The sequence below is a fragment of the Streptomyces sp. NPDC048297 genome (assembly GCF_043201585.1).
In the GTDB taxonomy this organism is placed as follows: domain Bacteria; phylum Actinomycetota; class Actinomycetes; order Streptomycetales; family Streptomycetaceae; genus Streptomyces.
The window spans coordinates 1-50747 of record NZ_JBICZA010000045.1 but is presented as its reverse complement, the minus strand read 5'-3'; the positions used below and the strand labels follow the sequence as shown (position 1 = coordinate 50747).

General features: G+C 71.3%; 41 protein-coding genes, 1 tRNA gene, 1 rRNA gene, 1 pseudogene and 1 riboswitch. Of the genes and pseudogenes, 20 read left to right on the top strand and 24 right to left on the bottom strand.

The annotated features are described in order from the left end of the window. Positions 1 to 130 precede the first annotated feature (130 nt). A complete protein-coding gene (locus ACGFYV_RS33690; RefSeq protein ID WP_393882325.1) occupies positions 131 to 889 on the bottom strand; it encodes a CbtA family protein in 759 nt (252 codons plus the stop codon). A gap of 21 nt (positions 890 to 910) precedes the next feature. Next, on the bottom strand, positions 911 to 1132 hold the full coding sequence (locus ACGFYV_RS33685) for a CbtB-domain containing protein (RefSeq protein ID WP_393882324.1): 222 nt from the start codon (positions 1130 to 1132) through the stop codon (positions 911 to 913). Between the two features lie 36 nt (positions 1133 to 1168). Continuing rightward, positions 1169 to 1314, bottom strand: a riboswitch (cobalamin riboswitch). A gap of 166 nt (positions 1315 to 1480) precedes the next feature. Here ACGFYV_RS33685 and ACGFYV_RS33680 point away from each other — a divergent pair. Beyond that, positions 1481 to 1840, top strand: coding sequence for a DUF6204 family protein (locus ACGFYV_RS33680; RefSeq protein WP_393882323.1), 360 nt, complete (start codon positions 1481 to 1483; stop codon positions 1838 to 1840). A 43-nt stretch (positions 1841 to 1883) separates the two neighbouring features. Next, positions 1884 to 2342 (top strand): MarR family winged helix-turn-helix transcriptional regulator, encoded by a 459-nt coding sequence (locus ACGFYV_RS33675; RefSeq protein ID WP_393882322.1) that lies wholly within the window; start codon positions 1884 to 1886, stop codon positions 2340 to 2342. A 98-nt stretch (positions 2343 to 2440) separates the two neighbouring features. Here the strand turns inward: ACGFYV_RS33675 and ACGFYV_RS33670 are convergent, their stop codons facing one another. Further along, positions 2441 to 2845, bottom strand: a complete 405-nt coding sequence (locus tag ACGFYV_RS33670) for a MazG nucleotide pyrophosphohydrolase domain-containing protein (RefSeq protein WP_393882321.1) — start codon at positions 2843 to 2845, stop codon at positions 2441 to 2443. A 106-nt stretch (positions 2846 to 2951) separates the two neighbouring features. On the opposite strand from ACGFYV_RS33670, the gene ACGFYV_RS33665 reads away from it, so the two are divergent. After that, positions 2952 to 3950 carry a TAXI family TRAP transporter solute-binding subunit gene (locus ACGFYV_RS33665; protein ID WP_393882320.1) on the top strand — a complete coding sequence of 333 codons (999 nt, stop codon included), beginning with the start codon at positions 2952 to 2954 and terminating at the stop codon, positions 3948 to 3950. Here the strand turns inward: ACGFYV_RS33665 and ACGFYV_RS33660 are convergent. Further along, the gene (locus tag ACGFYV_RS33660; protein ID WP_393882319.1) at positions 3947 to 5350 is read right to left on the bottom strand and encodes an ATP-binding protein; all 1404 of its coding nucleotides are present in this window, start codon (positions 5348 to 5350) and stop codon (positions 3947 to 3949) included. The genes ACGFYV_RS33665 and ACGFYV_RS33660 overlap by 4 nt on opposite strands. Before the next feature lie 9 nt (positions 5351 to 5359). Next, positions 5360 to 6046 carry a response regulator transcription factor gene (locus tag ACGFYV_RS33655; RefSeq protein ID WP_393882318.1) on the bottom strand — a complete coding sequence of 229 codons (687 nt, stop codon included), beginning with the start codon at positions 6044 to 6046 and terminating at the stop codon, positions 5360 to 5362. A gap of 288 nt (positions 6047 to 6334) precedes the next feature. On the opposite strand from ACGFYV_RS33655, the gene ACGFYV_RS33650 reads away from it, so the two are divergent. The 8 genes and pseudogenes from ACGFYV_RS33650 to ACGFYV_RS33615 form a co-directional block, all read left to right on the top strand. Continuing rightward, positions 6335 to 7111, top strand: coding sequence for an amino acid ABC transporter ATP-binding protein (locus ACGFYV_RS33650; protein WP_393882317.1), 777 nt, complete (start codon positions 6335 to 6337; stop codon positions 7109 to 7111). Between the two features lie 77 nt (positions 7112 to 7188). Then, the gene (locus ACGFYV_RS33645) at positions 7189 to 8022 is read left to right on the top strand and encodes a glutamate ABC transporter substrate-binding protein (RefSeq protein WP_393882316.1); all 834 of its coding nucleotides are present in this window, start codon (positions 7189 to 7191) and stop codon (positions 8020 to 8022) included. 75 nt (positions 8023 to 8097) lie between these two features. Then, entirely contained in the window at positions 8098 to 8763 is a 666-nt protein-coding gene (locus tag ACGFYV_RS33640) for an amino acid ABC transporter permease (protein WP_393882315.1), read from the top strand. Further along, positions 8760 to 9653, top strand: coding sequence for an amino acid ABC transporter permease (locus tag ACGFYV_RS33635; RefSeq protein WP_393882314.1), 894 nt, complete (start codon positions 8760 to 8762; stop codon positions 9651 to 9653). The genes ACGFYV_RS33640 and ACGFYV_RS33635 overlap by 4 nt, the downstream gene beginning before the upstream one ends. Before the next feature lie 177 nt (positions 9654 to 9830). Then, complete coding sequence (locus tag ACGFYV_RS33630; RefSeq protein WP_393882313.1) at positions 9831 to 11495, top strand: FAD-dependent monooxygenase; 1665 nt, start codon at positions 9831 to 9833, stop codon at positions 11493 to 11495. Then, a complete protein-coding gene (locus tag ACGFYV_RS33625) occupies positions 11492 to 11659 on the top strand; it encodes a putative leader peptide (RefSeq protein WP_393882312.1) in 168 nt (55 codons plus the stop codon). The genes ACGFYV_RS33630 and ACGFYV_RS33625 overlap by 4 nt, the downstream gene beginning before the upstream one ends. A gap of 121 nt (positions 11660 to 11780) precedes the next feature. Beyond that, entirely contained in the window at positions 11781 to 12335 is a 555-nt protein-coding gene (locus tag ACGFYV_RS33620) for a cysteine dioxygenase (RefSeq protein WP_393882311.1), read from the top strand. A 49-nt stretch (positions 12336 to 12384) separates the two neighbouring features. Continuing rightward, positions 12385 to 12798 (top strand): annotated as a pseudogene (locus tag ACGFYV_RS33615) (rhodanese-like domain-containing protein); the annotation flags it as partial. Positions 12799 to 13122: 324 nt separating this feature from the next. On the opposite strand, the gene recX reads toward ACGFYV_RS33615, so the two are convergent. The 3 genes from recX to ACGFYV_RS33600 form a co-directional block, all read right to left on the bottom strand. Beyond that, entirely contained in the window at positions 13123 to 13962 is an 840-nt protein-coding gene (gene recX, locus ACGFYV_RS33610) for a recombination regulator RecX (RefSeq protein ID WP_393882310.1), read from the bottom strand. 2 nt (positions 13963 to 13964) lie between these two features. After that, positions 13965 to 15098, bottom strand: coding sequence for a recombinase RecA (gene recA / locus ACGFYV_RS33605; RefSeq protein ID WP_393882309.1), 1134 nt, complete (start codon positions 15096 to 15098; stop codon positions 13965 to 13967). 201 nt (positions 15099 to 15299) lie between these two features. Beyond that, complete coding sequence (locus ACGFYV_RS33600) at positions 15300 to 15674, bottom strand: inner-membrane translocator (RefSeq protein WP_393882308.1); 375 nt, start codon at positions 15672 to 15674, stop codon at positions 15300 to 15302. Positions 15675 to 15863: 189 nt separating this feature from the next. On the opposite strand from ACGFYV_RS33600, the gene ACGFYV_RS33595 reads away from it, so the two are divergent. The 4 genes from ACGFYV_RS33595 (at position 15864) to ACGFYV_RS33580 (ending at position 19486) form a co-directional block, all read left to right on the top strand. Next, a complete protein-coding gene (locus ACGFYV_RS33595; RefSeq protein WP_393882307.1) occupies positions 15864 to 16142 on the top strand; it encodes a polyprenyl synthetase in 279 nt (92 codons plus the stop codon). Continuing rightward, complete coding sequence (locus ACGFYV_RS33590; RefSeq protein ID WP_393882306.1) at positions 16132 to 17187, top strand: polyprenyl synthetase family protein; 1056 nt, start codon at positions 16132 to 16134, stop codon at positions 17185 to 17187. The genes ACGFYV_RS33595 and ACGFYV_RS33590 overlap by 11 nt, the downstream gene beginning before the upstream one ends. Positions 17188 to 17383: 196 nt before the next feature. Then, positions 17384 to 18559: an oxygenase MpaB family protein gene (locus tag ACGFYV_RS33585; RefSeq protein ID WP_393882328.1), complete on the top strand. Its 1176-nt coding sequence runs from the start codon at positions 17384 to 17386 to the stop codon at positions 18557 to 18559. Positions 18560 to 18733: 174 nt separating this feature from the next. After that, on the top strand, positions 18734 to 19486 hold the full coding sequence (locus ACGFYV_RS33580; protein WP_393882305.1) for a hypothetical protein: 753 nt from the start codon (positions 18734 to 18736) through the stop codon (positions 19484 to 19486). A 26-nt stretch (positions 19487 to 19512) separates the two neighbouring features. Here ACGFYV_RS33580 and ACGFYV_RS33575 read toward each other — a convergent pair whose 3' ends face one another. Continuing rightward, positions 19513 to 20820: an AI-2E family transporter gene (locus tag ACGFYV_RS33575; protein WP_393882304.1), complete on the bottom strand. Its 1308-nt coding sequence runs from the start codon at positions 20818 to 20820 to the stop codon at positions 19513 to 19515. Between the two features lie 130 nt (positions 20821 to 20950). Further along, positions 20951 to 21145 (bottom strand): DUF3046 domain-containing protein, encoded by a 195-nt coding sequence (locus ACGFYV_RS33570; protein WP_393882303.1) that lies wholly within the window; start codon positions 21143 to 21145, stop codon positions 20951 to 20953. 80 nt (positions 21146 to 21225) lie between these two features. Here ACGFYV_RS33570 and ACGFYV_RS33565 point away from each other — a divergent pair, with 80 nt between their 5' ends. Next, on the top strand, positions 21226 to 22170 hold the full coding sequence (locus tag ACGFYV_RS33565) for a hypothetical protein (RefSeq protein ID WP_393882302.1): 945 nt from the start codon (positions 21226 to 21228) through the stop codon (positions 22168 to 22170). Between the two features lie 123 nt (positions 22171 to 22293). Here the strand turns inward: ACGFYV_RS33565 and ACGFYV_RS33560 are convergent, their stop codons facing one another. From ACGFYV_RS33560 to ACGFYV_RS33550, 3 genes are all read right to left on the bottom strand, one after another. Beyond that, the gene (locus ACGFYV_RS33560; protein ID WP_393882301.1) at positions 22294 to 22602 is read right to left on the bottom strand and encodes an AzlD domain-containing protein; all 309 of its coding nucleotides are present in this window, start codon (positions 22600 to 22602) and stop codon (positions 22294 to 22296) included. Beyond that, complete coding sequence (locus ACGFYV_RS33555; protein ID WP_393882327.1) at positions 22599 to 23378, bottom strand: AzlC family ABC transporter permease; 780 nt, start codon at positions 23376 to 23378, stop codon at positions 22599 to 22601. Before ACGFYV_RS33555 ends, ACGFYV_RS33560 begins: the two co-directional genes overlap by 4 nt. Positions 23379 to 23455: 77 nt before the next feature. Beyond that, on the bottom strand, positions 23456 to 24295 hold the full coding sequence (locus ACGFYV_RS33550; RefSeq protein WP_393882300.1) for an AraC family transcriptional regulator: 840 nt from the start codon (positions 24293 to 24295) through the stop codon (positions 23456 to 23458). Positions 24296 to 25003: 708 nt separating this feature from the next. On the opposite strand from ACGFYV_RS33550, the gene ACGFYV_RS33545 reads away from it, so the two are divergent. The 3 genes from ACGFYV_RS33545 (at position 25004) to ACGFYV_RS33535 (ending at position 32054) form a co-directional block, all read left to right on the top strand. Continuing rightward, positions 25004 to 30151, top strand: a complete 5148-nt coding sequence (locus ACGFYV_RS33545; RefSeq protein ID WP_393882299.1) for an ATP-dependent helicase — start codon at positions 25004 to 25006, stop codon at positions 30149 to 30151. Positions 30152 to 30309: 158 nt separating this feature from the next. After that, positions 30310 to 31185, top strand: a complete 876-nt coding sequence (locus tag ACGFYV_RS33540; protein ID WP_393882298.1) for an Fpg/Nei family DNA glycosylase — start codon at positions 30310 to 30312, stop codon at positions 31183 to 31185. 89 nt (positions 31186 to 31274) lie between these two features. Beyond that, positions 31275 to 32054, top strand: a complete 780-nt coding sequence (locus ACGFYV_RS33535; RefSeq protein WP_393882297.1) for an SDR family NAD(P)-dependent oxidoreductase — start codon at positions 31275 to 31277, stop codon at positions 32052 to 32054. A gap of 552 nt (positions 32055 to 32606) precedes the next feature. On the opposite strand, the gene ACGFYV_RS33530 is transcribed toward ACGFYV_RS33535, so the two are convergent. The 8 genes from ACGFYV_RS33530 to ACGFYV_RS33495 form a co-directional block, all read right to left on the bottom strand. Then, positions 32607 to 32981 (bottom strand): helix-turn-helix transcriptional regulator, encoded by a 375-nt coding sequence (locus ACGFYV_RS33530; protein WP_100828589.1) that lies wholly within the window; start codon positions 32979 to 32981, stop codon positions 32607 to 32609. 109 nt (positions 32982 to 33090) lie between these two features. Continuing rightward, positions 33091 to 33636, bottom strand: a complete 546-nt coding sequence (locus ACGFYV_RS33525) for a CinA family protein (RefSeq protein WP_393882296.1) — start codon at positions 33634 to 33636, stop codon at positions 33091 to 33093. Continuing rightward, a complete protein-coding gene (gene pgsA, locus ACGFYV_RS33520; RefSeq protein ID WP_393882295.1) occupies positions 33633 to 34490 on the bottom strand; it encodes a CDP-diacylglycerol--glycerol-3-phosphate 3-phosphatidyltransferase in 858 nt (285 codons plus the stop codon). The genes ACGFYV_RS33525 and pgsA overlap by 4 nt, the downstream gene beginning before the upstream one ends. Further along, a complete protein-coding gene (gene rimO / locus ACGFYV_RS33515) occupies positions 34487 to 35959 on the bottom strand; it encodes a 30S ribosomal protein S12 methylthiotransferase RimO (RefSeq protein WP_393882294.1) in 1473 nt (490 codons plus the stop codon). Before rimO ends, pgsA begins: the two co-directional genes overlap by 4 nt. Before the next feature lie 92 nt (positions 35960 to 36051). Beyond that, positions 36052 to 36897, bottom strand: coding sequence for a helix-turn-helix domain-containing protein (locus ACGFYV_RS33510; RefSeq protein WP_393882293.1), 846 nt, complete (start codon positions 36895 to 36897; stop codon positions 36052 to 36054). 299 nt (positions 36898 to 37196) lie between these two features. Next, positions 37197 to 39938 carry a DNA translocase FtsK gene (locus tag ACGFYV_RS33505; protein ID WP_393882292.1) on the bottom strand — a complete coding sequence of 914 codons (2742 nt, stop codon included), beginning with the start codon at positions 39936 to 39938 and terminating at the stop codon, positions 37197 to 37199. Positions 39939 to 40062: 124 nt separating this feature from the next. Further along, a complete protein-coding gene (locus ACGFYV_RS33500; RefSeq protein ID WP_393882291.1) occupies positions 40063 to 40749 on the bottom strand; it encodes a two-component system response regulator in 687 nt (228 codons plus the stop codon). Positions 40750 to 41040: 291 nt separating this feature from the next. Continuing rightward, positions 41041 to 46503, bottom strand: coding sequence for a HAMP domain-containing protein (locus ACGFYV_RS33495; protein WP_393882290.1), 5463 nt, complete (start codon positions 46501 to 46503; stop codon positions 41041 to 41043). Between the two features lie 409 nt (positions 46504 to 46912). On the opposite strand from ACGFYV_RS33495, the gene ACGFYV_RS33490 reads away from it, so the two are divergent. Next, positions 46913 to 49666 (top strand): SpoIIE family protein phosphatase, encoded by a 2754-nt coding sequence (locus ACGFYV_RS33490; RefSeq protein ID WP_393882289.1) that lies wholly within the window; start codon positions 46913 to 46915, stop codon positions 49664 to 49666. 54 nt (positions 49667 to 49720) lie between these two features. Here the strand turns inward: ACGFYV_RS33490 and ACGFYV_RS33485 are convergent. The 3 genes from ACGFYV_RS33485 to rrf form a co-directional block, all read right to left on the bottom strand. Continuing rightward, positions 49721 to 49793: transfer RNA gene (locus ACGFYV_RS33485), tRNA-Thr, on the bottom strand. Positions 49794 to 49876: 83 nt separating this feature from the next. Further along, a complete protein-coding gene (locus tag ACGFYV_RS33480; RefSeq protein WP_393882326.1) occupies positions 49877 to 50539 on the bottom strand; it encodes a DegT/DnrJ/EryC1/StrS family aminotransferase in 663 nt (220 codons plus the stop codon). A 114-nt stretch (positions 50540 to 50653) separates the two neighbouring features. Beyond that, a 5S ribosomal RNA gene (rrf, locus tag ACGFYV_RS33475) occupies positions 50654 to 50747 on the bottom strand; the annotation flags it as partial.

The following is a 50747-nucleotide window of genomic DNA, read 5'->3' as shown; positions in this document are numbered from 1 at the left end:
GGCTTTCTACGGCCCTGAGCCACCGTCCGGGTCTCGCGGATCTCGAACATCGCACCCCTTGAGCTGGGGTGTTGCGACGATCGCTAGAACTCAAGACCCCGTCCCGGAGGGCCCTCTCATGTCCTGAAGGTCAGTGCGCGGCCGGCACCGCCCGCCCCGACGCGGACGTCACGGGCTTCGGGTTCAGCAGTCGTTCGGCCAACTCGCCGAAGAGCAGGCCGAAACCGCCCCACAGCACGGCCTGGATGGCCAGGGCCGACAGCCGGAAACGCCACAGCAGGGTGGCCGGGAAGTCCTTCGGCACCTCGTTGATGGCCGGCAGGAAGGCGTACGCCAGACCGGTCACGAGGAGGAAGCCGGCCACCGCGACGACGGTGGCGTACCAGGTGCCCAGCCGGGGTGCGAGGCGCTTGCCCAGGATGGTGGCGGCGACGGCGAGGAGCACGCTGAGCAGCATCATCAGGAAGTACAGGCCGGTCCGCTTGCCGATGGTGTCGGGGTCGCCGACCGACGGCGGGTTGGCCGGGTACTTCAGGAACGGCACGACGTACACGGCGAGCAGTGCGCAGCTGGACAGCAGCAGCGCGGTCGCCCTCGGGGAGAACCGGCCCACGCGGCCGAGCGCGACGCAGAAGGCGAGCGCGGCGATGCCGCCGAAGGCGACCCCGTAGATCAGGACGCCGGTGGCGAGACCGGCGGTGGACTGCAGGGAACGCGAGACGACTTCCATCTCGTGCTCATGGGCGTGGGCATGGGCTTCTTCGAAGCCGATCGCGCTGTCGACGTTCGGTTCACCGAGGAAGTACGCGACGACGAGGGCGAGCAGGCCGGCACCGAGGCCGGCGAGCATGCCCCGCACGAGCAGATTTCTTACTGTTGCGGAGTTCATGACGGGTGCGATGTCTCCGGCTCAGTGGCAGGGGAAGCCGAGCAGGTGACGCCCGTCGTGCACCCACTCGTGGACGTCCGTGCCGTTGAACACGGAGGTGGCGCCCTGCTCGGCGCCGACGAAGTACAGCAGGACCAGCATCAGGATGCCGAAGAAGACCGCCCACGGGGCGATGGCCTTCAGCGGCAGCGTGGCGGGAACGACGGGGGTGGTGGCTGTCGGCTGAGCGACGGTCTGCGCCATGGCAGGACCTCCTCTGGGAGTTCGCGTCCCAACTCGGTGGTGCACAGGACGACGGCCACGGGTCTGACTCACGAAACACCCCTGCGGGGCGCCTCGCACACAGTGGCGCGACCGTGCCGGGCTCTCACCGGCTTCCGTCGTACCGTCGTCGATATCGGACAGACCGTACCGCGTGACGAGTGCATGGCCAAGACCGCACGAACTGACGTGATCTTGCTCTCGCACCGGTGAGTGGCACTGGTGAGCGGCACCAGTGATTGGCACCGGTGGATGATGGTGCGCCCGGCGGGGCGGCCCGTGCCGGAAACCCGGTGGAGGCGCACAGCCCACTCTGCCTATGGTCGCGGGATGAGTACACGTACTTTCCGCATCACCGTCCGCGGCGCCTTCGACGGCCTCGGCGACGCGCAGCGGGCCGAACTGCTGGCGGACGCCGCCGAGCACGACGTGCTGCGCTCCGCCTACACGCCCGAAGGGCACCTCAGTTACGACATCGCCGCCCGGTCGGCCTTCGTCTTCCGTTTCTCGGACACCGGGGAGGAAGAGGAGGACATCCTGGAGGCGACGGAGCGGGCCGAGGAGACGGCGAAGGCGTGGCTGACCGAGCGCGGTTACGGTTTCAAGAACCTCCGTTCCAGCGCCGAGGACCTCTCCCAGGCGCCCCTGGGGAAGCGGCAGCGGCGCAACGCGCGCACCATGGGCGCATAAACTTGAGTACTCAAGGAGTCAGCAATGAATCGAGAGGTTGGCAATGAGTGACGCGCTGGACGCGTCGTTGCGGCTGATGCGGGCGCAGGCCGCGCTCGCACGGCGCTTCGACGCGCGCCTGGGTGGGCTGCACGGGGTGAGCCTCGCCGACTTCACGCTGCTGCTGCGGCTCGGTCAGGCGCCGGGCGGCCGGATGCGCCGGGTCGATCTGGCCGAGTCCCTGGGGCTGACCGCCTCCGGGGTGACCCGCGGGCTGGCACCCCTGGAGCGGATCGGGCTGGTGACCCGCGAGGCGGACGCCCGTGACGCGCGCGTGGCCTACGCCTCGCTGACCGACACCGGCCGGCGACTGCTGACGCGGATGCGGCACACGGCCGAGGAGACCGCCGCCGAGTTCTTCGCCGCACCGCCCTGGGGCGACGGGGACATCGGGCAGCTCTCCACCCTGCTGACCCGCCTCGGTGGCACCGGTCTGCCCGGCCACGGCGACCCGCCCCGCTGACCGTTCTTCCGAGCCGGAGTCCGGCCAGGGGGGTGCCCCGAACTCACCGTGTTCCAGACCGCCTTGAGCCCGCGCACGGCTCGCTGACGTCCCAGGTCTCAGGCGCCGTCAGGTATCCAGCCCTGGCGGCGCAGGACGGCCGACACGTCCGGTGCCCGGTAGTGCTCCCCCTTGAGGACCTTGCCGTCGGCGCGGCGGGCGACCTGTCCGTCGGGGCCGAGCTTGCTCATGTTGGCGCGGTGAATCTCGGCGATCACGTCGTCGAGGTCGATGCCGTGGACCAGCGCGGTGCCGTACGCCACGTACACCACGTCCGCCAGTTCATGGGCGAGGCGGTCCAGCGGGCCGTCGACCGCCACCTCGGCGACTTCCTCGGCCTCCTCGGCGAGCAACTCCCCACGGTGCGCGGCCAGGTCGGGCGACACCTCTTGCGGCCTGGTGCGGGCGTCGAGGCCGAAGGCGAGGTGGAACTCACGGACGAGGTGCGCGGGGGAAGTGCTCATACGGCGACTGTAGCCGCCACCTCTGACAGCCCCGGAGTTGTCCACAGGCCCGCTGAGCGACCTCGGCCCTGGCCAGCCCCGGACCCGGCCTGGCAGGATCGCCCGCATGTCCCAGGTGCTCTCCTCCCTCGCCCGGCGCCGTGCGCTGCGCGGTTCGGTCGTCGGCGTCGTCGCCCTCGGCCTGCTGCTGTGGTGGCTACTGCCCCTGGGCGAGAAGCCGCCGACGGGGACGATCGTCTTCAGCACGGGCACCCCGCGGGGGGTCTACCAGGAGTACGGCGAGCGGCTGCGCACCGAGCTGGGCAGGGACATGCCCGGCCTGACGGTGAAGCTGCTGAACAGCGCGGGGTCGCAGGAGAACATCCAGCGGCTGGCGGACGGGAAGACCGACTTCACCATCGCCGCGGCCGACGCGGTGGAGACGTACGAGTTGCAGCACCCGGACAGCGCGGGCCGGCTGCGCGGTGTGGCCCGGCTCTACGACGACTATGTGCAGCTCATCGTGCCGACCGGGTCCAAGATCTCCAGCGTGGCGGACCTCCGGCACAAGCGGGTGGCCACCGGCTTGCGGAACTCCGGGGTGCGGCTGATCGCGGACCGGGTGCTGAGGGCCGCGGGCATCGACCCCAAGAAGGACATCACCCCCGTCTCCGAGGGCATCGACACGGGGCCCGATCGGCTGCGGCAGGGCCGGATCGATGCCTTCTTCTGGTCGGGCGGGCTGCCCACGAAGGGCCTGATGGGGCTGGCCAAGCAGTCCGCCTTCAAGTTCGTACCGATCGGCGAGGACCTCCTCACCCGGCTGCACGCCGACGGCGAGGCGGGGCGCTACTACCGGGCCACCACCATCCCCGAGTCGGCGTACGCGGGGTTGCAGTACGGCTCCGCGGTGCCGACGATCGCTGTCTCCAATCTGCTGATGACCCGCAAGGACATGGATCCGCGGCTCACCGAGTGGGTGACCCGCACGGTGATCAAGAGCCGCGACGACATCGGTGCGCACGTCCACTCCGCGCAGCTGGTCGACCTTCGCACGGCGATCTACACCGACCCACTGATGCTGCACGAGGGCGCCAGGCGCTACTACCGGTCGGTGAAGCCCTAGGGTTGTGCGTCCCTCGGGATCTTCACCGTGACCCGCAGGCCCCGGGGCTCATGGTGTGCGCAGTCGAGGGAGCCGCCGCCGGCCGCGAGCAGGGCGCGGGTGATGGACAGGCCGAGCCCCGAGCCCTTGACGTTCTGATGGCGACCGCTGCGCCAGAAACGGTCGCCCACGCGCGCGAGTTCCTCGTCGGTCAGGCCGGGTCCGGTGTCGGTGACCACGACCTGTGAGGTGTCGCCGTCGAAGGAGACGGAGACCTCCACCGTGCCGCCCTCGGGGGTGAACTTCACGGCGTTGTCGATCACCGCGTCCAGGGCGCTGGAGAGGGTGATCGCGTCCGCCCAGCCGGTGGTGGGCGGGCAGTCGCCGGACAGCCGGACGTCCTTGGCGCGGGCGGCCGGTGCCCAGGCGGCGACCCGCTCCTCGGCCAGCGCGCCGATGTCGGTCAGTTCGAGGTCGGCCTCGGCGTGCTCGGCCAGCGCCAGGTCCAGCAGGTCGTCCAGGACCTGCGCGAGGCGCTTGCCCTCGGTGCGGACCGAGGCGATCTCCTCGTTGCCCTCGGGGAGTTCGAGGGCGAGCAGTTCGATGCGCAGCAGCAGCGCCGAGAGCGGGTTGCGCAGTTGGTGCGAGGCGTCCGCGACGAACGCGCGCTGCTGCTCCAGCACGTCCTCGACGTTGTCCGCCATCTCGTTGAACGACCGGGCCAGGCGTCTGAGTTCCGGCGGCCCGCCGGCCGCCGCGACCCGGGACTTGAGGCGTCCGGTGGCGATGTCGTGGGTGGTGGCGTCCAGGATCCGTACCGGCCTGAGCACCCAGCCGGTCAGGCGCAGCGCCGCGCCGACGGCGAGGAGCATCGCGGCGAGCTCACCGGCCCAGATGTACAGCCAGCCGCGCAGGGTCCGCGAACGCATCTGCCCGGTCGGCGAGTCGGTGACGACGACGGCCACGACGTCCCCGTCCCGGATGACCGGTGAGGCGACGACGAGCCGGCCGCGCTGCCAGGGCCACACCTGGCTGGGGTCGTGGCTGCGCCGGCTGAGCAGCGCCTCGTCGAAGGCCTCCCGCAGCTCCCCCGTCTGCGGTACGAGCCAGTCGCCGGGGGCGTTGGCCATCGCCGAGCCGTTGCGGTAGAAGACGCCCGCGCGTATGCCGTAGACGCCGTAGTAGCTGACCAGTTCGCGGCGCAGGGTCTCCCGGCGTTCGTCCGGGGCGCTGGGGCGGGATCCGCCGGGCGCGTCGGTGACGAACTGGGCGAGCGCGGCGAAGCGCGCGGTGTCGTCGATCCGGTCGACGACGGCCTTCTGCTGCTGGGCGGCGGCCACGCTGACGGCGAGCGGCACGCCGAGCGCGAGCAGGACGGCCGCCATCAGGACGATGAGCAGGGGCAGGAGCCGTGTGCGCACCCGTCCCCGCTACCCGGCCGGGGCGACGAGCCGGTAGCCGACGCCGCGTACGGTCTCGATCAGCGCGGGCATGCGCAGTTTGGCGCGCAGGGAGGCGACGTGCACCTCCAGGGTGCGCCCGGTGCCCTCCCAACTGGTGCGCCACACCTCGCTGATGATCTGTTCCCGCCGGAAGACCACCCCGGGGCGCTGGGCGAGCAGCGCGAGGAGGTCGAACTCCTTGCGGGTCAGCTGGACATGCGAACCGTCCACGGTGACCTGGCGGTTGGGCAGTTCTATGCGGACCGGGCCGAGCAGCAGGGTGCTCTCGCCGGCGGTCTCGGGGTCCCCGTGGGCGGTGCGCCGGCTGACGGCGTGGATCCGGGCGAGCAGTTCCCCGGTGTCGTAGGGCTTCACCACGTAGTCGTCCGCGCCGAGGTTGAGCCCGTGGATGCGGGAGCGGACGTCGGAGCGGGCGGTGACCATGATCACCGGGATGCTGGTGCGCTTGCGGATCTTGCCGCAGACCTCGTAGCCGTCCTGGTCGGGCAGGCCCAGGTCGAGCAGGACCACGCCGAATCCGGCGCCCTCGGGGACGAGCGCCTGGAGGGCTTCCTCGCCGCTGCGCGCGTGGGTGACGTGGAAACCGTGCCGCGCGAGAATCGCGGACAGGGCTGCCGCGACGTGGTTGTCGTCCTCGACGAGCAGCAGTCTCATCCCCGCCCCCTCCGGTTCAGCAGTCGTACGGTCTCGGTTCCCGTTCGGCTTGTACTGCGTGCACGCGTGCACCATGGCAGTGACGCCGATGGACAAGGACGGCGTCAAGAGGGTTCCGGTTGCCTGTGACTTCCGTTATCCGGCCGATACGCACCTGTGTGGCGAGTGCTACGACACGTGCCCGTCTGCGACCGGATCGTGATCCTCAGATTCCCCTCAGATGTGATGACGCTGGTCACCGGCGTCACTACTGTCCACCGAAACCGAGGAGGACGGAGCCTGAGAGCGATGACCAATGTATCGGTGGCCGAGGAAGACGTGGCCACGTCCGACGACCTGGTCGTCCTGAAGAGCGTCAACAAGCACTTCGGCGCGTTGCACGTGCTCCAGGACATCGAGCTGACGATCGCCCGCGGCGAGGTCGTCGTGGTCATCGGCCCTTCCGGGTCCGGGAAGTCGACCCTGTGCCGCACCATCAACCGCCTGGAGACGATCGACTCCGGCACCATCACGATCGACGGCAAGCCGCTGCCTCACGAGGGCAGGGAGCTGGCCCGGCTGCGCGCCGACGTCGGGATGGTCTTCCAGTCCTTCAACCTCTTCGCGCACAAGACCGTGCTCGAGAACGTGATGCTGGGCCAGATCAAGGTCCGCAAGACGGACAAGAAGCAGGCCGAGGAGAACGCGCGCGCCCTGCTCGACCGGGTCGGCGTGGGCACCCAGGCCGACAAGTACCCCGCACAGCTGTCGGGCGGTCAGCAGCAGCGTGTCGCCATCGCCCGAGCGCTGGCGATGGGTCCGAAGGTGATGCTCTTCGACGAGCCGACCTCGGCTCTCGACCCCGAGATGATCAACGAGGTCCTCGAGGTCATGCAGCAGTTGGCCCGCGAGGGCATGACGATGGTCGTCGTCACCCATGAGATGGGTTTCGCGCGTTCCGCCGCGAACCGGGTGGTCTTCATGGCGGACGGCCGCATCGTCGAACAGGCCGCGCCCGAGCAGTTCTTCAGCAATCCGCGCAGCGACCGGGCGAAGGACTTCCTGTCGAAGATCCTGCACCACTGATCCGTCCGGCCCGCCGAAGGGCCTGGGTCACCCGTCCGTCACGGACCTCGTCTTTCACCACGCAAAGGATGTTCACCATGCAGCTCCGCAAGGTCACCGCCGCCTCGGCCGTCGTGCTCGCCCTCGCCGTGTCCGTCACGGCGTGCGGTGGCAGCAAGAAGGACGACAAGGGCTCGGGCGGGGGCGGCAAGATCAGCATCGGCATCAAGTTCGACCAGCCCGGCATCGGCCAGAAGACCCCGCAGGGCTACGCGGGCTTCGACGTCGACGTGGCCACCTATGTCGCCGGCAAGCTCGGCTACAAGCCGGACCAGATCGAGTGGAAGGAGTCGAAGAGCGCCGACCGCGAGACCATGCTGCAGCGCGGTGACGTCGACTTCATCGCCGCTTCCTACTCGATCACCCCGGAGCGTCAGCAGAAGGTCGACTTCGCCGGCCCGTACCTGCTGGCCCACCAGGACGTGCTCCTGCGCGCCGACGACAGCGCCATCAAGGCGCCCGCGGACCTGAACAGCAAGAAGCTGTGTTCGGTGACCGGTTCGACGTCGGCTCAGAACGTCAAGGACAAGCTGGCTCCCAAGGCTCAGCTCCAGGAGTACCCGACGTACTCGGCCTGCCTGACCGGTCTGCAGAACAAGGCGATCGACGCGCTGACGACGGACGACTCGATCCTCGCCGGTTACGCCGCCCAGTCCCAGTTCAAGGGCAAGTTCAAGCTCGGCGGCTTCAAGATGACCAACGAGAACTACGGCATCGGCGTCAAGAAGGGCAGCGACCTCAAGGCCAAGATCAACAAGGCCCTGGAGGAGATGGTCTCCGACGGTTCGTGGCAGAAGGCCGTGACCAAGAACTTCGGCCCGGCCGGCTACAAGAACGAGCCCGCCCCGAAGATCGGCGACATCAAGAGCTGAGGCAACGCCCAACGGGTGCGCCGTCCCTGAGGGCGGCGCACCCGGGCATCCCTACACGCGGAAGCGCGGGAGATCGTGTTCGACTTTCTAGGACGTTACGACGTGCTGGGCGCCTTCTGGACGACGGTGCAGCTCACGCTGCTGTCCGCCGTGGGCTCCCTGGTCTGGGGCACCTTGCTGGCCGCCATGCGGGTGGGCCCGGTGCCGCTGATGCGCGGTTTCGGCACCGCCTACGTGAACATCGTGCGGAACATCCCCCTCACGGTGATCATCCTGTTCACCTCGCTCGGCCTGAACCAGACACTGGGCATCAGCCTGGGCGCGGACACGGTCGACGTGATCAACTTCCGGCTGGCCGTGCTCGGTCTGATCGTCTACACGTCGGCCTTCGTCTGCGAGGCGATCCGCTCCGGCATCAACACCGTGCCGGTCGGCCAGGCCGAGGCCGCCCGCGCCATCGGCCTGAGCTTCACCCAGGTACTGGGCCTGATCGTGCTGCCCCAGGCCTTCCGCGCGGCCGTGGGCCCGCTGGCCAACGTGCTGATCGCGCTGACGAAGAACACCACGGTGGCGGCCGCCATCGGCGTGGTCGAGGCGGCGTACCTGATGAAGAAGATGGTGGAGAACGAGGCGCAGCTGCTGCCGATCGCCGCGGTCATCGCCTTCGGCTTCTGCTGCCTGACACTGCCGACCGGCCTGATCCTCGGCTGGGTGGGCAAGAAGGTGGCGGTGAAGCGATGAGTTCCGTCCTGTACGACGCCCAGGGCCCCCGAGCCAAGCGGCGCAACGTCCTGTACACCGTGGTCTTCCTGGCCGCCTTCGCGGCCGTCCTGTGGTGGGTCTACTCCGCGCTCGACGACAAGGGCCAGCTGGACTGGATCCTGTGGAAGCCGTACCTCAGCGGCAGCGAGGCCTACTCGACGTACATCTGGCCCGGCCTGCAGAACACCCTGAAGGCGGCGGCCCTCGCCATGCTCATCGCGCTCCCGCTGGGCGCGACGCTCGGCATAGCCCGCCTCTCGGACCACCGGTGGATACGCGTGCCGGCGGCGGTCGTCGTCGAGTTCTTCCGGGCGATCCCCGTGCTCGTCCTGATGATCTTCGGGCTGGCGCTGTACGCCCAGTACACCAACGTCGGTTCGGACGACCGCCCGCTCTACGCGGTGGTCACCGGCCTGGTGCTGTACAACGCGTCGGTGCTCGCGGAGATCGTCCGCGCGGGCATCCTCTCCCTGCCGAAGGGCCAGGCCGAGGCGGCCGTGGCGATCGGTCTGCGCAAGGGACAGGTCATGCGGCTCATCCTGTTGCCGCAGGCGGTCACCGCGATGCTCCCGGCGATCGTCAGCCAGCTCGTCGTGATCGTGAAGGACACGGCGATCGGTGGCGCGGTCCTGACCTTCCCCGAACTCCTCGCCTCGGCAAACACGATGAGCGGCTACTACGGCGCCAACACCATCGCCTCGTTCACCGTCGTCGCCGTGATCTACGTGATCATCAACTTCTCGCTGACCCAGTTCGCGAGCTGGCTGGAGGGACGGCTGCGGCGCCGCAAGAAGTCGACCGGCGCGGTCCTCGGCCCCGAGGACACCGTGGGCATCGCGGGCCACGCGGGAACCGGGACCTCGGCCTGACGTCACGTCAAACCCGAATGCAGCACCCGGAGGCAGTGGCATGATCGCCACTGCCTCCGGTCACTTGACGCATACTCTGCCAATGGGTTGCATACGTTCTGTGACCGTGCACCCCGCTTCACCCACCTGTTCCCTCATGTCCGTCAGGGCACCGCTGCGGGCAGGGGGCGCCGCGCCGTGGACCCGGTGATCATCGTCGGAGCGGGGCCCGTCGGGCTCACGCTCGCCCTGGCACTCGCCCGCCAGGAGGTTCCGTCCGTCGTCCTCGACGAGGGCCCCGGCAAGGACGAACCGCGCCCGGCGCGCACCGTCGTACTGCGCGAGGACACGGCCGCCCTGCTGGACCGGCTGACCGGAACCTCCCTCGGCGACCTCGGCGTGCGCCTGACCGGCTGGCGGTCCCTGCGCCGCCGGCAGGTGATGAGCGAGGGCGACTTCACGGCGGACGAACCCGCCCCGCTGCACCTCGCGCAGCACGTCCTCACGCGCGCGCTGCGCGCGGCCGTCGCCCGGCAGCCGCTCATCGAGCCGGCCGTGGACAGCCGGCTCGACTCGATGGAGCAGGAGCGCTCCGGCGTCACCGCACACACCCGTGGCCCCAAGGGCACCTGGTGGCGCGGCAGTTACCTGGTCGGCTGCGACGGCCCCCGCTCGACCGTACGCAAACTGCAGGACATCCGCTTCCCGGGCCGTACGGCGGTGGAACGGCACGCGGTCGCCGCCCTGCGCGCGGAACTTCCGTGGGAGGGTCGCGCGTTGATCCACCGGATGCCGCCGTGGCGGTCGTCCGGGCCCTCGGCCGGGGAGGTGACCGCCCGCCCCCTCCCGGACGGCGTGTGGCGCCTGGACTGGCTGCTGCCGCCGGGCAAGGACCTGGTCACGCCCGAGATCCTGGTGGCCCGGATCCGCGAGACCCTCGCGGGCTGGACCGACGGCACCGCACCGGCGTACGACCTCCTCGACACCGGTGTCCACACGGTGCACCACCGCCTCGCCCGCCGCTGGCGCGTGGGCCGGGTCTTTCTCGCCGGGGACGCGGCCCACCTGCTCGGCGCGCTCGGCACCCAGGGCCTCGACGAGGGGCTGCGCGACGCCGACAACCTCGCCTGGAAGCTGGCCCCGGCCTGGCACCACGGGCCGCACGACGCCCTGCTGGACAGCTACCAGGCCGAACGGCGCGCGGTCGTCGCCTCCCGGCTGCGCGCCGCCGACCAACTGCTGCCGGTCCTGCGCGGTGGCGGCGGGCTGCGCCACTACGTCCCCGGCGCGGCCCGGGGCCACGACGTGCTGCTCACGGACGGCCATCTGGGGCGCGGAACGCTGGGCGCGCCGGGGGCGTACGCCGACTCGCCGCTCGCGCCCCGGCATCTGGAGGCCGAGATCCCGGTCGGCACCCCGCCCGGAGCGCCGGTCACCGATGTACGGGTCACGGCGGAGGACGGTTCCTTCGTCCGGCTGCGCGACCGGCTCGGCCGGGGCTCGCTGCTCGTCGTGCTGATCGCGCCGGGCACGGGCGTATGGGAACGCAAGCACTGGGTGTCCGCCGGGGTGATGCCCCGCCTCGCCGCCGCGGTGACCGCGCTGCCCCATCCGGCGGAGCTGCTGGTCGCCGAAAGCTACCCGGGTGCACCGGCGCACAGCGTGCTGCTCGTACGCCCCGACGGCCACCTGGTCACCGCCCTGAGCGGGGTCCGGCCGGCCGACCTGTACGCGGCGGCGGAGGCGACGCTGGGCGGCGCCGTGAAGGAGAACGAGCAGGAGAGGGAGCGGAAGGAGGAGAGAGAGAACAAGGAGGAGAACAAGGAGGAGACGGCGGCGGAGGCCGGCTCGGCCGCGCGGTGACCGTGAGTCAGGTCACGCCGTGTCCACATGCTGTCGGTGAATTGACCGGGGTACGGCGCCATGCTGTACTCCAGATCGTGACCGACACCTGTGTGCGCCTGTGGCGGAGGGTCCATATGGACCTCGTCCGCTACGCGGGCTGCGTGTGTCACTCGTCCTGCTGAATTTCGCATCCCTCTTTGCGGGCGCCGTCGTGCGCCTGTCCGGCGAACCTTCTTCAGGACGGTGCACGTGTCTGTCTCCCCCTCCACACCTGTGTCCCCCACACCCGTGTCTCCCGCATCCGTGTCCTCCACATCTGTGTCCTCCTCGGCGTTCTCGACCTCCGGGCCCCGCGTGTCCGGCTCGGCGCCCACCCAGGCGGACCTTCTCGACTTCGCGCGGCGTACGGCCGCCGACGCCGAGCTGATCGACTCCCTCCCGCTCGACCCCGAGGGTCGTACGTGGGTGCGGCTGGCGGGTCCGGGTGGCAGTGAGGCCTGGCTGATCGGCTGGCCGCCGGGCACCGGTACCGGCTGGCACGACCACGCGGACTCGGTCGGTGCGTTCCTCACCGCCTCGGGCGAACTCAAGGAGAACGCGCTGGCCGCCCGGCTTCCCTCGGACGGCTGGAAAACCCTCGAACTCGCCGACGACGTGGACCGCGAGCGCCGGCTGCCCGCCGGTCAGGGCCGCGCCTTCGGCCACCATCACGTGCACGAGGTGCTCAACGAGTCTCCCGACCGTCACGCGATCTCCGTCCACGCCTACTACCCGCCGCTGCCCCGCATCCGTCGCTACAGCCGCGCCGGCCAGGTGCTGCGCCTGGAGCAGGTCGAGCGGCCGGAGGACTGGCAGTGAGCGGAGGGATCGCGGTGAGCGACGGATTCGTGGTGAACGGGGGCTCGCGGTGAGCGGGAGGCCGACGCCGGGCGACGGCACGGTCGTCCAGCCGGTCGGCATCGACGCGTTGCTGGAACGGGTGCGTGCCGGATATCGGCGGATCGAAGCACAGGAGGCGCACGAGGCGGCGCGAACCGGCGAGGCCCTGCTGGTCGACATCCGGTACGCGGCTCTGCGCGAGCGGGACGGGCTGATCCCCGGCGCCCTGGTGATCGAGCGCAACGAACTGGAGTGGCGCCTTGACCCGCAGGGCAGCCACCGTGTCCCCGAAGCCACCGGACACGACCTGCGCGTCGTGGTCGTCTGCAACGAGGGCTACGCCTCCAGCCTGGCCGCCGCCTCCCTCCATCAACTGGGCCTGCACCAGGCGACGGACCTGGTCGGCGGCTTCCAGGCGTGGCGCAGCGCGGGGTTCCCAGTGGAGCCGGTTGAGCAGGTGGAGCCGGTTGAGCCGGTTGAGCAGGTGGAGCCGGTTGAGCCGGTTGAGCCGGTGAAGTCAGTGGCGGACTGAGGCGGTCACGGCTCTTCGGGCGGGCGGCGGAGCCGGCCAGGACACCCCGCCCATGACGACCGGGCGGGCGAGCCCGTGCCCTCCTGCACGGGGAAGTGCGTGCTGCCCGCGCGGAGAATTTGGGTACGCCTCCCCCACGACTGCCGGAACCCCTGCCTCTCGGAACGCCCCGCCCCTCGGAGCGCCCGCGCGTCGGAGACCGCTCCTCAGGAAACCGCTCCTCAGAGCCCGCTCTCAGAACCCCTCGTCCTCAAGGAACTCCGTGTCCTCGCCCTCTTCCTCCAATGCCTGGCGCACGACGCGGAGGGCCAGGCCCTCGGGGTAGCCCTTGCGGGCGAGCATGCCGGCGAGGCGCCGGATGCGCTTGTCGCGGTCGAGGCCACGGGTGGCCCGCAGTTTGCGGGCGACCAGCTCGCGGGCGGTCACCTCCTCCTGCTCGGAGTCGAGCTGGGAGACGGCCTCGTCGATCAGCGTCGAGTCGACGCCCTTGGTGCGCAGTTCCCGGGCGAGTGCGCGGCGAGCGAGCCCCCGGCCGTGGTGCCGGGACTCCACCCAGGCGTCGGCGAAGGCGCCGTCGTCGATCAGCCCGACCTCCTCGAACCGCGAGAGCACCTCCTCGGCCACGTCGTCGGGGATCTCCCGCTTGCGCAGGGCGTCCGCGAGTTGCTTGCGGGTGCGCGGGGTCCCGGTGAGCAGGCGCAGGCAGATGGCCCGCGCCCGCTCAGCCGGGTCCCCTGAAGACTCCCCCCGCTCGGCCCTCGACGAGGAAGGGGCGCCTTCGTCCTCACCCGCCGGGTCCCCGAAGCCGCCGCGTCGGCGGCCCCGGCCCCGGCCGCCCCGCTGCCCGGCGGCGCTCCGTGAGCCTCGGCCCGACGAGCCGCCCCCGTGGGGCTCGTCGTCCGGGTGTGCGCCGTGGTCCCCGGGACCGCCGTACGCCGAATCCCCGTACGCCGAATCCCCGTGTCCGTCGTCGTCACCGGCCGGGGCGAAGGCCGGGTCGTCCACGGTGCCCCTCCCCCGTGGGGTACCGGAAGTGACGTACTCGTGCTCGGCCCAGTCGGTTCGTCGTGTCACGGTCAGCTCTTGGCTGCGGCGGCCTTGGGCTTGGTGGCCTTGGCAGCCGCCGGGGCGGGCGCGGCCTTGGCGTCGGCGGCGGCAGCGGTGGTGGTGGTGACCGCGGCGTCCGCGCCGGGCTCGGCGGCGGGCTCCTCCGGCCGGACTCCGACGCCCAGCTTCTCCTTGATCTTCTTCTCGATCTCGTTCGCCAGGTCGGGGTTGTCCTTGAGGAAGTTGCGCGCGTTCTCCTTGCCCTGGCCGAGCTGGTCACCCTCGTACGTGTACCAGGCGCCGGCCTTGCGGACGAAGCCGTGCTCCACGCCCATGTCGATCAGGCCGCCCTCACGGCTGATGCCCTGGCCGTAGAGGATGTCGAACTCGGCCTGCTTGAAGGGCGGCGCGACCTTGTTCTTGACGACCTTGCAGCGGGTGCGGTTGCCGACCGCCTCCGTGCCGTCCTTCAGGGTCTCGATGCGCCGGATGTCGATGCGCACCGAGGCGTAGAACTTCAGCGCCCGGCCACCGGTCGTGGTCTCCGGGGAGCCGAACATCACGCCGATCTTCTCGCGGAGCTGGTTGATGAAGATCGCGGTGGTCTTGGACTGGTTGAGCGCGCTGGTGATCTTCCGCAGCGCCTGGCTCATCAGACGGGCCTGCAGACCGACGTGGCTGTCGCCCATCTCGCCCTCGATCTCCGCACGCGGGACGAGCGCGGCGACGGAGTCGATGACGATCAGGTCGAGCGCACCGGAGCGGACGAGCATGTCCACGATCTCCAGCGCCTGCTCACCGTTGTCCGGCTGGGACAGGATCAGGTTGTCGATGTCGACGCCCAGCTTGCGCGCGTACTCGGGGTCGAGCGCGTGCTCCGCGTCCACGAAGGCGACCTGGCCGCCGGCCTTCTGCGCGTTGGCCACCGCGTGCAGGGTCAGGGTCGTCTTACCGGAGGACTCCGGTCCGTAGATCTCCACGACGCGGCCACGCGGCAGGCCGCCGACGCCGAGGGCGACGTCGAGGGCGGTCGACCCGGTCGGGATGACCTCGATGGGCTCCCTCGACCGCTCGCCCATGCGCATGACCGCGCCCTTGCCGAATTGCCGTTCAATCTGTGCGAGTGCGGCGTCGAGCGCCTTCTCGCGGTCGGTTCCTGCCATGGGTTCCACCCGGTTTGCTTGAGTCGATCGCTTCACGTCAAAGACGCTAACGCCTGCCACTGACAATGCGCCCCGACGTCGGCTCGGCCTGTGGATAACTGGGGGACATCCCTACCAAAACCGCGTCGAAATCCCCGTCACGAGCCTCGCCTGAGCTTCCATGAGAATGTATGTTCGATTTTCGTGTCAAGCGCGCCACGGTCAGGGCCAGGTCCCCAGCGCGTGGGATGCCAGGACGAGACAGAGCACCAGCTGGACCGCCCCGATGCCCCGGTGCCCGAGTCTCAGCAGCACGACGCCCGTCACGCAGACCGCCAGGGCCAGTGCGCCGAAGCACAGCACGGGCGCCCAGTCCGCGGCCGGGGCGCCGGCCACTGTCTGTGTGCCGGCCGCTGTCTGTGTGCCGGCCCCTGTCCGTACGGAGTCGGAGTCCATCCGGCTCAGCCCTCGCACCGCGAGCACGATGAGGACCAGCAAGGCAGCCGCGGTGTCCGCCACCAGCACGAGCACCAGGAGACAGCCTGCGGTGAGGGCGTCCTTCCCGTCGGAGGACTGCTTACCGGCACGTTCGGGCATGTCGGTACGGTCGCACGGACTTCCCCCCTCCAGACGGGCCTTCGCCGATCCGCAACCCGGCGGCGATCCGCGCGGCCGAAAGTCGATCACCCGATCGTGAGTTCCCTCCTCCCCGCGCCCGCCGTGCCCCGATGCTCGAAGGACACGGCAGGTGACCGCTGCCGTGCGGACGTGCCGTGGGGAGAGGGCATGACACAAGGAGCGGGACACGGAGAAGGCCTCGACGAGCAGGCGGTGCTTCTGGTGGCGGGGATGGCCGATCTGGCCGTGAACACACTGGGCTCGGCCCTGACGACGGTCCGCGGGCTGCTGCGCCGCTCCGACGCGACCGAGCTGGCGGCACAGGCCGAGCACGATCTGGTGGCACGCGGCCGACTGGCACTGGACCGGTACGCGTCCGTGCCCCCGGCCCACCTGGAGATCCTCGCGCGGCACACCCTCGCTCGGCGGCCGGTCGATGGCGCCTGAGCGATGGGAACCGGCCGCGTTCAAGGCCCGTGTGGATCAGGTGCTGCACCACTTCGTCGCCGAGGAGGCCGACCGGTTCGCGGCGGTCGACCCGGTCCTGGGACCGGTGGCCGAGCAGTTGGAGACGGCGGTCGCGGACGGCAAGCGCCTGCGGGCGGCGTTCTGCTACTGGGGCTGGCGCGCGGTCGGCCAGCCGGACAGCGACGCGCTGGTGCGGGCCGCCGCCTCCATGGAGCTGGTGCACGCGGCCGCCGTCGTCCACGACGACCTCATCGACGACAGCCCCCTGCGACACGGCCGGCCCACGGCCCACCAGGCGCTGCGCACGGCCGTGCCTGAGCATCCGCGGACCGGCGACGCCGCGCGATCGCTCGCCATGCTGGTCGGTGACCTGCTGGTGGCGCTGGCCGGCCAGTTGTTCGTCGCCAGCGGCCTGCCCGCCGCCTACCTCGCCCGGGCCCGCCCCCTGTGGTCGGCGCTGGCCCGGGAGCTGATCGCGGGCGAGTGTCTGGAGATCCTGCTGACCGGCACCGCCCCGGACACCACGGCGTCGCTGAAGGTGATCCGGTACAAGACCGCCAAGTACACCGTCGAGCAGCCCCTGCTGATCGGCGGCACCCTGGCCGGGGCCGGCGAGCGGCTGCGCGAGGGCTACTCCGCCTACGGGCTGCCGCTGGGCGAGGCGTTCCAGCTGCGGGACGACCTGCTCGGCCTGTTCGGGGACCCCGGCCGCACCGGCAAGGCCGACACCGACGACGTACGCGGCCACCGGCCCACCGCCCTGCTGGCGGAGACCTGGCGCATCTCGGACGAGGACGAGCGGGAACGGCTGCGCGCCCTGCTGGGGCGCGGCGACCTGGACCGGGACGACGTGGACGCCGTACGCCGGGTGATGTCCCGGCTGGGGACGCCCGGCCGCGTCGAGAACATGATCACCGCGCGCGTCGAGGAGGCGCTCGACGCGCTGCACGAGCTGGATGTGCCCCGGCCCGCCGCCGACGCCCTGACCGCGCTGGCGCATGCGGCGACGGTCCGGCCGGCCTGACCCACACCGGAGCGGCACACGCGCGTGCCGCTCCGGTCACTTCCCCGTCACCCCCTCCCCTCCCCTCCCCTCCCCGACGCCGACGGCCGGGACGTCCCGCGCCCGGACAAGGAGCCCCGCCATGACCCGTAGAGCAGCATCAGCGACCGAGGCCTCGACGACCGCCGCTTCGACCACCGAGGCGCCGAAGACTGAGGTGCCGAGGACGGAGGCGTCGATGGACGCCCTGCGGCAGGTCGGCGACGAACTCGCCGACGCCACCGTCGCCACGCTCTTCGAGCGTGGCGAGGTCGGCAAGTTCAACACCCTGATGCGCTACGTCTCCACCGCCGGCGCCCCGCTGCCGGACGGGCTGCCCGAGGTCGCCCGGGAGTACCTGGAGGCCACGAGCGCCCCGCCGGCCTGGGTGGACTGGGGCGAGATGGAGAAGGCACGGCTGTTCTTCATCGACAACAACGTGCACATCTCCACCGCTCTCTCCTTCGCCTCCATGCCCGCCTGCTACGTCGTGCCGCACGTGGCGAAACTGCTGTCGGCCACTCACTCGCTGAAGTACCCGTCCAAACGGATGGCGGAGACCGGCCAGTTCACGGTCTACCTGATGCGGCCCGACGCCTTCGAGGCCGGCGGACGCTTCGTCCCGGCCGCGCAGAAGGTACGGCTTCTGCATGCCTCGATCCGCCATCACCTCAAGCGGGAGAACCGCTGGGACACCGAGGCCCTCGGGACGCCGATCTGCCAGGAGGACATGATCGGCGGGCAGATGTTCTTCTCCCTGCTCGTCCTGGACAGCCTGCACCGTCTCGGCATCCACATGTCCACGGAGGGCGCGGAGGCCTACTACTACGCCTGGCGTGTGGTCGGCGCCATGCTCGGTGTCGACCAGGACGCCGTCCCGATGGACCTGGACGAGGCCCGCCGGTTCCTGGACCTGTACATGATCCGGCACATGGGGCCCTCCGAGGAGGGCGCGCAGCTGACGCGCCAGCTCATCGACCTCTACGAAGAGGTCGTCCCCGGGACCTTCTTCGACCCGATCGTGTCCGCTCTCGTCCGCCATCTCGTGGGCGACACCTGTGCGGACTGGCTCCAGGTCCCCCGCAGCCGATGGGACACCCTCGTCAAGGCCGTACCGCACCTCCTGGGGGTCCTGGAGACCGTCGAGGACCGCTCTCCGCTCGGCGCCTGGGCCCTGGACCGCCTCGGCCACCTGACAACCGTCCTCGAACTGTCGTCCCTCACACGCGGACGGGTCATGCACCACGCCATCCCCGAGCAGCTCAAGAAGGACTACGGCGTCGACAACGCGGTGCCCCGCACCCACCGCTGGGCCCCACCCGCCGCCACGGTCCCCCGCAGCCCCTCGACCTGACCCCAGCCCTCGACCTATCCCATCCCCGGCCCTCCGGACTGCCCCCGGCCTCCGTGCTCCCCGGCTTCAGGTCCGGCTCCCGCTCCGTACAGGAAGGGAGTACTCCCGGTGTCGTACACCGGCTGCCTTCGGCGGGACGACGACGGGGCCGGGGTGCCCCGGGAGCCTTGGCGCATGAAGAATCCGCGCTCCGTACGCTCCGTCGAACGGCTCTGTCACACCGTCGGTCTGCTCCTGGTGCTCTCGGGCCTCGCGCATCTGGTGGTGTTCGCGGTCGACGGCGGACCCTGGTACGGGCCCGTCTCCTGGCGCAAGCCCGTCACGTTCGGGCTGTCCTTCGGGGTGACGCTGATCGCGATCACGTGGGTCACGTCGTATCTGCGCGTCGGGGCGCGGCTGCGCACCGTGCTGCTCGTCGTCTTCGCCGCGGACTGCGTGGTGGAGGTCGGCGGCATCACCGTTCAGGCGTGGCGCCGGGTGCCCTCGCACCTGAACATGGAGACGCCCTTCGACACGGCGGTGTCCATGACGCTTGCGGTGGGCGGAGGGGTCCTGGTGGCGCTGCTCACCGTCTTCGCCGTCGCGTCCTTCCGGCACCGGCCGACGGGACCCGCCGGCATGCCGCTCGCGGTGCGCTCAGGGTTCGCCGTCCTGCTGGTGGCGCTGGCCTCGGGCGCGGCGATGATCGCGCGCGGGGTCGTCCTGACCCGGACCGGCCACCAGGAGGCCGCCTACCACTCGACGGCCCCGCTCAAGCCGCTGCACGGGGTGAGCCTGCACGCCGTGCTGGTCCTGCCGCTGCTGGCCTGGCTGCTGTCCCGCACCTCGTGGAGCGAACGGACACGGTGGCGGATCGTGGCGACGGCGGTCGGCTGTTACGGGGCCGCCGTCGCCGGGGCCGGGGTGTGGGCGGCACTGACGTACTGAACGCGTCTCTCCTCCCATGTCTTCTCCTACGAGGACTCCTCCTCGTCCACGGGAGTGGTCACGGCGCCGGTCGTCCCAGCGCCGGTCGTCCCCGCGCCGACCCGGCCCTCTCGCAGCCGCCGCCCGCGGGCGAACATCCCCGGGCCACCCGAGCCGCCCGGTCCGCGGGAGCGGTATCCGTACACCCGGGGATCGTCCGTGACGGCGTACCGCTTCACGTACGCCCCGAGGAATGCCTGGAGCGTGGCCACCGCCGGGATGGCGATCAGCGCGCCGACCGCGCCGAGCAGCGCGGTGCCGGCGATCACCGAGCCGAAGGCGACGGCCGGGTGGATGTCGACGGTCTTGGCGGTCAGCTTGGGCTGCAGCACGTAGTTCTCGAACTGCTGGTAGACCACGACGAAGATCAGCACCCACACCGCGTACCAGGGATCAACGGTGAACGCGATCAACATGGGCAGCGCGCCGGCGAGATAGGTGCCGATGGTCGGGATGAACTGCGAGACCAGACCGACCCAGACACCGAGCACGGGCGCGTACGGCACGCCCAGGGCCTCCAGCAGGATGTAGTGCGCGATCCCGGAGATCAGCGCCATGAGGCCGCGCGAGTAGAGGTAGCCGCCGGTCTTGTCGACGGCGATCTCCCAGGCCCGCAGCACCTCGGCCTGTCGCGCGGGCGGCAGGACGGAGCACAGTGCGCGGCGCAGCCGGGGGCCGTCGGCGGCGAAGTAGAACGAGAACAGCGCGACAGTCAGCAGCTTGAAGAGACCGCCGAGCACCTGGGTGGACACGTCGAGGACGCCGGCCGCGCCGGTCTGCACGTACTTCTGCAACCAGTCGGAGTGCAGCAGGCCCTCCTGGATGTCCACCCGCCGGACGTTCGTGTGGAACTTCTGGTTGACCCAGTTGATCAGCGCGTCAAGGTATTCCGGGAAACCCTCGATCATCTTGACGATCTGGCCGGCCAGCATCGAGCCGAGCAAGGTGACGAAGCCCGCGGCGAAGACCGCCAGGCCGAGGAAGACCAGGAAGGTGGCGAGCCCCCTGCGCATTCCGCGACCGGCCATCCAGCTCACCGCCGGCTCGATCGCGAGAGCCAGGAAGAACGCGATCAACATGTTGATCAGGAGCCCGATCAACTGGTGAAAGGCCCAGTTCCCCAGCTGGAACGCCGCGACCAGGGCGAGCGCGAGCACCATGGCACGCGGGAGCCAGCGCGGCATGCGGCCGCTCGGCGCGGCGACGCCGTCGGCCGGGGGCCCGGCGGGCGGCGTCGTACCGGTCGGGGATGCTGCGTGCCGGTCCACCGGTTCGGTGTCGTCATTGAGAGCCACGGGCCAAGTCTCGCCCATGCCGACGACTGCCCGGGACCGCATCCGATCCATGGAGCCGCATCGACCGAATCAACCACATCAACCACATCAACCACATCAATGACATCAATCATTGATCAACGCTTGCGGATCAGTGCCTCTCCCCCGGCACGCTCATGACCGAGCAGACCACGCGCCACACGTCCTTGGCCTCCCAGCCGGCGTCCAGAGCCTCGTTCACCGTGCGCTCACCCAGTTCGGACATGACGTGATCGCGCGCGAAGGTGTCGGCGTACCCCGGACCGAAGTGTTCCGCCATCCGCTGCCAGAAGACCGTCAACCGCATGACACCAGTATCCCGCCCCTTGGGGTGGGCCCCGCACGGGAGTGCCTGCCGAGACCGCTTTCCGTCCTACGGTCTGACGCATGGCCGAAACAGGAGCATCCCCACTCCCCCCTGCGCCCCAGGCTCGCTCACCGCTCTTCCGCGCCGAACAGTTCGTCTGGCTCACCGCGCGCGTACTGGAGCAGCGGCTCTTCGCGTACCACTTCCTGAACGGCTCCCCCGATCCGGTGGAGGTGGCGCTGGACGCCTACCGCAACGAGGACGGCGGGTACGGCCACGCACTGGAACCCGACCTGCGGGGTCCCGTGAGCCAGCCCCTGCACACCGGGCGCGCGCTGGGCGTACTGGACGCCGTCGGACGCTGCGGCGGGCAGCGGGTGGAGCGTGTGTGCCGGTACCTGACGTCTGTCTCCACCGTGGACGGTGCGCTGCCGGCGATCAGTCCCGGCCAGCGGGGATACCCGGTGGCGCCGTTCGTGCCGGTGGTGGAGGACCCGCCGGCCGAGCTGCTGGCGACCGGTCCCGTGGTGGGCCTGCTGCACCGCAACGAGGTGTGGCACGCGTGGCTGTTCCGGGCCACCGACTTCTGCTGGCAGGCGGTGGAGTCCCTGGACAAGTCCCATCCCTACGAGGTGGAGGCCGCCGTGGCCTTCCTCGACTCCGCTCCCGACCGCCCGCGCGCGCAGGCGGCGGCCGACCGTCTCGGCCGCCTGGTGCGCGAGCAGCGGCTGGCCGCGCTGGATCCGGACCGCCTCGACGCGTACCCGGTCGCGCCGGGCTACGCCCCTGACGAGCACCACTTCCCGCACGACTTCGCGAGGAGCCCGCAGTCGCTCGCGCGCGCGTGGTTCACGGACGAGGAGATGACACGCTCCCTGGACTTCCTCGCCGCCGAGCAGCAGGAGGACGGCGGCTGGCCGATCCGCTGGCGCCAGTGGGCACCGGCGCCGGCTCTGGAGGCGCGCCCCACGGTGACGATCGAGGCCCTGCGCACGCTCAGGGCGTACGGCCGCTTCGTGGGCTGACCGGACGCAGCGCTGCGCGGGCCGAGGGCCGGGAACGCGCTGTTGCACCGCCCCGGCCCCGCCTACGCCTACGCTCCGAGCGACCGTCATGCCTGGCCGGCCATCATGCCCCGGCCGGCCGTCTCATCCGCCGAGGGCGCGCACTCCCGCCGTCACCACCACGGCCGCCGCGACGACCAGCAGGAACGGCGCGCGCAGCACCAGTGCCACGGCGGCTGCGCCGAGACCCGCGACCCGCGCGTCCAGCACGAGCGCGTGCCCGTCGGCGAACGTCTGCTGGGCCGTGAGAGCGGCAAGGAGGGCGACGGGCAGCAGGGCGGCGAGCCGCCGGACGAGCGGTCGCTCCACGGCTGCCGCGGGTACGAGCAGTCCGACGAGCTTGACGGCGTAGCAGCCGACAGCGGTGATCCCGATGGCGATCCAGACGTTCAACGATTCTCCTCGGATGCGCTCGGCACCGCGTCCGGCATGGCCTCTGGCATGGCGTCCGGCACCACGTCCGGCATGGCGGACGATCCCGCCGCCTCGCCGCCGTCGCGGCGCGTACGGCGGCCCTCGGCGAGCAGGGCGACCGGGGCGGCCAGCGCCGCGACCAGGACCGGTACGCCGGCCGGGAGAACCGGCAGCAGACCGAGGCCCAGGAGGACCGCGAGACCGGCGACCGCGCGCTCGGTGGGCGTCTTCAGCATGGGGGCGAGGAGGGCCAGGAAGACGGCGGGCCCGGCCGCGTCCAGGCCCCAGGCGTCGGTGTTCCCGATGGCCTTGGCGCCCAGGGCGCCGAGCAGGGTGGTCAGGTTCCACAGCACGTAGAGGCTGAGCCCGGTGACGGTGAAGCCGAGCCGCGCGGCCCGCCGGTCCGGCTGGGCCAGCGTCACCGCGGTGGTCTCGTCGATCACCCATTGGGCGGCGAACGGCCGCACCGCGCGCGGGAGGGCGAGCAACTGCGACAGGCGCAGCCCGTAGAAGGCGTTGCGCACGCCGAGGAAGAAGGCGCCCGCGGCGGCCGTGAACGGGTTGCCCCCGGCGGCGAGCGCGCCGACCAGGGCGAACTGGGAAGCGCCGGTGAAGACCAGGAGGCTGAGCGCGCAGGTCTGGAGCAGCCCGAGCCCGCTGCCCGCCGAGGTGACGCCGAAGGCGAACCCGGACAGTCCTACGGCGACGCCGACGCCCAGGGCGTCCCGTACGACGGCTCGGTCCGGCTTTCCCATGTCCTCGCCGGCCCCGTCCGGGGGTGCCGCGAGTGTTGTCTGTCGCTGTGCCACGCCTCGGACGGTACGGGCGGCCTTCAGTTCGAGTCTTGTACGTTCTTGCGCTCGCGCTGATAGGCGCCCGGGGGCACGCCGATGATCCGGGTGAAGTGCCGGTTGAGGTGGGGCTGGTCGGTGAAGCCGACGGCGACCGCCGCCTCGGCGGGAGCGGTGCCCGCGTCCAGCAGGAGCCGGGCACGGCGGACCCGGGCGTCGGTCAGCCAGGTGTGCGGGGGCATGCCGTAGGCGTCACGGAAGGCGCGCAGCAGAGCGAAGGGGCTGGTTGCGAGGTCGGTGGCCAGGCGCTCCAGGGTCGGCGGCTCGGCCATCCGCTCCTCGAGGACGGTACGCGCGCGTGCGGCGATCGCGGCGCCGGCCGTGCGCGTCCGGCGCTGCGGCAGCGGCCCTCCGTTCAGCCGCAGCAGTCTGGTCACGGCCACGCGCAGCAGGGTGTCGGCGGCGAGCGCGTTGCCCTCCTCGGTCGCGCGGAGCACCTGGTGGACCAGGCGGACGGTCTCGGGGTCGTCGAGGACCGGGCTGACGAAGCCGGGCGTACCCCGGATCGTGGTGGTGTCGGCCGCGATCCGGGCCACCACCTCGGGCGACGGATAGATCGCGCCGTAGCGCCAGCCCTCCGGAACGCCGGCCCGGCCGGTGTGCGTGGTGTCCGGGTTGACCAGGGCGAGCGCCCCCGCCCCGGCGGACACGTCGGAGCCGCGGTGCTGGAAGACCTCGACCCCGTCGGCGATCGCCGCGATCACGAAGTTCTCGTGCGTGTGCCGGACGAAGGTCTTGCGGATGTACCGGGCCCGCAGCAGGTCGACGCCGGGCAGCTCCTCGTACCGCCAGTGCCGCGCCCGCTCCCCTGATCCCGCCATACGCCCATTCTCCGCCACACCTGCCGCTCCCTCCCCACCCCCACAAGCCCTCGGCCCCGCTGCCCCTCCGCCTCCGACTGAGGCCCACCACCCCCCTCCGCCAGCCCTCCGCCTCCGACTGAGGCCCACCACCCCCCTCCGCCAGCCCTCGGCCTCGCCGCCCCACCCCCACAAGCCCTCGGCCTCGCCGCCCCGCCGCCTCCGCCTCAGGCCTGGCGGCCCCTCCACCGCACCCGCTGCCCCTCTCCGCCCTGCGGCCTCTCTTCCACGCCTGCAGCCCCCTCTCCACCTCCGCCAGCCCCCGGCCTCGCTGCCCGACGTCCCGCAGTCCCTCCGTTTCCGCCTGGGGCCCGCCGCCCACTCCGCCACACCCGCGATCCCCCCTCACCACCCTGCAGCCCCTCCACCACACCCGCCGCTCCCTCTCCGCCTGACGCCCCGCCCTCCTTCCGACCCGCCAGCCACCTCTCTGCCCGACACCCCGCGCCCCCTCCGCCACCCCCTCCGCCACCCGCACCGCCCCCCTCTCCGCCCCGCCCAGCATCAGCCGCCACCGCCCCGTCCACCCGCCCGCCACCCTCACCTGCCCAGCCCAGCCCCGTTCCCCCAGCCCCGCTCCCCCGCACCCCGCACCCCGCTCCCACCCCCTCCCCCGCCCCATTTGCCCAGGTCAGCCCGATTGTCAGTGGCGGGGTGCAGGATGGACGCATGGTCAGCTCCGCACACCGAGCCCTCGACGGCTTCTCCCCCGCGACCCGCGGCTGGTTCACGGGGGCGTTCTCCGCGCCCACCGCGGCCCAGGCGGGCGCGTGGCAGGCCATCGGGGAGGGCTCGGACGTGCTGGTGGTCGCCCCGACCGGCTCGGGCAAGACACTGGCAGCCTTCCTCGCCGCCCTGGACCAGTTGGCCTCGACGCCTCCCCCGGCCGACCCGAGGAAGCGCTGCCGGGTGTTGTACGTGTCCCCGCTGAAGGCCCTCGCGGTCGACGTCGAACGCAATCTGCGCAGCCCGCTGACCGGCATCCGCCAGGAGTCCGTACGCCTGGGCCTGCCCGAGCCCGAGGTCAAGGTCGGCATCCGGTCGGGCGACACCCCGCCCGCCGAGCGACGCGCCCTGTCCACCCGCCCGCCGGACATCCTGATCACCACCCCCGAGTCGCTGTTCCTGATGCTGACGTCGTCCACCCGCGACGCGCTGACCGGCATCGAGACGGTGATCCTGGACGAGGTGCACGCGGTCGCGGGCACCAAGCGGGGCGCGCATCTCGCGCTCTCCCTGGAGCGGCTGGACGAGCTCCTGCCGAAACCGGCCCGCCGGATCGGCCTGTCGGCGACCGTGCGCCCGGTGGACGAGGTGGCCCGCTATCTGTCGCCGCGCCGGAAGGTGGAGATCGTCCAGCCGGAGTCCGGCAAGGAGTTCGACCTGTCCGTGGTCGTCCCGGTCGAGGACATGGGCGAGCTGGGCGGTTCCCCGGCCGCCGACGGCAACGACGGAGCGGAGCGGCCGTCGATCTGGCCGCATGTGGAGGAGCGGATCGCCGACCTGGTGCAGGCCCACCGTTCGACGATCGTGTTCGCCAACTCGCGGCGGCTGGCGGAGCGGCTGTGCAACCGGCTCAACGAGATCGCCTACGAGCGGGCGACCGGCGAGCCGCTGCGGGAGGCCCACGCCCCGGCCCAGCTGATGGGCGGCTCGGGCGCGGCCCAGGGCGCGCCCCCGGTGATCGCCCGCGCGCACCACGGCTCGGTCTCCAAGGAGCAGCGCGCCCTCGTTGAGGAGGACCTGAAGGCGGGCCGGCTGCCCGCAGTGGTCGCCACCTCCAGCCTGGAGCTGGGCATCGACATGGGCGCCGTCGACCTCGTCGTGCAGGTCGAGTCCCCGCCGTCGGTGGCCTCCGGGCTGCAGCGCGTCGGCCGCGCGGGGCACCAGGTGGGCGCGGTCTCCACCGGCGTGGTCTTCCCCAAGTACCGGGGCGACCTGGTGCAGGCTGCGGTGGTCACCGAGCGGATGCGCACGGGTTCCATCGAGTCCCTGAGGGTGCCGGCGAACCCGCTGGACGTGCTCGCCCAGCAGCTCGTCGCCATGACCGCGCTGGACACCTGGCAGTACGACGACCTGCTCGCCACGGTCCGCCGGGCGGCCCCCTTCGCCTCGCTTCCCGAGTCGGCGTTCACGGCCACCCTCGACATGCTCGCGGGCCGCTACCCCTCCGACGCGTTCGCCGAACTGCGCCCGCGCGTGGTGTGGGACCGCGTGGGCGGCACGGTCACCGGCCGCCCCGGCGCCCAGCGCCTCGCCGTCACCTCGGGCGGCACCATCCCCGACCGCGGCCTCTTCGGGGTCTTCCTCGCCGGTTCCGACCCCAAGAAGGGCGGCGGCCGGGTCGGCGAGCTGGACGAGGAGATGGTGTACGAGTCCCGGGTCGGCGACGTCTTCACTCTCGGCACGAGTTCCTGGCGCATCGAGGACATCACGCGCGACCGGGTCCTGGTCTCCCCCGCCCCGGGTGTGCCGGGCCGGCTGCCGTTCTGGAAGGGCGACCAGCTGGGCCGCCCGCTCGAACTGGGCCGCGCGGTGGGCGCGTTCCTGCGCGAGGTCGGCTCCCAGCCCAGGGACGACGCCCGGCTGCGCCTGCTCGCGGCGGGCCTGGACGCGTGGGCCGTGGACAACGTGCTGTCCTACCTGGACGAGCAGCGCGAGGCCTGCGGCCACGTCCCGGACGACCGCACGATCGTGGTCGAGCGCTTCCGCGACGAGCTGGGCGACTGGCGGGTCGTCATCCACTCCCCCTTCGGCGCCCAGGTCCACGCCCCCTGGGCCCTCGCGCTCGGCGCCCGCCTCTCCGAGCGGTACGGCATGGACGCGCAGGTCATGCACGCCGACGACGGCATCGTGCTGCGCCTGCCCGACGCCGACCTGATGGGCCTGGACCTGCTCGACCAGGAACCCGTGAAGGCCGGCACCGAATACGACAGCGAGCAGGCGCCCGTCGGCGCGGCGGACGTCGCCTTCGACAAGGGCGAGGTCGACCAGATCGTCACCGACCAGGTCGGCGGCTCCGCACTGTTCGCCTCCCGGTTCCGTGAGTGCGCCGCCCGCGCGCTGCTGCTGCCGCGTCGCAGCCCCGGCAAGCGCACCCCGCTGTGGCAGCAGCGCCAGCGCGCGGCCCAACTGCTCCAGGTGGCGAGCGAGTTCGGTTCCTTCCCGATCGTCCTTGAGGCGGTCCGTGAATGTCTCCAGGACGTCTTCGACGTCCCCGGGCTGGGCGAGCTGATGGGCGACATCGAGTCCCGCAAGGTCCGCCTGGTCGAGGTCACCACCCCGGAGCCGTCCCCCTTCGCCCGCTCGCTGCTCTTCGGTTACGTCGCCCAGTTCCTGTACGAGGGCGACTCCCCGCTCGCCGAGCGCCGTGCCGCCGCCCTCTCCCTGGACTCCCGGCTGCTGGCCGAGCTGCTGGGCCAGGCGGAGTTGCGCGAGCTGCTCGACGCGGAGGTGCTGACCGAGCTGGAGCGTGAACTCCAGTGGCTCACCGAGGACCGGCGGGTCAAGGACGTCGAGGGCGTCGCGGACGTGCTGCGCCTGCTCGGGCCGCTGACCGACGCCGAGCTGGCCGAGCGCGGCGCCGAGCCGCACTGGGCACCGGAACTGGCCGGGGCCCGGCGGGCCATCCAGGTCCGTATCGCCGGCGCGGACCACTGGGCGGTCGTCGAGGACGCGGGCCGCCTGCGCGACGCGCTCGGCACGGCGCTGCCGGTCGGCGTCCCCGAGGCCTTCACCGAGCCGGTCAAGGACCCCCTCGGCGACCTCCTCGCGCGCTACGCCCGCACCCACGGCCCCTTCACCTCGGCCACCGCCGCGGCCCGTTTCGGCCTGGGCGTGGCCGTCACCGAGGGCGCCCTGCAACGGCTCGCCGCGAACGGCCGCGTCGTCCAGGGCGAGTTCCACCCGGCGGGCATCGGCCAGGAGTGGTGCGACGCGGCCGTGCTGCGCCGGCTGCGCCGCCGTTCCCTGGCCGCGCTGCGGCACGAGCTGGAGCCCGTGCCGCCCGCCGCGCTGGCCCAGTTCCTGCCGCAGTGGCAGCACGTCGGCAAGGGGCACGGTCTGCGCGGCATCGACGGACTGGTGCGCGCCGTCGAGCAGTTGCAGGGCGCGTCCGTGCCCGCGTCCGCGCTGGAGAAGCTGATCCTGCCGTCCCGCGTGGCGGGTTACACACCGGCGATGCTCGACGAACTGACCGCCGCGGGCGAGGTGGTGTGGGCGGGAGCGGGTGCCCTGCCCGGCAAGGACGGCTGGGTCTCCCTGTATCTGGCGGACACGGCCCCGCTGCTCCTGCCGCCGCCGCACCCCCTGGAGCCGACCGCGCTCCACCAGTCCGTCCTGGACGCCCTCTCCGGCGGCTACGGCCTGTTCTTCCGGCAGATCGCCGACCAGGTCCGCGCCACCACGCATCCCGACGCCACCGATCCCCACCTGGCCGACGCCCTGTGGGATCTGGCCTGGTCCGGGCGGCTCACCAACGACACCCTCGCCCCGATGCGTTCCCTCCTGGGCTCAGGCCGTACGGCGGGCTCGACGGCCCACCGCGCCAGACGCACCGTCCCGCGCGGGCGCTACGGCTCCCTGACCGCCGCGGCGAGGACCGCCTCCCGTACCGGCCCGCCGACCGTCGCGGGCCGCTGGTCCCTGCTCCCGGCCTCCGAACCGGACGCCACCGTGCGCGCCCACGCGCGGGCCCGCGCCCTCCTCGACCGGCACGGCGTGGTCACCCGGGGTGCGGTCGCCGCGGAAGGGGTCGAGGGCGGCTTCTCTGCGGTGTACCGCGTGCTGTCCGCCTTCGAGGAGAGCGGTCAGGCGAGGCGCGGTTACGTGGTCGAGGGGCTGGGCGCCGCCCAGTTCGCGATGGACGGCGCGGTCGACCGGCTCCGTGCGGTGTCCAACGCGCGCGACCGCGGCGAGGCCCTGCCCGCCCCGGGCTCAGCGAACGGCTTCGGCCCGCCCGACGGCCACGGATCCACCCCGCCCTTCCCGGGCGGCACACCCCCCTTCCCCGGCGGCACACCCCCGTTCCCTGGCGGCGCGCCCTCGTTCCCCGGCGGCACGCCCCCCTTCCCCGGTAACACGCCCCCCTTCCCCGGCGACGCGCACACGACTCCCGACGCCTTCGACCATGCCGACAGCGGCCTCGCCCACCCCGGGCTCGACGACGACTTCACCTGGCCACCGGAAGACTTCCCTGTCGCGCCAGGCGACTTCCCCGCCGCGCCGGGCGACCTCTCCTGGCCGCCGGAGCCCCACCGTGCCTCCCCCGGCGACTACGTCTCCCCTCTCGACCGCGCCCCCGCCGACCTCTTCCGCTCCCCCGGCTACGGCGGCCCCCGAGGCGTCGGCGCCGGCTCCGCCTCCCCGTACGGCGCGCGGGCAAACACCCGCTTCGGTGACCGCCGCACCGGCGCCTCGGCTCCCGATCCGCGCGCGGTGGTGCTGGCCGCGGCCGACCCCGCGAACGCCTACGGCGCGGCCCTGCCCTGGCCTGAGCCGCCGACCGGGGCCGGACACAAGCCGGGACGCAAGGCGGGCTCGCTGGTCGTCCTGGTCGAGGGCGAGCTGACGCTGTACATGGAGCGAGGCGGCAAGACCCTGCTGGCCTGGCCCGCCGCCCCGGACACCGCCGCAGGTGACGATCCACGCCTGCGCACGGCCGCGGAAGCCCTGGCCGCAGCGGCCAGGGCGGGCTCCCTCGGCACGGTCACGGTCGAGCGGATCAACGGCGCCCAGGCCCTGATCTCCCCCCTGGGCGCCCTCCTGGAAGGAGCCGGCTTCATAGCGACCCCACGCGGCCTGCGCCTGCGGGCCTGAGCACCGCACCCCGCCCGGCCCGATCCCGCCATGCGCCAGGCGCCATGCGCCGTGCGCCGTGCGCCGTGCGCCGTGCGCCGTGCGCCGTGCGCCAGGCGCCATGCGCCATGCGCCATGCGCCATGCGCCATGCGCCATGCGCCATGGCACTCTGGACGCATGCCCGAAGGTGACACGGTCTGGCAGGCCGCGAAGCGGCTGCACGAGGCCCTCGCGGGCAAGGTGCTGACCCGTAGCGACTTCCGGGTTCCGAAGTACGCCACGGTCGACCTCACGGGCCGTACGGTCCTGAACACCGCGCCGCGGGGCAAGCACCTGCTGACCCGTTTCGAGGGCGGCCTGACCCTCCACACGCACCTGCGTATGGAGGGCGCCTGGAAGGTGTTCGGCACGGGCGAGCGCTGGCGGGGCGGCCCGGCGCACCAGATCCGCGCGATCCTCGGCACCGCCGACCGCACGGCCGTCGGATACCGCCTCCAGGTGATGGAACTGCTGCGCACCGGCGAGGAGGAGCGCGTCGTCGGGCACCTCGGCCCGGACCTGCTCGGCCCCGGCTGGAACCCGGAGCGCGCCCTCGCCAACCTCCTCGCGGACCCCTCCCGCCCGCTCGGCGAGGCCCTGCTCGACCAGCGCAATCTCGCCGGCATCGGCAACATCTACAAGAGCGAGCTGTGCTTTCTCCTCGGCGTGACCCCATGGCTGCCGGTCGGCGCCCTGCCCGAGGAGCGCGCCGCCCAGCTGCCCGCCGTGGCCAAGAAGCTCCTGGAGGCCAACCGCGACCGGCCGGTCCGCCGGACCACGGGCCTGCACCGGCACGACCTGTTCGTCTACGGCCGTGCCCCTCGCCCCTGCCTGCGCTGTCACACCCCGGTCCGCGTGGCCGACCAGGGCGACGGATCCCAGGAGCGCCCCACGTACTGGTGCCCCACCTGCCAGAGCGGCCCCGCACCGGCACCGGGAGCCTCCCGGCAATGGCGCGAGCACCACCCCCGCCGCCCCACCCCGGGCCGCCCCTCACCGCCCCGTGCCCACTGACCCGCGCCCACTGACCCGCACCCACTGACCCGCGTTCACCACCGCCCAGACAATTGACGGTCCGTCAGAAACGCTCGTACCGTCGCCGTATGCCCCTCATGGCGTACGACCTCAGCGGACGCACCGCGTTCGTCACCGGAGCCGCCGGCGGCATCGGCCGGGCCTCCGCCGTCCTGCTGGCCGAGGCGGGAGCCACGGTGCACTGTGCCGACCGGGACCCGGGTAGCCTGCGCGGCACCGCCGAGCTGATCGAGGACCGCGGCGGCAGCGCCCGTACGCACGTCCTCGACGTCACCGACCGGACCGCCCTGGGCGCGGCCGTGCGCTCCTGCGGACGGCTGGACGTGATGGCGGCGATCGCCGGGATCATGCACAGCAGCCCGGTGCTGGAGACCCGGGACGAGGATCTCGACCGGGTGCTCGACGTCAACTTCAAGGGCGTGCTGTACGCCTGCCAGGAGGCGGCCCGGCTGATGCTCGACCACGACACCCGGGGCAGCATCGTCACCATGGCCTCCGGCGCCGTCGACACCGGCGGCCCCGGCCTGCTCTGCTACGGCGCGGCCAAGGCGGCCGTGGCCCAGCTGACGAAGACGCTGGCCACCGAGGTCGGCCGGTACGGCATCCGGGTGAACGCGGTCGCACCGGGCTGGATCCGCACACCCATGACGGACCGCCACGACAGTGGACGGCACGACGGCGGACAGCAGGCGCACACCGAGTCGCTCATGGCGCGGATGTCGCCGCTCGGCCGGGTCGGCGAGCCGGACGACGTCGCGCACACGGTGCTCCATCTGGCGTCGGACGCGTCGGCGTTCACGACGGGGCAGATTCTTCGCCCGAACGGGGGTGTGGCGATGCCGTGGTGATGCCGCCCGCGCGCGTGATGCTCCCCGTCCGCCAGGCCCGTGTCCACCGTCCCGTCGCCACGGCGCCGACCGCCCGCCCCTTGGGCATGCAGTGGACCGGCAGCAGGCTCAGTCCCCATCCGCTGACCGCCACGGCCCCTTCGAGGACGCCGGCGCCGTGCCCGAAGGAGATCCGCAGCACGGCCCACCACCACATGGCCCCCAACCCGAGACCGGCCCCCCAACGCACTGCCCGCCCCACCATGGCCGCCACCTCCAGCCGGACGCTAGACCGCCGCATGACCCGCGAGAACGGCGCACCAAGGGCTCACTGATGCAACGCCGGGCCCTTCCAGCCCCGGCCGGTACACCGCTCCTCCACCATGACCGTCCCGCCGGACTCCGGCAAACGGAGCAAGGTCACCGGCCGCGCCCGGAGGCACGGGGCACCCGCGGGGCGGTCCCTAACGGGCCCGGAACGTGCGAAAGCCCCGGCCGGACTTCCCCGGGTGGTCCCGGAGAAGCCCGGCCGGGGCTTCACATGTAGGGGTCGCTAGGCCGCGCGCACGAGCGTCACGCGGCGACCACGTCCACCGCCCCGGCGGGCGCCTTGATGGTCACCCGTTCCGGTGGCACGCCGGTCACCGACACGGAACCCAGCACCGGACGGACCGGGGTGGGCACGGGCTCGGTGGCCGCGGCGGACTGGGCCAGCTCGGCGAGCGCCAGTTCGTCGCTCACCTCTCGCATGAGTTCGGACATCCGTACGTCCAGCGCGTCGCAGATGGCGGCGAGCAGCTCGGAGGAAGCCTCCTTCTGCCCCCGCTCCACCTCGGAGAGATAGCCGAGTGAGACTCGGGCGGACGAGGAGACTTCGCGCAGAGTACGGCCCTGGCGTTGGCGCTGCCGACGCAGCACGTCACCCAGCAGGCGACGGAGCAGAATCATCGGTGGCTCCCTCCTCGGACCGCGTAGCCGCATCCTTCTCGCCCCACCGTACCGCCTCGCGCTGCGGCCGTGCGGGGAGCGATGTCGTGTTCACTCAGGGCTGCAAACATCAAAACCCCCCGTTCCGTTCCGTATCCTGTGCCCGCTCATTCCCGGTCTGTTCGCCCGCAAGCTCCTTCAGAAGCAGTGCGAGTACGCTCCGTACACTCTCCCTACGAATTTCCGCACGGTCGCCGTTCAACCGCAGAGCCTCGACTTTTCCGCCACCGGCGGAACCGGAGGTGTCCGTGAGAGGTCCGTCGACGGCCACGAACACCGTCCCGACGGGCTTTCCGTCCTGCGGATCGGGGCCGGCGACCCCGGTCGTGGCGAGGCCCCAGTCGGCGCCGAGCACCTTGCGCACTCCTGTGGCCATCTGGGCCGCCACCTGCGGATCCACGGCTCCGTGGTGGGCCAGCAGGGTGGCGTCGACGCCCAGCACCTGCTGCTTCAGCACGGTGGCGTAGGCGGTGACCGAGCCCCGGAACACCTTGGAGGCGCCGGGCACCGCGGTGATCTCCGCGGCGACCAGGCCACCGGTGAGCGACTCCGCGACGGCGAGGGTCTCGCCCCTCACCGTCAGTAGTCGCACCAGTTCGGTGGCCGTGGACTTCACGCTTCCTTCTCCTCCAACGCCGCCGCGCGCTCGGCGATTCCCTGCCTGCGCAGCACGATGGCCTGTCTCACGTAGTCGAGGCCGGTGACGACGGTGAGGACGACCGCCGCGGCCATCACCCAGAACCTCAGGGTGGCCAGCCACCCCGTCAGCGCCAGGACGTACATCCCGACGGCGACGCCCTGGGTGAGTGTCTTCAGTTTGCCCCCGCGGCTGGCCGGGATCACGCCGTAGCGAATGACCAGAAAACGCAGCAGCGTGATGCCCAGTTCCCGACCGAGGATCACCGCCGTCACCCACCAGGGCAGATCGCCGAGTGCGGACAGACAGATGAGCGCCGCCCCCATGATCGCCTTGTCGGCGATGGGGTCGGCGATCTTCCCGAAGTCGGTGACCAGGTTGTAGGTGCGCGCCAGATGACCGTCGAACAGGTCGGTGATCATGGCGATGGCGAAGGCCGCCCAGGCGAGCGAGCGCCAGGCCGGGTCGTAGCCACCGCCGGCCAGCATCAGCGCCACGAACCCGGGCACGAGGAGCAGCCGGAGCATGGTCAGCAGGTTGGCGACGTTCCACACGCTGGCCTGGTTGACGGCCGCGGCCGTCAGCTTCCCGCCACGCGCGGGCCTCGCGTCACCCGCAGGACTCGTGTCCCCCACGGGCCTCGCGTCGCCAACGGACCTCGCGTCGCCCGCGAGCTTCGCATCGCCCACGAGCTTCGCGTGGCCCGCGGCGTCCGGGCCGTGAGGGGGAACAGAGCCGGAGGCCTCGGGAACAGCGCCGTCGGCGGCGGCCTGGCCCCGGGCGCCGTGCGCGCCGGAGGAGCCGCCCGCGGCGGATGCCGGGACTCCGGTCATCTGCCCGCCTCCTCACTACACGCGAGCGAGCCGGCCAGCGGCTCGGCCACCAGGTCGACACCTTCCGTACCGACCACCTTCGCCTCGACCATACGTCCGACGCTCAGGCCTTCGCCGCTCGTGAGGAGGACCTGGCCGTCCGTCTCCGGCGCCTGGTGGGCGGCACGGCCGTACACGCCCTCCTCCTCGTCGACGGACTCGACGAGGACGTGCACGGTTTCCCCGACGCGCTCCTCGGCGCGCTGCGAGATGAGTTCCTCGGCGAGCCGGGAGATGTGGGCGAGGCGCTCGTCGACGACGTCCTGGGCGAGCTTGTGGTCGTACGTCGCCGCTTCCGTGCCCTCCTCGTCGGAGTAGCCGAAGACGCCGATGGCGTCCAGGCGTGCGCCGTTCAGGAAGCGCTCCAGCTCGGCGAGGTCGGACTCGCTCTCGCCGGGGAAGCCGACGATGAAGTTGGAGCGCACGCCGGCCTGCGGGGCCTTGGTGCGGATGGTGTCCAGCAGCTCCAGGAAGCGGTCGGTGTCGCCGAAGCGGCGCATGGCGCGCAGCACGTCGGGCGCGGAGTGCTGGAAGGACAGGTCGAAGTACGGGGCGATCTTCGGGGTGGAGGTCAGCACGTCGATCAGGCCGGGGCGCATCTCGGCCGGCTGGAGGTAGCTGACACGGACGCGCTCGATGCCGTCGACCTCGGCCAGCTCCGGCAGCAGGGACTCCAGCAGGCGGATGTCGCCCAGGTCCTTGCCGTAGGAGGTGTTGTTCTCGGAGACCAGCATGATCTCCTTCACGCCCTGTTCGGCCAGCCAGCGCGTCTCGTTCAGGACGTCGCTGGGACGGCGCGAGATGAAGGAGCCGCGGAAGGACGGGATGGCGCAGAAGGAGCAGCGCCGGTCGCAGCCGGAGGCGAGCTTGACCGAGGCGACCGCGGAGCCGTCCAGGCGGCGGCGCAGGGGCGCGCGCGGACCCGAGGCGGGGGCGACGCCCTCGGGGAGGTCGCTGGGGCCGTGGCCGGGCAGCGCGACGGCGGCGGCCGACTCCTGGCGCTCGGCCGGGCTGACCGGCAGCAGCTTGCGGCGGTCGCGCGGGGTGTGGGAGGCGTGGATGCCGCCGGACAGGATGGTCTGCAGGCGGTCGGAGATGTCCGCGTAGTCGTCGAATCCGAGCACGCCGTCGGCCTCCGGGAGGGCCTCGGCGAGCTCCTTGCCGTACCGCTCGGCCATGCAGCCCACCGCCACGACGGCCTGGGTTCTGCCGTGGTCCTTGAGGTCGTTGGCCTCCAGAAGGGCGTCGACCGAGTCCTTCTTGGCGGCCTCGACGAATCCACAGGTGTTGACCACGGCGACGTCGGCGTCCGCGGCGTCCTCGACGAGCTGCCAGCCGTCCGCCTCCAAACGGCCTGCGAGCTCCTCCGAGTCCACCTCGTTACGGGCGCAGCCGAGAGTGACAAGTGCGACGGTACGGCGTTCAGGCATGGGCTCAAGACTACTTTGTCTGTCTGACACCCCACGTCGACGGGGTTGGCCGATCTTGGCCAACCCCGTCACATGCGCATCTTCCGGGGCCGTCAGCCGACCTCGGGGTCACCCTTCGTGTAGGTGAGGCGCTCGACGGCACCGGGCCGGAAGTCGTCGTGGATCTTCTTGCCGTTGACGTACAGCTGGATCGCGCCGGCGTCACCGAGGATCAGGTTGATCTTGGAGCTGTCCTGGAAGGTCTTGGACTCGCCCTTGTTCAGCAGTCCGTCGAAGAGCATCCGGCCGTTGTGGTCCTTGGCGGAGATCCAGCTGCGCCCGTTGTCCGCGCTGACCTGGACGGTCACCTTGTCCTGCGGTGCGGCGGCGATGGCGCTGTCGGACGGGTCGGACTTCGGCGGGGCGGGCTTGTCCTGGGTGGGGGTGGGCGAGGGGGTCTTGCCTGCGGAGGGCGAGGCGCCGCCGCCGGCGACCTGCGACTTGCCGTCGCTCCCGCTGTCGCCGCCCTTGAACGCGGTGAACCCGACGAAGCCGATCACCGCGACGATCGCGGCGACCATGGCCGCGGTCCAGTTGGGTCCGCGCCGCTCGGGACGGATCCGCTCGGCCTCGAACAGAGGTGCGGCCGGGGTGGGTGCGGGGCGCCCGCCGTGCGCGGCGTCGAACTGCGCGAGCAGCGGTCCGGGATCGAGGTGGACGGCCCTGGCCAGCGTTCGGATGTGCCCGCGCGCGTACACGTCGCCGCCGCAGGGGGCGAAGTCGTCCGCCTCGATGGCGTGCACGATGGCGATACGGACGCGAGTGGCGCTGCTGACGTCGTCGACGGTGAGTCCGGCCGCGATGCGCGCCTGCTGCAGGGCTCGCCCGACGGAGGGACGGTCTTCCTCGGACACGTCGTGGAACGGACGCTCGTCTTCAGGGGAGTTGCCGATGGACACGGGGGCGCCTTTCGAGCGTGTGAGCCACCTGTGCTGGAGGTTCAGTCTAGGGGGGGTACGAAAGGGTGGGGCAACCGGGCGGTGGTATTTGTACGCCATCGGAACGGCCGGTCAGCCCGACGGCGGAACGGGCACGGACGCCTTTTCGGGCACCCCGCCTGTTCTCTCGCTCAACTTGACGTACGGCAAAGGGAAACGGTTGCTCGTCGGCTTCTCACAGTTGGATCACGAGTTCGGACGGGTGGATCGCGGCGATGCCGCCACCCGGCGTAGTCCGACACGCCGGGCGCTGCACAGTCCTACCCCTCAGACTCCCCGCGAATCACGGCGAGCACGCCGTCCAGCTCGTCGGGTTTCACGAGAACGTCACGTGCCTTGGATCCCTCGCTGGGCCCGACGATGTTCCGGGACTCCATGAGGTCCATGAGCCGGCCGGCCTTGGCGAAGCCGACGCGCAGCTTGCGCTGGAGCATGGACGTCGACCCGAACTGGGTGGAGACCACCAGTTCGGCGGCCTGGCACAGCAGGTCGAGGTCGTCGCCGATGTCCTCGTCGATCTCCTTCTTCTGCTTGGTGCCGACGACGACGTCCTCGCGGAAGACGGGCGCCATCTGGTCCTTGCAGTGCTGGACGACGGTCGCGACCTCGGCCTCGGTCACGAACGCGCCCTGCATACGGGTTGGCTTGTTCGCGCCCATCGGCAGGAACAGACCGTCGCCCTTGCCGATCAGTTTCTCGGCGCCCGGCTGGTCGAGGATGACCCGGGAGTCGGCGAGCGAGGAGGTGGCGAAGGCCAGCCGAGAGGGGACGTTCGCCTTGATCAGACCGGTGACGACGTCGACCGACGGCCGCTGTGTGGCGAGCACCAGGTGGATGCCGGCCGCGCGCGCGAGCTGCGTGATGCGCACGATCGCGTCCTCGACGTCCCGCGGGGCGACCATCATCAGGTCGGCCAGCTCGTCGACGATCACCAGCAGGTACGGGTACGGGTGCAGCTCGCGCTCGCTGCCCTCGGGCAGCTTCACCTTGCCGTCGCGGATCGCCTGGTTGAAGTCGTCGATGTGCCGGAAGCCGAACGCGGCCAGGTCGTCGTAGCGCAGGTCCATCTCGCGCACGACCCACTGCAGTGCCTCGGCGGCCCGCTTGGGGTTGGTGATGATCGGCGTGATCAGGTGCGGGATGCCCTCGTAGGCGGTCAGCTCGACGCGCTTGGGGTCGACCAGGATCATCCGGACGTCCTCGGGGGTCGCCCGCATCATCACCGACGTGATCAGGCAGTTGATGCAGGACGACTTGCCGGATCCGGTCGCGCCGGCGACCAGCATGTGCGGCATCTTCGCCAGCGAGTGCATCACGTACCCGCCCTCGACGTCCTTGCCGAAGGCGACCAGCATCGGGTCGTCGTCCTCGGCGGACTCCGCGAGCCGCAGCACGTCACCGAGGTTGACCATCTCGCGGTCGGTGTTGGGGATCTCGATGCCGACCGCGGACTTGCCGGGGATCGGGCTGATGATCCGCACGTCGGGGCTGGCGACGGCGTACGCGATGTTCTTGGTGAGCGCGGTGATCCGCTCGACCTTCACGGCGGGGCCGAGCTGGACCTCGTAGCGGGTGACCGTCGGGCCGCGGGTGAACCCGGTGACGTCGGCGTCCACCTTGAACTCGGTGAAGACGGTGCGCAGGGAGTCGACGATCGCGTCGTTCGCCGCGCTGCGCGCCTTTCCGGGGCCTCCGCGCGTGAGGAGGTCAAGCGACGGCAGCGAGTACGTGATGTCCCCGGAGAGCTGGAGCTGCTCCGCGCGCGCGGGCAGGTCGCGGGGCGCGTCCGGGGCGGACTTCGTGAGGTCCGGGACGCTGTCGACCTTGAGCTTCTCCTGCCGGGGGCGGGAGGCCGGTGCCGGTACGGGCGACGGGGCGGGGACGGGGGTGGTCTCCTCGCGCTCGCCCACGCTCACACCCTGGGTGAGGTCGGCGACGAGCGGGGACGGCGGCATGCCGTGCAGGACGGCACCGTCGAGCGCGGCGGCAGCGGCGGCGGCGACGTCCACGGCGTCCATCCGGCGCTGCGGGTCGGGCTGCGGCACCGCGGAGCGCCTGGGACGGCCGCGGCGCTGCGAGAGGGCCTCTTCCTCCGCGTCGCCGGCGTCGTACGCCAGGGGGGCGCTCCGGCGCCCGCGGGAGCGCGCGGGCAGCGCCTCGCGCCACTGCTCCTCGTAGCGCTCGTCGTCCTCGGCGAACTCGTCCGCGTCGAACCGGTCCGCGTCATGGTCGTGCAGCACGCCCAGGCGCGTTCCGAGGGCGCGCAGGCGCTGCGGGACGGCGTTGACCGGGGTGGCGGTCACCACGAGCAGACCGAAGATCGTCAGCAGCACCAGCAAGGGTACGGCGAGCACCTCGGTCATCGTGGACGTCAGCGGCGTCGCGGCCGCCCATCCGATGAGGCCGCCGGCGTTCCTTATGGCCTGCATGCCGTCGCTGCGGGCGGGCGAGCCGCACGCGATGTGGACCTGGCCGAGCACGCCGATGACGAGCGCGGACAGACCGATCACGATCCGCCCGTTGGCGTCCGGCTGCTCCGGGTGCCGGATGAACCGTACGGCGATCACGGCGAGCAGGATCGGCACCAGCAGGTCGAGCCGGCCGAAGGCGCCGGTGACCAGGATCTCCACCAGGCCGCCGACCGGACCGCGCAGATCGGCCCAGGTGCCGGCGGCGACGATCAAGGCGATGCCGAACAGCAGCAGCGCGACGCCGTCCTTGCGGTGGGCCGGGTCGAGGTTCTTCGCGCCCCGCCCTATGCCCCGGAAGACGGCGCCGACCGCGTGCGCGACGCCCAGCCAGAGGGCGCGCACGAGCCGGTACACGCCCCCGGTGGGGTTCGGGGCCGGCTTGGGGGGCGCGGCCTTCTTCGCCGGGGCCTTCTTGGCGGGCGCCTTCTTGGCCGGGGCCTTCCTCGCTGCGGCCTTCTTCGCCGGAGCCTTCGCGGGAGCGGCCGCCTTCTTGGCGGGCGCCTTCTTGGCTGCGGAGGGACGTGAGGCCATGGGTGTGAGGTTACCGGGGGAGACGGCAGCGGACACGTGTGCCCAGGGCTTCACCCGTTCGTGTCGCCCGTGCCGTGACGCGAAACTGACGCGCGCTCATGGACAACTCCGCTGCCGTGTTGCGTCAGTTCTGCGTCGGCAGGGCCGGCCCGCCGCTGCCCGTGCCCGGCTCCAGGGCGTCCAGGGCGCGGCGCAATCCGGTGAGTTTGCGCTCCAGATGGGCCGCGGTCGCCACCGCTGCCGCATCCGCGGACTCGTCGTCCAACTGCTTGGACAGCGCCTCGGCCTGCTCCTCCACGGCCGCGAGCCGCGCGGAGAGTTCGGCGAGCAGTCCGGCGGACTCCTTGCCGGCGACGGCGCCCTTCCCGTTGCCGTTGCCCTCCAACTGGAGCCGCAGCAGTGCCGCCTGCTCCCGGAGCTGGCAGTTCTTCATGTACAGCTCGACGAACACCGAGACCTTGGCGCGCAGCACCCACGGGTCGAACGGCTTGGAGATGTAGTCCACCGCGCCCGCCGCGTAGCCCCGGAAGGTGTGGTGGGGACCGTGGTTGATCGCGGTGAGGAAGATGATCGGGATGTCCCGGGTCCGCTCCCGCCGCTTGATGTGCGCGGCGGTCTCGAAACCGTCCATGCCCGGCATCTGGACATCCAGCAGGATGACCGCGAAATCGTCCGTGAGCAGTGCTTTGAGCGCTTCCTCCCCGGACGATGCCCGCACCAGCGTCTGATCGAGCGCAGAGAGGATGGCCTCCAGCGCCAGCAGATTCTCCGGCCGGTCATCGACCAGGAGGATCTTGGCCTTCTGCACCATGGCCCGCCCTCCTCGCCCCGGCGGTACACCGGGCGCCGCCCCAGGGGACGACTCCCTTTCGCCGCCCGTCCTTGTGCCGGTCATCGTAGCCGTACCCCGCCGCTCGCCACACCCTGTCACCGCGATGTCACTGTGCACATAGCAGAAACGCGGACGGACCCCGGAAGGTTCCCGGAATCCCCGATTCCATCACGTCGCCGGCGCCGGGGCGACGACGGCCGCGCATGCGCACCCGACGTACCCTCAACGTTCACCCGTACCCTCAACGTTCACCGGCGGTCGCCGGTTCCCTCATTCCGCCCCCATCCACTGCCGCATGACCGCCAGCAGGTGATCGGGGTCGACCGGCTTGGTGACGTAGTCGGAGGCACCCGACTGGATCGCCTTCTCCCGGTCGCCCTTCATCGCCTTCGCGGTCAGCGCGATGATCGGCAGCCCGGCGAACTGCGGCATCCTGCGGATCGCCGTGGTCGTCGCGTACCCGTCCATCTCCGGCATCATGATGTCCATCAGGACGACCGCCGCGTCGTCGTGCTGCTCCAGCACCTCGATGCCCTCGCGCCCGTTCTCGGCGTACAGCACCGAAAGACCGTGCTGCTCCAGGACGCTGGTGAGCGCGAACACGTTGCGGATGTCGTCGTCGACGATCAGCACCTTCTCCCCGCCGAACCGCACCGCCTGCGCCTGCTCCGCCCCGCCCTCCTGCTGCTCGGCGCCGGCCGTCCACGACTCCGGCCGCTGCTCGGCCGGCGGCAGGCTGCGGCGACGGCGCCGGAAGAGAGCCGCCGCCCCGTTCTGCGTCTCCTGGTACGACTTCACCTCGGCCGGCGTCTCGATCTCCACGGCGGACAGCTTCGAGGACCGAAACACCTCGGAGGCGACCAGCTCGACGGCCTCCAGCGGGACCACGGACTGCTGGTAGCCCTGCGGCGGCAGCTCACTCGGGTGCAGCGGCAGGTACAGCGTGAACGTGGAGCCGCGGCCCGGCTCGCTCTGCGCGTGGATCTCACCGCCGAGCAGCTGCGCGATCTCCCGGGAGATGGACAGGCCGAGACCGGTGCCGCCGTACTTGCGGCTGGTCGTGCCGTCCGCCTGCTTGAACGCCTCGAAGATCACCCGCATCTTGCTGGCCGCGATGCCGATGCCCGTGTCCGTCACCGAGAACGCGATCAGCTCGGCGTCCGGATCGGTCAGCGCCCCGGCCTCCAGCAGCTGCTCCCTGATGGACTGCGGCACACCCGCGCCGGCGGGCCGGATCACCAGCTCCACGGAGCCGGAGTCGGTGAACTTCACCGCGTTCGACAGCAGGTTGCGCAGCACCTGCAGCAGCCGCTGCTCGTCGGTGTGCAGGGTGGCCGGCAGCTCCGGGGAGACCCGTACGGACAGGTCCAGGCCCTTCTCCGCGGTCAGCGGCCGGAAGGTGGCCTCCACGTAGTCCACGAGCTGGACGAGCGCGATGCGCGTCGGGGAGACGTCCATCTTGCCCGCCTCGACCTTCGACAGGTCGAGGATGTCGTTGATCAGCTGCAGCAGGTCGGAACCGGCGCCGTGGATGGTCTCGGCGAACTCGACCTGCTTCGGGGAGAGGTTGCCGTCGGCGTTGTCGGCGAGCAACTTGGCGAGGATGAGCAGGGAGTTGAGCGGCGTGCGCAGCTCGTGCGACATGTTGGCGAGGAACTCGCTCTTGTAGCGCATCGACACCGCGAGCTGCTCGGCACGCTCCTCCAGGACCTGCCTGGCCTCCTCGATCTCGGTGTTCTTCACCTCGATGTCCCGGTTCTGCCGGGCCAGCAGCTCGGCCTTCTCCTCCAGCTCCGCGTTGGAGGCCTGCAGCGCCTTCTGCCGGTTCTCCAGCTCGGCCGACCGCTCGCGCAGCTGCTCGGTCAGCTCCTGCGACTGCTTCAGCAGCTGCTCGGTCTTGGTGTTGACCGAGATGGTGTTGACGCTGGTCGCGATCATCTCGGCGATCTGGTTGAGGAAGTCCTTCTGGATCTGCGTGAACGGGGTGAAGGACGCCAGCTCGATCACGCCGAGCACCTTGCCCTCGAACAGCACCGGCAGCACGATCACCTGCGCGGGCGGGGCCTCGCCGAGACCGGAGGAGATCTTCAGGTAGCCGCTGGGCGCCCGCTCCACCAGGATCGTGCGCTTCTCCTGGGCGGCCGTGCCGATCAGCCCCTCACCGGGCCGGAACGACGTCGGCATGGAACCCATCGAGTAGCCGTACGCGCCGAGCATCCGCAGCTCGTAACGGTCCTCCTCGTCGCCGGCGAGGTCCTGGCCGTCCATGACCGGCATCGTCACGAAGAACGCGCCGTGCTGCGCGGAGACCACCGGGGTCAGCTCGCTCATGATGAGCGAGGCCACGTCCTCCAGGTCCCGGCGGCCCTGCATCAGCGCGGAGATGCGGGCGAGGTTGCCCTTGAGCCAGTCCTGCTCCTTGTTGGCGATCGTGGTGTCGCGCAGGTTGGCGATCATCTTGTTGATGTAGTCCTGCAGTTCCTGGATCTCGCCTGACGCGTCCACGTCGATCTTCAGGTTCAGGTCACCGCGGGTCACCGCGGTCGCCACGCGCGCGATGGCGCGCACCTGCCGGGTCAGGTTCCCGGCCATCTCGTTCACCGACTCGGTCAGGTCCCGCCAGGTGCCGTCAACGTCACGCACGCGTGCCTGACCGCCGAGCTGCCCCTCGGTGCCCACCTCTCGGGCCACCCGGGTGACCTCCTCGGCGAAGCTGGACAGCTGGTCGACCATCGTGTTGATCGTCGTCTTGAGTTCGAGGATCTCGCCACGGGCGTCAATGTCGATCTTCTTGGTCAGGTCACCCTTGGCGATGGCCGTGGTGACCATGGCGATGTTGCGCACCTGGCCGGTCAGGTTGGACGCCATGCCGTTCACGGACTCGGTGAGGTCCTTCCACGTGCCGGCCACACCCGGCACATGCGCCTGACCGCCGAGGATGCCGTCCGTGCCCACCTCACGGGCCACCTTGGTGACCTGGTCGGCGAACGAACTCAGCGTCTTCACCATCGTGTTGATGGTGTCGGCGAGCTGCGCCACCTCGCCGCTCGCCTTGATGGTGACCTGACGCGTCAGGTCACCGTTGGCAACGGCCGCGGACACCTGGGAGATGTTCCGCACCTGCATGGTCAGGTTGTTGGCCATCAGGTTCACGTTGTTGCTGAGGTCCTTCCAGATGCCCGTGACACCCGGCACGTGCGCCTGGCCGCCCAGGATGCCCTCGGTGCCCACCTCACGGGCCACCCGGGTCACCTGCTCGGCGAAACTGGACAGCTGATCAACCATGGTGTTGACCGTCGTGACGAGTTCGAGGATCTCGCCCTTCGCGTCAACAGTGATCTTCTTCGACAGGTCGCCCTTGGCGACCGCGGTCGTGACCTCGGCGATGTTGCGCACCTGGATCGTCAGGTTGTTCGCCATGAAGTTCACGGACTGCGTGAGGTCCTTCCAGGTGCCGGAGACACCCTGCACCTCGGCCTGACCGCCGAGGATGCCCTCCGTACCCACCTCACGGGCCACACGCGTGACCTCCTGGGCGAACGACGACAGCTGGTCGACCATCGTGTTCAGGGTGTTCTTCAGCTCCAGGATCTCCCCGCGCGCGTCCACGGTGATCTTCTGGGAGAGGTCACCGCGGGCCACGGCGGTGGCGACCTGGGCGATGTTGCGCACCTGAGCCGTCAGGTTGCCCGCCATGCCGTTCACGGAGTCCGTCAGGTCCCGCCACACACCGGCCACGCCCGGCACCTGCGCCTGACCGCCGAGACGGCCCTCGGTGCCCACGCCCCGGGCCACCCGGGTCACCTGGTCGGCGAAGGCGGACAGCTGGTCGACCATCGTGTTGATCGTGTTCTTCAGCTCGAGGATCTCGCCGCGCGCGTCGACGTCGATCTTCTGGGAGAGGTCACCGCGCGCCACGGCCGTCGTCACCTGGGCGATCTGCCGCACCTGGGAAGTGAGGTTGCCGGCCATGAAGTTGACGGAGTCCGTCAGCTCCTTCCAGGTGCCCGACACACCGTCCACCCGGGCCTGACCGCCGAGGCGGCCCTCCGTACCCACGTCCCGGGCCATCCTCGTGACCTGGTCCGCGAAGCTCGACAGCTGATCCACCATCGTGTTCACGGTGTTCTTGAGCTGGAGCATCTCACCGGACACGTCCACGGTGACCTTCTGCGACAGGTCGCCGTTGGCCACCGCCGTCGTCACCTGGGCGATGTTGCGCACCTGCCCGGTGAGGTTGCGGAACGCGGTGTTGACGGAGTCCGTCAGGTCCTTCCATGTACCGGCCGCTCCCGGCACCTGGGCCTGACCGCCCAGCTCACCCTCGACGCCGATCTCCCGGGCGACCCGGGTCACCTCGGCACCGAACGCCGACAGCTGGTCCACCATCGTGTTGACGGTGTTCTTCAGCTCCAGCATCTCGCCGGCCACGTCCACGGTGACCTTCTGCGACAGGTCGCCGCTCGCCACGGCGGTCGTCACCGCGGCGATGTCCCGCACCTGCGTCGTCAGGTTCCGGAACACCGTGTTGACGGAATCGGTGAGGTCCTTCCAGGTTCCGGCGACACCGGGCACGGTCGCCTGACCGCCCAGCCGGCCCCCGGCACCGACCTCGTTGGCCACCCGCGTGACCTCGTCCGCGAAGATCCGCAGCGTCTCGGTCATCTGGTTGATCGTGTCCGCGAGCTGCGCGACCTCGCCCCGCGCCGGAACGGTCACCTTCTGCGACAGGTCACCGTTGGCCACCGCGGTGGTGACCTGGGCGATGCCCCGCACCTGGGCCGTCAGGTTGCCGGCCATCAGGTTCACCGAGTCGGTGAGTTCCTTCCAGGTGCCGTCGACTCCCGGAACGTGCGCCTGACCGCCGAGGATGCCGTCCGTGCCGACCTCGCGCGCGACCCGCGTCACCTCGGAGGAGAACGCGGAGAGCTGGTCGACCATCGTGTTGACGGTGTTCTTCAACTCCAGCATCTCACCGGCCACATGGACGGTGACCTTCCGCGACAGGTCACCCTTGGCCACCGCCGTCGTCACCAGCGCGATGTCCCGCACCTGGGCGGTCAGCCGGGACGCCATCGTGTTGACGGAGTCCGTGAGGTCCTTCCACGAGCCGGACAGACCGCGCACCCGGGCCTGACCGCCGAGCTTGCCCTCCGTGCCGACCTCGCTGGCCACCCGCGTGACCTCGTCGGTGAACGTGGACAGCTGGTCGACCAGGTTGTTGACGGTACGGCCGACCTTCAGGAACTCGCCCCGCAGCGGATGCCCCGTCCCGTCCGGCGCCTGCGTGCGCAGGTCCATGCGCGGCGACAGATCGCCCTCGGCCACCGCCGTCAGCACCCGGCTGACCTCGGAGACGGGCCATACGAGATCGTCGACCAGCGCGTTGGAGTGGTCGATCGCGGTCGCCCAGGAGCCCTCGCAGGCGCCCGTCTCCAGCCGCTCCGTCAGCTTGCCCTCACGCCCGACCATGCGACGCACCCGCGACAGCTCACCGGTCAGGTGCATGTTCCGGTCGGCCACCTCGTTGAAGACCGCGGCGATCTCCGACATCACGCCGTCCCCGGACACCGTGAGCCGCTTGCGGAAGTTCCCGTCGCGCATCGACACGAGCGCCGCCAGCAGCCGGTTCAGGGCAGCCGTGTCCACGGCGGTGGTGCCGCCGTTCCTGCCCAGGGACGGTCCGCCTTTCGCGCGCGTCTTCGTGCCCCGCGTCGCTCCGCCAGACTCCACTGTGTCCCTCCCGGAGGGGTAGACCATCACTGCCGTGCTCGGCCGCGTCGACCCGGCGTGCCGCTTCCGGCATACCGGTTACTTCCGTGTACTCATTACTGCTCGGTATCTGTGCCGGACGAGATCCGGCCACACCAGGACCTGCTGCCCGCCGTACACGGAACACACGCGGCCTGACCGGACCTTCACCAGAAGCTTGCCCAGTGTTTCACCCTGTCCGAACCAGGCCATAACAGTTCGGCAGCTTCGCACATCGTCCGCACACCCTGGGGGGTAAACACGGGCGACCGGCATCCGCTCGGACGGTGAAGGTAAGTAACCTTGCATACGGCTGTCCAGCCGCACCGGTCCGACCGGCCTGTGCGGTGGCACCAGAAGGAAGCGGGCATCGGAGGGGCGACCGCAGACCATGACCACCGGACTGATCCCGGGGGGACACCCCCCGGAGCCACGGCCGACGGGCGAGCGGATGCCGCAGCAGCGGCACGAGCCGGACGGCCGACCAGCCCTGCACGTCGACGACAGGCCGAGGAGTTCTGTGATCACCGCGCGCGCGGCCGCCAGCTTCGAGCCCGTCGGGCGATCCGTCGCGACCGCCCGCTCCTTCGTCCGCGACACCCTCCAGGGCTGGGGCTTCGCCGACATCGTCGACGACGCCGTGGTGCTCACCAGCGAACTGGTGACCAACGCCGTGGTCCACGCGGGCACCCAGGCCGAAGTGCTGTGCCTGCGCGCCGAGGACGGCGTGCGCATCGAGGTGTCCGACCGCTACCCCGAGCGCGAGGTCCCGCTCCAGAGCGCCCACGCCGCCATGAGCAACCTCGACCGCGAGGGCGGCCGCGGCCTCCAGCTGTGCGCGGCCCTGGCCACCCGCTGGGGCGTCGACTACACGCCCACCCACAAGAACGTCTGGTTCCAGCTGGACCTGCCCGAGCGCCCGGTCGGCACCCGCGCCGCCGGCCCCGCCCTGCCCGCCGAGCTGCTGCCGCTCGCCGACAGCCGGGTCCGCGTCGCGGTCCTCCAGATCGACCGGAAGGGCGCCATCGGCTCCTGGAACGAGGACGCGGAGCACCTGTTCGGCTACGCCCCGGACGACGTCATCGGCCGGCCCCTCACCGACCTCGCGGCCTGGCCGCACACCCCCGGCACCGCCACCGGCATCGCCGAGGCCCTGCGGCTGTCCCGCTGGGAGGGCAGCTACGGCATCCGCGGCTCCGACGGCCGGGTCGCCCGCGTGTACGCCTCCCACCTCAGGGTCCGCGACACCGGCGGCGAACCCTCCACCGTCTGTCTCCTGGTACGCGACCACGAACGCGCCGTCCTGCAGACACCGCAGCGCGTCCACACCAGCGACCAGGGCACCGGCTCCGACGGCCAGAACACCGACCCGTTCGAGGTGTTCATCGGCTCCCCCGCCCCCGACGACCTCGACGGCCTCCTGCAGCGCACGGTGGAGCGCGCCCGCGACATGCTCGACGGCGACTCCGCGTTCCTGCTGCTGGCCACCGACGACGAGACCGAGCTGGAGGTCCGCGCCTCCACCGGCCTGCCCTCCGCCCGCCAGCGCTTCGCCCGCGTCCCCGTCGAGGCAGGGCCCGGCCGCTACGGCTCCGCGCGCATGCCCGCCGTCCACGACGACCTCGACGCCGTCCCCGGCGCCGTCCCCCTCCTGTCCGGCACGGGCATGCGCTCGGTCGTCACGGTCCCGCTGAAGGTCGAGGGCCGCCTCACCGGCTCCCTCGGCGTCGCGGCCGAGGCGCCCACCCGGTACTCGAACGAGGAGGCGCTGCGCCTCCAGTTCGCCGCCGACCGCATCGCCCTGGCCGTCGAGTCGGCCCGCCTGGGCGAGCTGGAGCGGCTGCGCCGGGGCTCCCTCAGCTTCCTCGTCGAGGCGTCCGACCTGCTGGCCGGCACCCTGGACCGCGATCAGACCCTGGCCCTGATGGCCCAGATGACGGTCCCGACCCTGGCCACCTGGTGCGCCGTCTACACGATCGCCGACCAGGCCTCGGAACCGTATCTGTCGTACGTCCTGCACGAGGACGAGGAACTCATCGACGGCATCAAGTCGTTGCTGTCGAAGGTTCCGCCGCCCGACCCGGTGCCGACGCCCGGCGCCCGCGTCTGGACCGTCCCCGGCGAGGTCGCCCACCAGGCGGCCCTGCGCACCTCGATGCGCAGCCTCGGCCTGGCCGGCCCCACCCACCAGATCGCCCCGGGCATCGGCCCGACCCTCGCCACGGCCTCCGCGGTCGGCGGCGAGACGGTCGTCCTGCCGCTCGTCGCCCGCAACCGCGTCATCGGCATGCTGACCCTCGGCAAGCCCACGGACGAACACTTCCGCCAGGAGATCCTGGAACTGGCCGAGGACCTGTCCCGCCGGGCCGCCCTCGCCCTCGACAACGCCCGCCTGTACTCGGAGCGCACGGCCATCAGCCAGTCCCTCCAGCGCAGCCTCCTGCCGCCCGGCCTGCCGAACATCGACGGCGTCGAGGTCGAGGTCATCTACCGCGCGGCCGGCGAGGGCAACGAGGTCGGCGGCGACTTCTACGACCTCTTCCCCATCGGCAACGGCGCGTACGGCTTCGCCATCGGCGACGTCTGCGGCACCGGACCCAACGCCGCGGCCGTGACGGGCCTGGCCCGGCACGCCCTGCGCCTGCTGGCCCGCGAGGGCCTGAGCGGCCCCGCCGTCCTGGAGCGCCTGAACTCCGCGATCCTCGACGAGGGCGACCGCAGCCGCTTCCTGACCCTGCTGTACGGCGAGTTGCGGCCCCAGGAGGACGGCAGCGCCGAACTGAAGGTCGTCTGCGCCGGCCATCCGCTCCCGCTGCGCCTGCGCCAGGACGGCACGGTGGCCGCGGCGGCCGAACCACAGCCGCTGCTCGGCGTCATCGAGGACCTGGAGCTGTACGAGGAGACGGTCACCCTCGACCCCGGTGACGTCCTGCTCTGCGTCACCGACGGCGTCACCGAACGCCGCGAGGGCACACGCATGTTGGGCGACGACGGCCTCGCCGACGTCCTCACCACCTGCACGGGCCTCACCGCGGGCGCGGTCGCGGCCCGCATCATGCGCGCGGTGGAGCGCTTCGCGTCCGACGCCCCGTCCGACGACATGGCCATTCTGGCCATGCGGGTCCCGGGTCTCCAGCAGGACTGAGCCCCGGGGAGCATGCGAAAAGGCCCCGCCCTATGGGCGAGGCCTTTTTCCTTGAGCCCCCAAACGGAATCGAACCGTTGACCTTCTCCTTACCATGGAGACGCTCTACCGACTGAGCTATAGGGGCCTGTCACGTGCGAGGTTTCCCTCGCGGCAACAAAAAGATCGTACCCTGAACGGGCCGGACTTCCAAAACCCGTTCGGCCTCGATCAGAAGGCGGGCTGAAGCAGTCCCCCGAGCGCATTGCAGGCGGAGACTATCCGCTGCATCTCCCGCTTCGTCAGGGCCGCGTCCACGGGAAGCGCCAGCGTCTCGTCGGCGGCCAGCTCGGTCTCCGGCAGCGTCACACAGCGCCGGAACTCGGGCAGCCGGTGCACAGGCGTCTTCACGGGCACCCGGCAGTCGACTCCCCTGGACCGCAGGGCCCGTGCGAAGGCGTCGCGGTCCGGCCGCCCGTTGCCGGGCACCCGCACCACGTACTGCTGATAGGTGTGCCCGTCACCGCCGTCCGGCGTCCGCACACCCTTGAGCTTGGCATCGAGGTACGCCGCCCGCTCCCTGCGCTGGGCTATCTCGTCGTGCGGCGCCTCGGACTCGCCCTGCTCCAGCACCAGCAGGCCGTGCCGCTGCCCGATCTCGTGCAACCGTCCGATGCCGGCCCGCCGTCCGAAGCGGTGCACGGCAACGACCGCCGCGGTACGAGGCGTTACGGCCTCCTCCACGGCTGCCGCGTCCAGGCAGTACGTGAGCGGGTCTATGTCGGCGAACACCGGAAGCGCACCCGCCAGGGTCACGGCCTCGGCGACCTCGACGTTCCCGAAGGCCGGCACGACGACCTCGTCACCGACTCCGACGCCGGCGGCCCTGAGCATTGCAGCAGTACCCATGTGAAGGATGCTGAGCGCGCAACGTGAACGTGAAGTTACGCAAACCAAAAAAGGGTCGGACCCTGAACCGAAGTTCGGGGTCCGACCCTTTCAATAATAGTTCGGCGGCGTCCTACTCTCCCACAGGGTCCCCCCTGCAGTACCATCGGCGCTGTGAGGCTTAGCTTCCGGGTTCGGAATGTAACCGGGCGTT

Coding starts and splice junctions, on each gene's coding strand:
- ACGFYV_RS33665 (WP_393882320.1), top strand. CDS start 2,952: ATGTCCCAGGTGCTCTCCTCCCTCGCCCGGCGCCGTGCGCTGCGCGGT.
- ACGFYV_RS33675 (WP_393882322.1), top strand. CDS start 1,884: ATGAGTGACGCGCTGGACGCGTCGTTGCGGCTGATGCGGGCGCAGGCC.
- ACGFYV_RS33565 (WP_393882302.1), top strand. CDS start 21,226: ATGGCCGAAACAGGAGCATCCCCACTCCCCCCTGCGCCCCAGGCTCGC.
- ACGFYV_RS33535 (WP_393882297.1), top strand. CDS start 31,275: ATGCCCCTCATGGCGTACGACCTCAGCGGACGCACCGCGTTCGTCACC.
- ACGFYV_RS33655 (WP_393882318.1), bottom strand. CDS start 6,046: ATGAGACTGCTGCTCGTCGAGGACGACAACCACGTCGCGGCAGCCCTG.
- ACGFYV_RS33685 (WP_393882324.1), bottom strand. CDS start 1,132: ATGGCGCAGACCGTCGCTCAGCCGACAGCCACCACCCCCGTCGTTCCC.
- ACGFYV_RS33490 (WP_393882289.1), top strand. CDS start 46,913: ATGACCACCGGACTGATCCCGGGGGGACACCCCCCGGAGCCACGGCCG.
- ACGFYV_RS33545 (WP_393882299.1), top strand. CDS start 25,004: ATGGTCAGCTCCGCACACCGAGCCCTCGACGGCTTCTCCCCCGCGACC.
- ACGFYV_RS33680 (WP_393882323.1), top strand. CDS start 1,481: ATGAGTACACGTACTTTCCGCATCACCGTCCGCGGCGCCTTCGACGGC.
- ACGFYV_RS33645 (WP_393882316.1), top strand. CDS start 7,189: ATGCAGCTCCGCAAGGTCACCGCCGCCTCGGCCGTCGTGCTCGCCCTC.
- ACGFYV_RS33570 (WP_393882303.1), bottom strand. CDS start 21,145: ATGCGGTTGACGGTCTTCTGGCAGCGGATGGCGGAACACTTCGGTCCG.
- ACGFYV_RS33635 (WP_393882314.1), top strand. CDS start 8,760: ATGAGTTCCGTCCTGTACGACGCCCAGGGCCCCCGAGCCAAGCGGCGC.
- ACGFYV_RS33540 (WP_393882298.1), top strand. CDS start 30,310: ATGCCCGAAGGTGACACGGTCTGGCAGGCCGCGAAGCGGCTGCACGAG.
- recA (WP_393882309.1), bottom strand. CDS start 15,098: ATGGCAGGAACCGACCGCGAGAAGGCGCTCGACGCCGCACTCGCACAG.
- ACGFYV_RS33595 (WP_393882307.1), top strand. CDS start 15,864: ATGACACAAGGAGCGGGACACGGAGAAGGCCTCGACGAGCAGGCGGTG.
- ACGFYV_RS33670 (WP_393882321.1), bottom strand. CDS start 2,845: ATGAGCACTTCCCCCGCGCACCTCGTCCGTGAGTTCCACCTCGCCTTC.
- ACGFYV_RS33480 (WP_393882326.1), bottom strand. CDS start 50,539: ATGCTCAGGGCCGCCGGCGTCGGAGTCGGTGACGAGGTCGTCGTGCCG.
- ACGFYV_RS33580 (WP_393882305.1), top strand. CDS start 18,734: ATGAAGAATCCGCGCTCCGTACGCTCCGTCGAACGGCTCTGTCACACC.
- ACGFYV_RS33505 (WP_393882292.1), bottom strand. CDS start 39,938: ATGGCCTCACGTCCCTCCGCAGCCAAGAAGGCGCCCGCCAAGAAGGCG.
- ACGFYV_RS33690 (WP_393882325.1), bottom strand. CDS start 889: ATGAACTCCGCAACAGTAAGAAATCTGCTCGTGCGGGGCATGCTCGCC.
- ACGFYV_RS33600 (WP_393882308.1), bottom strand. CDS start 15,674: ATGCCCGAACGTGCCGGTAAGCAGTCCTCCGACGGGAAGGACGCCCTC.
- pgsA (WP_393882295.1), bottom strand. CDS start 34,490: ATGACCGGAGTCCCGGCATCCGCCGCGGGCGGCTCCTCCGGCGCGCAC.
- rimO (WP_393882294.1), bottom strand. CDS start 35,959: ATGCCTGAACGCCGTACCGTCGCACTTGTCACTCTCGGCTGCGCCCGT.
- ACGFYV_RS33650 (WP_393882317.1), top strand. CDS start 6,335: ATGACCAATGTATCGGTGGCCGAGGAAGACGTGGCCACGTCCGACGAC.
- ACGFYV_RS33590 (WP_393882306.1), top strand. CDS start 16,132: ATGGCGCCTGAGCGATGGGAACCGGCCGCGTTCAAGGCCCGTGTGGAT.
- ACGFYV_RS33555 (WP_393882327.1), bottom strand. CDS start 23,378: ATGGGAAAGCCGGACCGAGCCGTCGTACGGGACGCCCTGGGCGTCGGC.
- ACGFYV_RS33500 (WP_393882291.1), bottom strand. CDS start 40,749: ATGGTGCAGAAGGCCAAGATCCTCCTGGTCGATGACCGGCCGGAGAAT.
- ACGFYV_RS33530 (WP_100828589.1), bottom strand. CDS start 32,981: ATGATTCTGCTCCGTCGCCTGCTGGGTGACGTGCTGCGTCGGCAGCGC.
- ACGFYV_RS33550 (WP_393882300.1), bottom strand. CDS start 24,295: ATGGCGGGATCAGGGGAGCGGGCGCGGCACTGGCGGTACGAGGAGCTG.